This is a genomic window from Alcaligenes pakistanensis, from assembly GCF_014652815.1.
GTDB lineage: Bacteria > Pseudomonadota > Gammaproteobacteria > Burkholderiales > Burkholderiaceae_B > Alcaligenes > Alcaligenes pakistanensis.
The window spans coordinates 424,780-482,132 of the sequence record NZ_BMZN01000001.1 but is presented as its reverse complement, the minus strand read 5'-3'; the positions used below and the strand labels follow the sequence as shown (position 1 = coordinate 482,132).

Sequence of the window (57,353 nt, the reverse complement as noted above, 5' to 3'; positions counted from 1 at the left end):
ATTGTCGGTCTGCTGCTGTCTTCCGTATTCATCGTGCGTGAGCGTGATGCTGCTCTGGTTTTTGCACTGGGTGAGGTGCGTGGCACGATCACCACGCCCGGCTTGTATTTCAAACTGCCTCCGCCGTTTGAAAACGTCGTGTTCTTGGACAAACGTCTGCAGACGATTGAAACCAAGGACCCCGAGCGTATTCAGACTGCTGAAAAGAAAAACTTGCTGATCGACTCCTACGTCAAATGGCGTATTGCTGATCCACGCTTGTTTTACGTGACATTCGGTTCTACAGACCGTGGTGCTGTCGAGCGTTTGCAAGCCCAGATTCGTGACGCCCTGAACGCATCGGTCAACGTGCGTACTGTGAAAGAGGTGGTGTCGACCGAACGTGACGCCATCATGCGCGAAGTGTTAACAGCTGTAGAAGCCCGAGCCCGTCCTTTGGGTGTGGAAGTGATCGATGTGCGTTTGCGTCGTATCGATTTTGCTCCCGAAATTTCGGAATCGGTCTACCGTCGTATGGAAGCCGAGCGTACGCAAGAAGCGAACCGTTTGCGTGCAACCGGTGCTGCTGAAAGCGAGCGCATTCGTGCCGAGGCCGAGCGTCAGCGCGAAGAGTTGCTGGCCGAGGCTTATGCCGAAGCGCAGGCAATTCGTGGTAAGGGCGATGGTGAAGCCGCAGCGATCTACTCCGAAGGCTATGGCAAGAACCCCGAGTTCTACCGTTTCTATCGCAGTCTGGAAGCCTACCGCAGTGCCTTCAGTCAGCAGACCGATACATTGGTCATCAGTCCCGACTCTGATTTCTTCAAGTACTGGGGCAAGCAAGGATCACCAGCAGCACCTGCTGCTAACTGATCAACGCTAGAGAACTTAAGGCCGCAGGTGTTCCACCTGCGGCCTTGATCGTTTATACTAGCGTGTAAGTTACTAACACCACTTCGCACGCGACTTGGGCGGCTTACAAGCCCCAAGTCGCTTTTTGTTTGGCTGGAACTTTCGTTTATAAGTAGTCCGAGGCACGAGTATGTCCAATTGGTTGTTGCCAGAGAGCCTGGCTGATATCTTGCCTGCAGAGGCGCGCCGTATCGAAGAATTGCGCCGCGATTTGCTAGACTTGTATCGTACGTATGGGTTCGAGCTGGTAGCTCCGCCGCTGGTGGAGTATCTGGAATCCCTGCAAGCGGTTTCTGGCACAGATCTGAATCTTCGAACCAGCAAAGTCGTCGATCAAATCTCGGGTCGTACCATGGGTGTACGCGCCGACATGACGCCCCAGGTGGCGCGTATCGATGCTCACTTGTTGAACCGTGAAGGCGTTACTCGACTTTGCTACTGTGGCTCGGTTTTGCATGCCCGTCCGGCCGGATTGTTGTCGGATCGCGAGCTGCTGCAAATCGGTGCGGAAATTTTCGGCCACGCCGGCATTGAGTCCGATCTGGAAGTGGTGCAACTGGCGCTGGAAAGTGTGGGTCGGGCAGGGGTGCATCATCCTCGTCTAGACCTGAATTACCCCGATCTGGGGCGCTTCCTGATCGAGCGCGATCCTGTTTTGAAAACCCGCGTGGCAGAAGTCTGTGAGCTCCTGAACGCCAAAGATGTGTCGGGCTTGCGTGCTTTGGGCCGTGAGTCGGGCTGTCTGCCTGAAACCACTCGTTATCTGCTGGCCTTGACCTCGCTGTATGGTGACGGCAGCGTGTTGGAGCGTGCCCGTAGCGTCTTGCCTGACGAACCCGAGGTTCGTGAAGCCTTGGGCAGTTTGCGCCGCTTTATTGATGCTTTGCCGGGTCATGAGATTACGGTGGACCTGGCCGATATTGGCAGTGGATATGCCTACCATTCGGGCCTGATCTTTTCGGTTTATGCCGAAGGTTGGCACGATGCCCTGGTAAAGGGCGGGCGTTTTGATGGCATTGGGCGCATGTATGGCCGTGCTCGTCCTGCTACTGGCTTCAGCCTGGATTTGCGCAAACTGTCGGCTGGTTTGCCTGCGGCTCAGCCTGCACGTGCGGTGCGCGCCCCTTGGGGGAGTGATGCCGACTTGATAGCAGCAGTAAAACAGTTGCGCCAGAGTGGCGAGATTGTGGTTCAGATACTGCCCGGTCAGGAACTGAACCTGGATGAATTTGTGATCGACCGCGAGCTCGTCTTGCTGGACGGTCAATGGCAACTTAGGGCGCTGTAAGCCAAGCGGCTTGTGGCGTAGGTGATTGTTATCGGTCCGGCACTGTGCCGGCCTCCTTTATTCTGATACTAGACATGAGCAAAAACCTTGTGGTGATTGGCACCCAGTGGGGTGACGAAGGCAAAGGCAAGATCGTCGACTGGCTGGCCGAGTCCGCGCATGGCGTGGTTCGTTTCCAGGGTGGGCATAACGCTGGCCATACATTGTGGATCAATGGCAAGAAGACCATTCTGCGCCTGATTCCATCGGGCATCATGCACGAACACGTTACTTGCTACATCGGCAATGGTGTGGTGCTCTCGCCTGAAGCCCTGCTGACTGAAATCAGCGAACTGGAAGCTGCCGGCCTGAACGTGCGTGCGCGTCTGCAAATCTCGCCGGCTTGTCCGCTGATCCTGCCTTACCACATCGCTGTGGATCAGGCTCGTGAAAAGCGTAAAGGCGATGGCAAGATCGGTACGACTGGCCGCGGTATCGGCCCGGCTTACGAAGACAAAGTGGCACGCCGTGCCCTGCGTGTTCAGGACTTGTACGATCCCGAGATTTTCGACGAAAAACTGCTCGAAGCGCTGGATTACCACAACTTCGTGCTGACCCAGTACCTGGGTGCTGAAGCCGTCTCCGCCGAACAGGTGCGCGATCAGGCCATGCAGCACGCCGAGCAACTGGCTCCTATGGTGGCAGACGTTTCCAATAATCTGTACCAGGCCAAGAAAGCAGGACAGAAACTCTTGTTTGAAGGTGCTCAGGGCGCCTTGCTGGATATTGATCACGGTACTTACCCCTTCGTCACCAGCAGCAATTGCTTGTCCGGTGCGGCCTCCGCAGGCTCGGGTGTCGGTCCCCAAGAGTTGAGCTACGTTCTGGGTATCGCCAAGTCCTACACCACTCGCGTCGGTTCGGGCCCGTTCCCAACTGAACTGCTGGATGATACCGGCATGCGTTTGGCTACTGTGGGTAAAGAGTTTGGTTCGGTAACTGGCCGTCCACGTCGTTGTGGCTGGTTTGATGCCGCTGCCATGAAGCGTTCGGTGATGATCAACGGTATCTCCGGCCTGTGCATTACCAAGCTGGACGTGCTGGACGGTGTTGAACAGATCAAGATCGGTGTGGGTTACCGCTACAAGGGCGAGTTCCTGGACGTCCTTCCTTACGGCGCACACGCTGTTGCTGAAGCCGAGCCGGTTCTGGAAGAAATGCCCGGCTGGACCGAGTCCACTGTTGGCGTGACAGACTACGACAAGCTGCCTATTAATGCGCGTCGTTACCTGGAACGTATTGCTGAACTGTGCGATGTACCGATCGATATGGTCTCTACAGGGCCAGATCGCAACGAAACCATCGTATTGCGCGATCCGTTTACCAAATAAGCGCATTCTCGCGTTATAATGCCTTGCACCGTTGTACGGTGCGTACAGAGCGGCCTGAAGGGCCGCTTTGTCGTTCTGGATGCTGCGCGGCCTACCAGACTCTTGTTTTACCGGTATGAAAGGCGCAGCTATTGCATTTATATCTGGAATACATATGAGTCTGCCCCCAAATAGCGATACTGATGAATGGGTTTCCTGGGAACAATACAATCGTCTGATTGAAACATTGGCCCTGAGCATTCACGAGTCAGGTTGGAAATTCGACAAAATTGTTTGCCTGGCACGAGGCGGCATGAGAGTGGGAGACGTTATTTCGCGTATCTATGATGTTCCCCTGGGCATTTTGGCCACCAGCAGCTATCGAGAAGCCGCCGGTACCGAACAGGGTGATCTGGATATTGCGCAATACATCACCATTACTCGTGGCACCCTGGATGGTAATGTGCTGCTGGTTGATGACATGGTCGATACGGGCAAGACTTTTATGCGTGTGCGCGATCACCTGCGCGCGCAGTTCCCCGCGATCACAGAGCTGAAAACAGCTGTTTTGTGGTGGAAAGGCCACGCACAAGTCGACCCAGACTATTACGTGTCCAAGTTGCCCACAAATCCCTGGATTCATCAGCCTTTTGAGGACTACGATAGCATTCGCCCTCATCAGCTGGATGCCTGGATCCGCAAGGGTACTGGCCAGGCTTGATCGCTGGCTTCAGACACTTGGTGGATAGCCCATTTGCGCCTTGCTTGGTGTATGCCTGCAATCGTGCTACCATAATGGGCTATCTGTTACGCTAACTCTTTATTTACAAAGGTCAGGGATTACATGTCCATTGTTCGCCTGAAAGAAAACGAACCCTTTGAAGTTGCTCTGCGCCGCTTCAAACGCACTATTGAAAAAACTGGTCTGTTGACCGAGCTGCGTTCGCGCGAATTCTACGAAAAGCCAACGGCTGAGCGCAAGCGCAAGCACGCTGCCGCCGTGAAGCGTCACTACAAACGCATCCGCAGCCAGCAACTGCCTCCACGCTTGTATTGATCCCTGAATCTTTTGTTCAGGAACTGCTCGCCCGTGTCGATGTCGTAGATGTCGTCGGGCGGTATGTGCAGTTGCGTAAAGGCGGGGCCAACTTGCTTGGCCTGTGCCCTTTTCACAACGAAAAATCCCCATCGTTTACAGTCAGTCCCACCAAGCAGTTTTATCATTGCTTCGGTTGTGGCGCTCACGGATCGGCTATCTCGTTCCTGATGGAACACACAGGGGCTTCATTCCCTGAGGCGGTGCGCAGCTTGGCTGGCTCCGTCGGGATGACTGTACCCGAAGCAGATCGAACCCCACGCCAACGTGCTGCCGATGCGCGTCGTAAAGACGAACTATCGCGCCAGCATCTCATTCTTGAGACGGCCCAGGGGCATTACCTACGTCAGCTAAAACAGTCCCCCATTGCTATCGACTATTTAAAACGTCGTGGCTTGGACGGGGAGACGGCTGCCCGCTTCGGCTTAGGCTGGACAGGCACGGAGCGACGTGGGCTTTCCGCTGTTTTCCCGCAGTACGAAGACAAGCAACTGGTTGAGTCAGGCTTGGTCATCGAGTCCGAGGATGGTCGTCGCTACGACCGCTTTCGTTCGCGCGTCATGTTTCCGATCCGCAGCAACAAAGGCCACATTATTGGCTTTGGTGGCCGTCTGGTCGAAAAGGGCGAGCCCAAGTACCTGAATTCACCCGAAACGACGCTGTTTTCCAAAGGCCATGAGTTGTATGGCCTGTGGGAAGGACGTCAGGGCATACGCAAAGAAGGCTTTGTCCTGGTTGTCGAAGGTTATATGGACGTGGTGGCTTTGTCGCAACATGGTTTGCACAATGCCGTGGCAACTTTAGGCACCGCGACCACTGAATATCACATTACCAAATTAATGCGCGCCAGCGACCGGCTGGTGTTTTGTTTTGATGGTGACGGGGCAGGGCGCAAGGCCGCGTGGCGTGCGCTCAATACCTGCTTGCCGCTGGTCCGTGATGATGTGTCGATTCGCTTTATGTTTCTGGCGGATAATCACGATCCGGACTCCTTTGTGCGTGAACACGGTGCTGCAGCGTTTCGCGAACAGGCCCAGGAAGCGGCTGCTTTATCGCGCTTTTTCCTGGACGAGCTGGCTGCTCGTCACCGTATGGACGAGGCCGAAGGCCGTGCCGCTTGCGTGCACGAAGCTTTGCCTTTGCTGTTGGAATTGGCCGATAGTACCTTGAAGGTGCAGATTCAGCATGAATTTGCCCGCATGGTGCTGTTGACTCCTGATGAGCTGGCGCAACGTTTGAGCACGGTAGAGCCGGTACGTCGGCCTGCTGTGGAGACGCCGCCGGCCCAAGATGGTTTGGTGGCTAGACCCGCTGTTCCTGTGCAACCAGCGCCGTCCTCGGATGGCATGGAGCCGTTTGAGGATGGCTTTGATGGTTCTTTTGCTGACAGCCTGCCTATGGACGGCTGGCAGGATGAACCGGACTGGCATGCTCAACCCGTGCAGCAGGAACGTCCTGCAGCAGGCCGTGGCAAGGGTAAGAATAATCGTCAGCGGCCCGATCGCGCTGTCCTGGGGGGAAGCCGCGCTGTCACCCCTATGGCCAAGCGATTGCTGCGTTTGTTAATTGGGCATCCCACCCTGGTGGGCGGGCTGGGCGATCAACAACTTGAAATTTTGGCGCAAAGTCCCCACTTACGATTAGTGCAAGAGCTGATTGCCTTAAGCAATATCAGTTCGGCGCGTCACGCAGGCGCTTTATTGGAGGCTGTGGACCCTGAGTCCGACCTGGCCCCCGTATTGGAGTCGCTGGCTACGGAGCTATTGGGCGAAGAAGAATTGCCCGATCCCCAAGGCGAATGGCGCGATGCGCTGCATCGCATTGAACTTAATGCGATCAAGGCAGAGCAGTCGGCTCTGATTGCTACAGGCTTGCAAGAGCCTGAACAGCGTCAGCGTTATCAAGAATTGACACGCCGTATTGCTTTGTTGAATGCTGCTTATACTCGGCAAGTGAAGTAAAATATTGGGTTATGTGTTGTGTTTGTAGCTGGCCAGGGGGTTAAAACTGGTACGCGAGCAAATGCGGCGGGTAGCGGATTGTGAACCACCTTATGCCTTGAGCCCATGAGCCAGGGATGAAATTAACTTAGGGTTCGCTCGCGCAACACGCCCAGGCGCACGCCGGCAGCAAGCACGCTCATCATCAGGCTCTTGCCTGTACGACTCGGTGGCTACATATTTAGTGCCACAGGGGTAAATGGCGTCTATGGAAGAAAATATGACTCAAACGACTGGTAAAACCTCGACGACGGTCTCTCGGTCTGCTAAGAAAACCTTGGCCGCGACAGCAAAATCAGGGGCATCAAGCTCGGTAGAGCTCGATGAACTTCACGAAAGTGGAGAGCCAGGCGCAGCGCCTGCCAAGAAAGCCGCTAAGAAGGCTGCTGCGAAAAAAACGGTAGCCAAAAAAGCGGCTGCCAAGAAAACGGCCGTTAAAGTGGCTACCGGTGGTCGCCGTGGACGTCCTGCAAAAAATGCCAATAACGACGGTATTGACTTTGTCGATGACGACGAAATGGGCGAAGAAGAGGTCATTCCTGATCTCAAGCCAGTGGCCAAGCGTGGTGCCAAGCGTGCCAAAGCCGAAAAAGATGTATTCGGTGTACGTGGTCAGCTGAGCCCTGAAGAACAGGAAGCGCGCCGCAATCGCCTGAAGGCACTGATTAAGCTGGGTAAGGATCGGGGTTACCTGACCTACAGCGAAATCAATGACCATCTGCCTGACGATCTGGTCGATGTCGAAGCCATTGATGGCATTATCGGCACCTTCAGTGACATGGGTATTTCGGTCTACGACCAGGCTCCCGACGCTGATACCTTGCTCATGAGCGATAACGCGCCCATGGCATCCAGCGACGACGATGTCGAGGACGAAGCCGAAGCTGCACTGACCACGGTGGATTCCGACTTTGGTCGCACCACTGATCCCGTGCGTATGTACATGCGCGAAATGGGCTCGGTAGAACTGCTGACCCGCGAAGGCGAAATTGAAATCGCCAAGCGTATCGAAGACGGCTTGAAGCACATGGTGATGGCTATCGCTGCGTGCCCAACCACAGTTAACGAGATCCTGGCCTACGTTCAGCGTGTACGCGAAGGCGTCATGCAGATCGACGAAGTGGTCGATGGTCTGGTTGACGACGATGGTGAAGAATACGCCGGTTCCGGTGTAACGGCTGACGATGAGGACGAAGGTCCCGCCGGTGGCATGAGCAGCAAACAGATTGAATACCTGCGCAACAAATCGCTCAAGAAATTCGACATTATTGGCGAATGGTTTGACAAGATGCGCGTGTCTTTCGAGACGGACGGTTACAAGAGCCAGGGCTATGTGCAGGCGCAAGAAACCATCCTGAACGAATTCATGGGTATTCGCTTCACCGCCAAAATGGTGGAAAAGCTGGCGGACACCATGCGTGAACAGGTCGCTATCGTGCGTCAGCACGAGCGTGAAATCCTGAACATCTGTGTGGACCGTGCTGATATGCCACGTGCGCACTTCATCAAGGCTTTCCCCGGTAACGAAACCAATCTGGAATGGGTGGTTCAGGAAGTTGCAGGCAACCATGCCTACAGCTCCATCCTTGAGCGTCACGTCCCTGCGATTCAGGAAGTTCAGCAAAAACTGATCGACCTGCAAACCAGTGTTGTGCTGCCGTTGAAGGACCTGAAAGAAGTCAACAAACGCATGACCACGGGCGAAGCCAAGGCACGTAAAGCCAAGCGCGAAATGACCGAGGCCAACTTGCGTCTGGTGATCTCTATTGCCAAGAAGTACACCAACCGTGGCTTGCAGTTCCTGGATCTGATTCAGGAAGGCAATATCGGTTTGATGAAGGCAGTGGACAAGTTCGAATACCGTCGCGGCTACAAATTCTCCACGTACGCTACGTGGTGGATTCGTCAGGCCATTACGCGTTCGATTGCTGACCAGGCCCGCACGATTCGTATTCCGGTTCACATGATCGAGACGATCAATAAAATGAACCGTATCAATCGTCAGATCTTGCAGGAAACTGGCGTTGAGCCTGATCCCGCAACGCTGGCCCAGAAGATGGACATGCCTGAGGACAAGGTTCGCAAGATCTTGAAGATCGCCAAAGAGCCTATCTCTATGGAAACGCCTATCGGTGACGATGACGATTCCCATTTGGGCGATTTCATCGAGGACAACAACACTGTTTCGCCTTCGGACTCCGCTTTGCACGGTTCCATGCGCGATGTAGTGAAGGATGTCCTGGATTCCTTGACGCCACGCGAAGCCAAAGTGCTGCGCATGCGTTTCGGTATCGAGATGAGCACCGACCAGACTCTGGAAGAAGTGGGTAAGCAGTTTGACGTAACGCGTGAGCGTATTCGTCAAATAGAGGCCAAGGCTTTGCGCAAGCTGCGTCATCCTAGCCGTGCTGATAAGTTGAAGAGCTTCCTGGAAAGCCAGTAAGTTTTTAGCTAGGCATGATAAAAACCCGGTCTGAAAAGACCGGGTTTTTTTATGTTCTTTGCTTATGTTTTCTTGCTGCCTGGTGGTCTTTTTGAGACCTGTGATCGCAGAGAGCAGGGGGCATGACAGATATTTGTGGATGCTGCTGTATGGCTAATATTGTGGACAAAGGAACACCAAGGATTCACGTTGCCTTAGCAAGGTATCAAGACGGATCGAAATCCAGTTTGAACATACAACCTTTCCCATTTGCCCCGCTTTGTACGCTAAGGCTCCAGCCTTGGGCCAGGGCCAATTGACGCGCTAGAGCCAGGCCTATGCCTCGGTGGCCCTCTTCACGCAAGCCGGCCGCCAGTTGTTTGCCTTGGCTGAAGTGGCGCTCGAAAATCAGAATTTGATCTTGCGCGGCAATGCCTGGGCCGTCGTCTTGTAAGGCAAGTGTTGATGGGCTTATCCAGCTAAGTTGCAGCCTGCACGGCGCAGCGTGGTCGATGGCGTTACGCATTAAGATACGCAACAACATGGATAGGGCATAGGGGTCCAGGGGGTAGCTCAGGGTGTCGGGGAGCAGATTGCTCCAGCGAACCTTGCTGCTATCGGTGTCCAGCAACGCGACGGCTTGCCAGGTTTGTTGGGCCAGTTCCTGGAGCTCGACCTCGCGGACATGGCGTTCTGCGGTATAGGCCAGGCTTTCCGCGGCATCCAGGCTGGCGGTAACGGCATCGGCTTGCACCATCATTCGTTGCAGTCGCTGTTGTTGTGGGCCTTCGGGTAGCTGTAGCAGTAGAAGTTCGCAATCACTGCGTATGCCAGTTAGACCGGTGCGTAGTTCGTGGCCCAGATTGGCGGCGAACTCCCGTTCGTGGGTCAGTAGTTCTTCGACGTGTTCCTGCATACGGTTAAAGGCTCGAATCAGGCGTCCGGCTTCGTCATCCTGATGCTCGGGCAGGCCGGATCGGCCCGGTGCCCAGTTCTCCAGATGGCGGGAGAGGGTCAGCATGGGAGCGACGGCGTGACGGGCAACTCGGCGCCCCAGCAAAAAGACCAGCAAAATTGTGACGGAGCCGATCAGGATCAAAATCAGGCCAAACTCGCGCACTCGATCTTCGTGCGGGGTAGCGCGATACACCAGATACAGCTGGCCTTGCTCCTTGTCCTGGCGCAGCACGTGCCAGGTATCGCCCTCCAGATGAAACTCGAAAATGCCCGGTTCAGGTACCTGGGCAAAGGCGGGCAGCGTATTTAAGGGTTGGCCGGGCAAGAACCAGTAGCTGTCCAGTTCAGCCCCCAGTGCTTCGCTGCGGTCGTAGGCGCTTTCGGGCAGCAGGGTGGGATTACGGGCATAAGACATCAACATGGCATTGACCATGTCGTCCTCCATGCGCGCAAAGGCCACATAGGCCAGCCCACCCATAATGATGACTAACAAGGCGGCAATCAGGGTCAGGGCCCAGGAGACCCGTTGCGTGAGGGTGCTCATGAAGCGGCTGCGGCGTGGGGTTCTTACCATCCTCTAGCTCTCTTTTTGTAAACGCCAACCCATGCCGGGCAAGGTTTCTATAGAGCCTGCGCCTGAATCAGACAGGGCGCGGCGCAGAATATGAATCTGGCTGCGCAAGGCCTCGGGTGACGGTGCGCCTTGGGGCCAGAGGGTTTTTTCCAGTGCGCGGCGGGTCAGGATGGCTTGGGGGTCGCGCAGCAACGCTTCCAGCAGTTGGCGGGCTTTAAAGCTTAAGTGCAGGTCTTGCCCTTCCACGCTGACCATTGCTGTGTCCAGGTTGTATTCCAGGGTGCCCCAATGCAGTGAGCCGTGTTGCACCTGTGGAGGGCCACGCCGCATCAGGGCTCGTAACCGGGCTTCTACTTCAGCCAGTGCAAAAGGTTTGACCAGATAGTCATCCGCCCCCAAGTCGAAAGCGGTGAGCTTGCTTTCCAGTTGGCTGCGCGCGGTCAGCACTAAGGTGGGGATGGGCGTCTGGGATGATTGGCGCAGGGCCTGCAGTACGCCAAAACCATCCAGCCCGGGCAAACCCAGATCCAGTACCAGAGCATCGAAATCGTGCTCTTGCAGTAGCGTCAGTGCGCCGTTGCCATCGTAGGCTGCATCCACGACAAAGCCTTTCAGTTCCAGATAGGTGTACAGATTTTCCGCAATAGTCGTATCGTTTTCAACAATCAGGACACGCATGACAGCTTGTTCCACTTGGTTGGCCAATTCTTGTTCAGCTTACTGCAGGTAGAGCTCATCAGGGTAGGCGCAATAGTACGGGTACCCAGCCATTGATTTGCAGCCACTGCGCCAAGGCAAAAATGGGCCAGATCAGAAAGTAGGGCAAGGCATCGCGCAGGGTTCGGGCCAGTCCCGTCAAGGATATTTGCAGTTCATTGGGGCTATTCCAAAGACTCAGGCGTGGAGCCAGCCGGGGCACCCGCTGACAGTAATCTTGATAGGCCGTGCCAAAGACTTTTTGTAGCAGCACCTGCTCTTCGTCGATTACATTATTGAATACGGCGTAGACAAAGAGGGCCAGTACTAGTCCTAACAGCAGACTGCCGGACAGCGCTCCCATGCCGGTGACGGCGCATAGGGAAAAAACATATAAGGGATTACGGCTGATGGAGTAAGGGCCTTGGCTGATCAGGCTGGAGCCTTTATGTCCCCCCAGATACAGCATGCACCAGCAACGACCCAGTACGGCAATCAGCACCAGCCCCAAACCCGCCATACGGGTGAATTGGAATGTCAGCGAATCCACTGACCAGGTGGAGGCAAAGAAAGGCAAGATGACAGCCAACAGGCCACCAAATATACCTAAGGTACGACGACGCTGTACTTGAATGCGGGCTAAATGCTCCCAGGCTTCTTCAACCGTGGCACGCGCACTGTGGGAAGCTGACCAGCGTTTAGGGTTCACGATCAGGGGGTAAAAAGCCAGACTGCCTAGTAGCCAGACTATCGCTAATGAGGCAAACACCTGCGTCAAATTAATGCGCTCCTGATCTGGCTCCAGCAGACCCAATAAAAAGGCGCAGACCAAACCCGCTAATAGTCCTCCCCAGCGCAGACGCGTCTGGTTCAGCGCCCAGCCTGCAAAGTAGAGATGCAATAAGCCAGCACCCACGGCGACGATCGCGCCCATTTCCAGCAAAGGTTTGAGCTCAGGCATCCAGCGAGAGGCAGTCACCAGCGTAGTGGAGCCAGATGTGCTTTGCAAAAGCAGCATCAGCAAGGGCACGGCAAGGAACAGCCCTGTACCCAGTAGCAGGATGCGTTTACCGGACAATACGTCCTGCCCCCGCAAGCGGCGCAGTTTCCAGGCGGCCAGAAACAAGCCTGCTGCCGCAATCAGGCCTGTCAGCAGACCTTGGGCTTCTTTCATTTCGTGGGCCATATAGTCAGGCTGCTGACTGGCGGCTAATAAGGGATTGAGCGGCGACCAGTCCTGGCTAAGGCTGGCCAGCCAGAGGAACAGGAAAGTCACCCCGACCACCTGGGTTAGCAGGTAGAACAGGGAATTGCGTTGCACCAGTGTGGATGTGCCGGACATAGTGAGATCTCGCCAAGAAGAGAGGGGAACCGGGGCTGGCTCCTTACTGACGGGATCAATGTATCGTTGGCACCGTAAAATCCGCGTTAAATCGCGGGACGGCTGTAGATTTTTTTTTGTGGAGCAAAAAGGCGTCCTGGCGGCTTTGGAATAATTGAAATTGCAGCCAGGGAAGGCCTTCAGGTCGGCTTAGTGATCGCGTTGATGCACACAGCGGCCTGCGCTGTAGCTGGCTTGAATGCAGCGATCATCGCCCAGCAGGGCGAGCATGAATAATTGCTCTTCCAAGGAATTAAGCATGGTGCTGCGGCGTGCCATCAGCGGGGTGGCCTTGGGGTCCATTACGATAAAGTCGGCTTCGGCACCAGGAGCCAGCGTACCGATTTGACCTTGCATGTCCAGGGCGCGGGCGGCGCCTTCGGTGGCCATATAGAACATGGATGCGGCTGTCAGGTGGTAGTTGTTCAGGCGGGCCACTTTGTGTGCTTCGTTCATGGTGCGCAGCATGGAGAAGGACGTGCCGCCGCCCACATCGGTAGCCAGCGTGTGCAGAACCTTGCTGTTGCGGATCGATTGAAAATCGAACAGGCCACTGGCCAGGAACAGGTTGGAGGTAGGACAGTGGGCCGCGATACTGCCGGTGTCGTGCATGCGTGCGCGGTCTTGCTCGTCCAGCCAAATACTGTGGCCGTAAATGGCGCGTGGGCGCAGCAGGCCAAAACTGTCGTATACATCCAGATAACTGCGGTTATTGGGGAACAGCTCGCTAACCCATTTGATCTCGTCCTTGTTTTCCGCCACGTGGGTTTGCAGGAACACGTCGGGGTAGGCACGGGCCAACTCACCGCAGGCGGCCAACTGCTCGGGGGTGGAGGTAGGTGCAAAACGGGGAGTCAGGGCGTAAAGCTGGCGGCCCTTGCCGTGCCAGCGTTTGATCAGGTCTTCCGAGTCGCGTGCGCCGGATTCAGCCGTATCTTGCAGATAGTCCGGGCAGTTGCGGTCCATCATTACCTTGCCGGCAATCATGCGCAGATTGCGTTCGTGGCTTTCTTCAAAAAAAGCATCCACGGATTGGCGGTGCACACTGCCGTAGACCAAGGCCGTGGTGGTGCCGTTGCGCAGCAGCTCGTCCAGAAAGACACCAGCAACCTCACGGGCGTGTTCGCTATCGCCAAAACGACCTTCAGTGGGGAAGGTGTAGGTTTCCAGCCAGGGCAGCAGGCCGCTGGAGGGGGAGGCAATAATGTCGGTTTGCGGAAAGTGCAGATGGGTGTCGATCATGCCGGGCATGATGATTTTGCCGCTCAAGTCGACTTGTTGAGTGTCGGGGGGCAGGCTGCCCGCCAGTTCGGCCCAGTCGCCACAGGCCTGGATCTGGCCTTGTTCGTTAACCAGTAAAAGGCCATCGCTATGGTAGCGCACAGCCTCGGTAGGATCTTCCAGTGTGGCCGGGTCTGCGACAAAGTACAGCAGTTGAGCGCGGTAGGCACAGGCGGAGTGCAAAGGGGTAGTCATAAATGTCCTTGAAGTCGAGGGCGCATCAGCGACTGAGCTGGCCCATTTGATAGGCGTGGGCCAGTAGTTCAGCGGCGACCGCCACGGCAATAATAGAAGGGGCCTTGCCCGTGATGCCGGGTGCGCCAATCGGGCAGACCAGCTCCTGAATACGGGATTCGGGCATACCGCGTTGTTGCAGGCGGCGCTCGAACTGACGGCGTTTGGTCATGGAACCGATCAAACCGACGTAGGCCGTATCGGGGCGGCGCAGAATTTTTTGGCACAGCGCTAAATCCAGGCCGTGATTATGCGTCATCACCAGAAAATAGCTATTGGTAGGGGCCTGTTCAATCAGTGCATCAGGTATATCGGTGATTTCCAGGCTGACGTTACTGGGCACCTGGGCTGGAAACAGCTCGGGCCGTTCGTCTATCCACAGCACCCGGCACGGTAGGGTACCCAGGATCTGAACCAGCGCCTCGCCCACGTGACCGGCACCAAACAGCAGGATGGTCAGGGGAGGGGGCGGCAGGTCTTCCATCCAGATACCTTGAGAGCCGTCGTAGTCCAAGCGCGATTCGTCCACGATGGAGGGGCTTTGAATATCCACTTGTTTGCTGCCGTCAGACAGCAATTGCGAACGGCGGCTGGTCGCCTGACCGGCGCGCACGGCGCTGTCCAACTCTTCCAACCAGCCCAGATCGTCGGGGCCTAAGGCCTCGTATAGCAGGGTGACTACCCCGCCGCAGCATTGGCCCAAGCTGGGGCCTAGCGGCAGGCGGCTCAGGCTCCAATCGGGCCCGCAGGACTGGCTGAGCATCACACGCGCTTGTTCAGCGGCCACCCATTCCAGATGGCCGCCACCAATGGTCAGCCACTGCTCGGTCTGGCTGAACAACATGGCCGTACCCGCAGCGCGTGGAGTAGAGCCCTTGGCCAACGCCACCGAGCACAGAACCAAACGCTCGCCCGCTTTCAGACGGGCGAGGGCAAGAGAGGGCCAGCTACTCATTTCGCTTGACGAATAGCCGCGATAGCCCGCATTACGGCTTCGGCGGTGGCTGGGGCGTTTAGCTCGGGCTCGATCTGGTAATTGCCCACGCTGGCGACGGCATCGCGAATCGCGTTGAACACGCAAAAGGGCAACAACAAAGGAGGCTCACCCACCGCTTTGGAGCGGTGAATCGAATCCATAGCGTTGCGGCCATCGAACAGGTTCACGCGGAAATCCACCGGGCAGTCGCTGATGGCAGGAATTTTGTAGGTCGAGGGCGCATGGGTGGTGAGCTTGCCCTGGGCATTCCAAACCAGTTCTTCGGTGGTCAACCAGCCCATGCCTTGAATGAAGGCCCCTTCAACCTGACCAATATCCAGAGCCGGGTTGATGGATCTGCCTACATCGTGCAGAACGTCCGCCCGCATCAGGCGCGATTCGCCTGTCAGCGTGTCGATCAGCACTTCTGCTACGGCAGCGCCGTAGGAGAAATAGTAGAAGGGGTTGCCCTTCATGATCTTGGAGTCCCAGTGCAGGCCGGGTGTGGCGTAGAAACCATCGGACCACAGCTGAACACGGGCTTGGTAGGCATGTTCAACCAACTGGAAGAAAGGCATGATCTGATCACCGATCTCGACCTGACCACGCTCAAACTTCACACTGGATTCCTCAACCGAGAACAGTTGAGCCGCTACCGTTGTTAAGCGTTGGCGAATCTGATGGGCGGCGTCTTGTGCGGCTTTACCATTCAGGTCGGTCCCGGTGGAGGCTGCTGTGGCCGAAGTATTGGCCACTTTGGTGGTATCGGTAGCCGTGACGCGTATATGTTCCAGGTTCAGACCGAGCTCATGAGCCACGACCTGAGCAACCTTGGTGTTCAGGCCCTGGCCCATTTCCGTACCACCGTGGTTCACCAGTACAGTGCCGTCACGATATACGTGGACCAGGGCACCAGCCTGGTTGAAGGCGGGCACGTTAAAGGAAATACCGAACTTCACCGGGGTTAGCGCCAGACCTTTTTTCAGAATCGGGCTGCTGGCATTGAATTCGCGGATGTGTTCACGACGCTGACGATACTCGCTGGTGGTTTCCAGCTCTGTCACCAATTCGTTGATGACGTTATCCACCACGGTCTGGTTATACGGGGTGATGTTCCGGTCTTCCTTGCCGTAGAAGTTCAGGTGGCGCACATCCAGGGGATCTTTGCCCAAACGACGGGCAATCGTATCCAGGGCCACCTCCATTACCAAAGCGCCTTGCGGGCCACCAAAACCGCGGAAAGCGGTATTTGACTGGGTGTTGGTGCGGCCGCACAGAGCGCTCATTTCCACATCAGACAAGTAATAGGCGTTGTCAAAGTGGCAGATGGCACGGGTAGCAACGGGGCCGGACAAGTCAGCTGAAAAACCGGAGTTAGCTGTCATATCCAGACGCGCACCCAGGATACGGCCTTCGTCGTCGTAGCCAATATCGTATTCGTAGTAAAAGCCGTGACGTTTGCCGGTGATCATGAAGTCATCGTCACGATCCAGACGCAGCTTGATCGGGCGTTGCAGCTTGACGGCGGCCACACTGGCCACGCAGGCGTACAGCGCAGATTGGGATTCTTTGCCTCCAAAACCGCCACCCATGCGACGACATTCCACATGCACTTTATGGGCACCTACGCCCAGGCAGTGTGCCACCAGCTGCTGCATCTCCGAGGGGTGCTGGGTAGAACACCAGATATGCACAGCGCCATATTCTTTGGGCACGGCGTAGGAAATCTGGCCTTCCAGGTAGAACTGTTCCTGACCATTGCACTGGAACGTGCTTTTCAGACGATGCGGGGCGGCATCCAGCGCCGTTTGAGCATCCCCTTGGGTCAGGTGCATAGGGGGCAAGACACCTGCTTGGGCTGCCTTGGCCTCTTGCGGGGTCAGAATGGCAGGGAGTTCTTCGTACGTGATCTTGCCCAGACGGGCGGCGCGGCGCGCCTGGTCGTGAGACTTGGCAATCACCGCAAAGATGGGCTGACCAAAATAATGCACAATGCCATCGGCCAAGATGGGGTCATCATGCAGAATCGGGCCGCAGTTATTGGCAGCCGGAATATCTGTAACGGTCAACACCGTAATGACGCCCGGTGCCTGGCGTACGGCCTCCAGATCCACACTCAACAGGCGGGCATGGGCTTTTTCTGACATACCCAGAGCGATATGGGCTGTGCCCTGTAATTCGGGCAGATCGTCCGTGTAGGTGGCGGTGCCGCTAACGTGCAGGTCTGCCGATTCGTGCAGGAAGGAGACGCCAACCCGCTTGGCCGTGGCGGTGTTCAGGTGGTCGATATTGTCGATTTTCATCACAAGGTCTCCAGGCTGGCTTGAGCTCGGTGAAAAACATTCAACTGGGCGGGACTCAACGCGTGTTCAGGGTGGGTTTCCAGGAAGAAGCGATACAGCAGATTAGCCGCACTTTGATTGCGGTATTCGCTGCTGGCACGCATATCGCTCAGGGCTTGATAGTCCTGTTGCAGCGCTTGCATGGCCGCCTGGACGTTTTCCTCGTTCCATTCCTGGCCTTGCAGCACGTGCTCGGCGTGGCTGGCCCGTTTAGGCGTGGCTGCCATGCCACCAAAAGCGATGCGAGCCTGCTTGACGATCTTGCCATCCAACTCGACGGCAAAGGCGGCGCAGACGGCAGAAATATCCTGGTCGAAACGCTTGGATAGCTTGTAAGTACGGAATTGCCACTGGCCTTTATCACGCGGGATGAACAGGCCCTGCACGAACTCACCCGGCTCCATGGCAGTTTTCTGGTAGGCCAGATACAGGTCTTCCAGAGGCATGACGCGCTCTACGGTCCCTTTACGCAGGACCACGCGGGTGCGCATGGCAATCAGGGCGGGCATGGAGTCGCCAATGGGCGAGCCGTTGGCTACGTTGCCCCCTAATGTACCGGCGTTGCGGATAGGGAAAGAGGCAAAGCGCTGACGCAGTTCTGCTAATTCAGGGTGGTCCTTGATCAGGGCATCAAAGGCGTCATTCAGCAGCACGCCTGCGCCTATATACAGATCGTCCTCTGTGCTCTTCAGTTCGCGCAGCTCTGCGACCTGACCGATATAAATCAGATGTGGCAGCTCACGGAATTGCTTGGTTACCCATAAACCAATATCGGTGCTGCCAGCCAGAATGCGGGTTTGCGGATATTGTTCGCGCAATTGGGCTAATTGTTTCAGCGTGCGTGGGGCGTGGAAAGTCTGGCCCTGATACTCGTAGGCCAGCATGCCGTCCTGACGAATGGCGCGCAGCTTATCTTCAATTGTTTGGCGATCCATGCCCACAGCCGGGTAACTGTGCATGGCTTTGGCGGCATCAATAATGGGGCGGTAGCCCGTGCAACGGCACAGATTGCCCGAGAGCACATCGTCGATCTGTTCTCGCGAAACGGGGCCGTTCTCGGGCGCATGCTTCATGTACAGGCCCCACAGGGACATGATGAAGCCGGGCGTGCAAAAGCCGCATTGAGCACCGTGCCAGTCCACCATGGCTTGTTGCACAGGGTGCAAGGTGCCATCGTCCTGACGCAGGTCTTCAATGGTGTAGAGCACCTTGCCATCGAGCGTAGGCAGCAGCTGGATACAGGCGTTCACGGCCCGCAATTGCAATTGATTGTTCTGGTCCAGTTCGCCAATCATGACGGTGCAGGCGCCGCAGTCACCCTCAGCGCAGCCTTCTTTGGTGCCGGTGCAGTGCAAATCCTCACGTATATACTGTAGAACGGTTCGCGTGGTCGGGGCCTGAGCCACTTCCTGTACCTGGCCGCGAAAAATAAAACGAATTGGTCTTGTCTCCATGATCTCACTCGACTGTTTTTTTACGGATTGAAGATAGCATTTGCTTAGGACGCGAACATTTGCTTGGAATGATGTTCACTATATAAGCGTATGAGTGTCTACACGGATCAACGGCAGGGGCCAGCGCTTGTATTATTTAGACCATGCCAAAATTACGAGAACAACTAGACCTACATTTGCTGCGGGTTTTGCAGTCGCTGCTCAAAGAGCATAGCGTCTCGCGAACGGCCATCCGTCTGGGTATGTCCCAGCCAGCCGTCAGCAATGCCTTGCGGCGCTTGCGTGAAATCACGGGCGATCCGATTTTGTTGCGTGGCAAAAAGGGAATGGTGCCTACCGAGCGCGGCCCCTTTTTGCTGGCACATGCTACGGAAGCCCTGCAAGCAATCGAGCGAATTTCTGCTACAGCAGAGCCGGTGGATCCTAGCCAGTCTACCCGGGTTTTCAATCTGGGCGCACCGGACTATCTGGATGGGGCTTTCATCCCGGATATTGCCGAGCGGGTACGCCGTCAGGCGCCGCAGGCCCGGTTGGTGGTCCATACCATCAACCCGGACCTGGACTACGTGCAAGCCTTGGAGGAGGGCGAGCTGGACGTGGTGATCGGCAACTGGCTGGAACCCCCGGAGAAGCTGCATCTGGCGCGTCTGTTTGATGATGATGTGGTCTGTATGCTGGGCCGTCATCATCCGCTGGCGCAACGTGGCCTGTCTTTGCAGCATTATCTGGAGATGCCGCATCTGGCACCGTCGGCTCATGTCACGGACAAACGCGGCTTTATTGATGGCTGCCTGGCCGAGCAGGGCATCAGCCGTCAAGTGCAGATGGTGGTGCCGTATTTCGGCCTGGTGCCGGGTATTTTGAGCCGCACGGATATGGTGTTCACCACCAACCGTCAGTTTGCCGAGTACTATGCCCGCATTCTGCCCATTACGGTGTTGCCTTGCCCGGTTCATTTTCCGCTGATGCGTTTCTACCAGCTCTGGCATCCCCGCACGCATAATGCGGCAGAGTTGTTGTGGTTCCGGCGCTGTATTGCTCAGGCCGCAGGTCGTTTGGATGGATTATCAGGGGGAACTCCATGAGTTTAACTATTGATTTGAACTGCGATATGGGCGAGAGCTTTGGCCCATGGGTCATGGGCCATGACGAGCAGGTGATTCCCTGGGTGACATCCGTGAATATCGCCTGTTGCTTTCATGCCGGTGATCCAGGCACCATGCGTCAAACTGTTGCCCTGGCACTGAAACATGGTGTGAAGCTAGGGGCGCACCCTGGTCTGCCTGATCTGGCCGGTTTTGGCCGTCGTGTCATGGCGGTGACACCTGAGCAGGTATATGACATGGTGGTGGTACAGGTGGGGGCGCTGGCCGCGGTTGCACGCACTCAAGGGGCAGCCTTGCATCACGTTAAGGCACATGGCGCTCTCTACAATATGGCCGCGCGTGATGTTGGGCTGGCTACGGCCATCGCCCAAGCAGTAGCGGACATTGATCGCAGTCTGATTCTGTATGCGCTGGCAGGCAGTATTCAGGTTCAAGCTGGGCGGGATGCGGGCCTGACGGTTGCCCAAGAAGTGTTTGCTGACCGCAGCTACCAGGATGATGGCAGTCTGACGCCGCGTCAGCAGGCCGGTGCCATGATTACTGATGCCGGGCAGTCCGTGCAGCAAGTGATGCAGATGATAGAACAAGGCACCGTCACCAGCTTGTCCGGTAAAACGGTGCCTTTGTCCGCGGATACCTTATGTCTACATGGCGATCAGGCCGGAGCGGCCGAGTTCGCGCAGCGTTTGCATCAAGCGTTTGAGCAGAGCGGCGTCCGCGTTCAAGCCGTCTAACTAGGTTTTGTGCTCGGGCAAATTACGACGTGCTGTATCTGTGCTGGCCAATTCTTCCAGCTCTTTTTCCGTCATGACCTTGTACATTTCAAGCGAGGCCCCTTTTAGGCTGGACGTGGGCGCTTCGCCCCGTTTGGCGGCTAAGGCCGCACCTGCGGCTTTTTGCTGGGCTTGCGATAAAGCAGGCATGAATCACCTCCAATAAAAAAGTACTCAAGCCTTTAGTGTGCACATGAAAAAAAGACGGCAAAGCAAGCAAATGTGAGGCTTGTTTGCCGTCTTGAACAGACGCGAGGGCGATAGCCCGATCAGGATACTTTTCGTTTCTGAATCAGATACATAGCCATACCGAAAACCAGCCCCCAGAAAGCGCTGCCGATATTGAGCAGGCTCATGCCCGAGGCCGTGGTCAAAAAGGTTACCAGAGCCGCATCACGAGTGTCGGGGGCTTCCAGCGCCATGTGAATGCTATTGCCTATGGTGCCTAGCAACGCCAGGCCTGCAATGGCGGCAATCAATTCGGTGGGGAAGGCGGCAAACAGGCTGACTACGGTTGCGCCAAAAATCCCGGCAGCAAAATAGAAAATCCCGGCCCAGACACTGGCTCGGTAGCGTTGACGCGGGTCAGCATCCACTTCAGGGGTCATGCACAGGGCTGCGCTGATCGCGGCCAGATTGTAGGCATAGCCGCCAAAGGGGCCAAAAATCAGGCCAACAATGCCCGTCCAGCTAATGACGGTGGAGTTGGGGGCGTCGTAATTATGGGCCTTTAAGACCGCCACGCCCGGAATGTTTTGCGAGCTCATGGTGACGATGAAGAAGGGAATCCCCACACCGACCAGAGCAGTCCAGGAGAATTCGGGCCAGACCAGTACCGGTGTAGCCGGTGTCCAGCTGAGAATTTCCATTTTCAGCAGACCTTGCATGGCGGCAATCGTGACGCCTGCCACCAGAGCCAGGGGTACGGCGTATCGGGGCGACCACTGACGCACTAGCAAGAACACAATAAACATACTCAGGCACAGCAGCCATTGGGTCTGCATGGCGCCAAACAAGTCCAGGCCAAAGCGCAGCAAAATCCCGCCCAGCATGGCACCGGCAATGCTGCGTGGCATGTACTTCATCAGCTTTTGAAAACTGCCGCTTAGACCACAAATTGTGGTCAGCAGAGAGGAAAACAGGAAAATCCCCACGGCCTGTGACATGGGCAGGCCGGCCAGGCCGGTTGCCAGCAAGGCCGCGCCGGGTGTGGACCAGGCTGTCAGAATCGGAATTTTGTAGCGTAGCGACAGGCCGGCGGACAACAGTCCCAGACCAATACCCAAAGACCACATCCAGGAACCCAGCTCGGCGGTGTTGGCACCTGCCGCTTGAGCCGCTTGAAAAACAATGGCAGCTGAACTGGTATAGCCCACCAGCACAGCAATAAGCCCGGCCGACATGTGAGAGATCTGGAACCAACTGAGTAAGCGATGCAGATATCCGGTGCGGGATAAAGGTGTGGAGGACATGGATGCGTGTGGTGAGGGAGTTAAGACTTAAGAAGATTGGGTTTGGCTTAAGTAACGGCTGGGGGTGTCGCCCAAAATAGATTTGAAAACGGTAATAAAGGCACTGATAGAGGTGTAACCCAATTCCCTGGCTGTGCTCTTTACGGACATTCCCGAACCTAGTTTTTGGAGGGCCAGCATCATCATGAATTGTTGACGCCAGCGCCCGAAACTCATCCCTGTGTGTTTTAGCATATGTCGGGCCAGGGTGCGCTCGCTCATCGCCAGTTCTTTTGCCCAGTCAGCCATAGTGGGGCGTGAGTCGGGCTGCTTGAGCATGGACTGAGCAAGGGTTTGCAAAACCTTGTCTTCCGGTACGGGAACGTGCAATTGCCGCGTAGGCATCTGATTCAAGGTTTCTAGCAACACCAGGGCGAGGCGATGGGTTTGGCTACCCAGTTCGTAGTCGGCTTTCAGATCGCTTAAGTGAATAATCATTTCTCGCACCATGGGGCTGATGTCCAGGGTGCAGCAATGGTCGGGCAATTGATCCAGGCCGGGCTGTATGTACAGAAAATGGATTAAGGCCTTGTTGGCTGCACGGGCGCGATGGCGTATGCCTACCGGCACCCAGACCGCACAAAGTGGCGGCACCATCCAATAGCCTTGATCCGTTTGCAAAGTGACAGGGCCATATTGCGTCATGATCAGCTGCCCATTGGGATGGGTGTGCAAAGGGTTCTCAGTGGCACTGCCCATGGCCATTTTGATGCTGAAAATGGGGCCGCCCTGCGGATTAGCGCTAAAACTCATGATTTGTCTGGTTTGAGGTATAAGTTGTCATAATATCCTGTTTGCGTCGGGTCGGAAACAGGATAGAGTAGGGTTTTTACCTACTGGCCCGTTTCCATGCCCCACTCTCGCTTTTCATGGTTCTTTCACCCCCTGACTGTTTTGGTGGGTGTTCTATTGATCGCGGGTAATTTGCGCGCGCCGATCACGGGCATTGCTCCCTTACTGGAGCTGATCCAGGCCGATTTGTCTTTGTCCTCGACTCAGGCCGGTTTATTGACGGCCATGCCCTTGTTTATCTTCGCCGTCATCTCTTTGCTGGCGGCTTCGATGGCACGGGTGGTGGGGCTATCTCGTTCCTTGTTTATTGCCTCCGTACTGATTGCTGTCGGTGTGGTGGTTCGTGTGATGGGCGGGACGACGGCGCTGTTCTCCGGTATCGGTTTGCTGGCCATCGGTATTGCCTTGGCTAATGTGCTTTTGCCGTCTCTGGTGAAACGACACTTCCCAATGCGCATCGGCTTTGTGACTTCCCTGTATGTGTTGTTCATGGGGCTGGTGGCAGCATTTAACTCTGCTTTGGCCGTGCCTATGGCGCAATGGGCCGGGCAAAGCTGGCGTTGGTCGTCCGTGATTGTGGTGGGCTTCATGGCGCTGGTCTGCGTTTTGGTGTGGGCGACCCAACTTGGGGCAGATCGCCATGCCGCGCAGAACGCTCCTGCTGTGGCCACAGCCAGCGCACCTGTCTGGCGTCTGCCTTTGGCCTGGTATATCACCCTGTATATGGGCTTGAACTCGGTGGCGTATTACATGGTCGCCAGCTGGTTGCCCGTCATGTTGGTCAACTATGGTTTCGAGGCCGAACAAGCTGGTCAGATTCACGGTCTAATGCAGCTGGCTACCGCTATTCCTGCCTTGTTGCTGATGCCTGTGCTGAGCCGCTTGAAGGACCAACGTATTGTGGCTTTGACAGGGGCCTTACTGCAGACCCTGACGTTTATTGGTTTCCTGGTCTTGCCGTCCTGGTCCTTGCTGTGGTCTGTGCTGTTTGGAGTGGGTAGCGGCAGCGTGTTCCTAATTGCCCTGTCCTTGATCGGAGTGCGTTCCACGTCCACGTCGCAAGCGGCGTCTTTATCGGGTATGGCTCAATGTATGGGCTACTTGCTGGCCGCTTTAGGCCCACCCGCCATGGGCGGACTGCATGACCTTTTTGGTGGCTGGGGTTGGGCCCTGGGTCTATGTATGGTGGTGACTGTAGGGATGGCTTATGCCGGCTGGCTGGCGGCACGTCCCGCAGTAACGGCTACACCTTAGGTAAATGGTTCAGTTAGGAGCTGGCCGGCTTGCCGGCTGAGGGAAGACTAAGTCTCTTGCAGGATCCGCCTGCTTTTAGTCTTTGATTCGTAGCGAAATGGTATGCAGGGCTAAGCCACCCAGGGCCAGCAGGGCACCCACCCAGGCGGTGGATGTCCAGCCCCAACCGGCGGCAATTGTCAGACCACCCAGCCAGGCTCCCAGCGCATTGGCCATATTGAAAGCCGAATGGTTCAGGGCAGCGGCCAGGGTTTGGGCATCGCCAGCGACATCCATCAAACGAATTTGCAAAGCTGGACCCAAGGCAACCAGCGTGCCGATCAGCATGATGTTCAAGGGGCCTAGAATAGGATGATGCGCGGTCACCATGAACAGCAGAAGCACCGCCGTTGCCCAGATCAGTACCAGCCGGATGCTGCGATCCAGATAGCGATCGGCATAGCGTGCTCCCAGTAGATTACCCAGCACCATACCCACCCCGAACAAGGCCAGCACAACAGGAATGGTGCTGGCGGACAGGCCCGCCAGTTCCATCAAGGTCGATTTGACGTAGCTAAAGACGGAGAACATGCCGCCAAAACCAATGGCGCCTATGCCCAGCGTCAGCCAAACCTGTTTGCGTTTCAATGCACCCAATTCACGTAAAGGGCTGGCCAGGGTATTGGCCGGCAGAAAAGGTACAAAGCGAAGCACCAGGCCCATGGTGAGCAAAGCAATAATGCTGACAAAGGTAAAGGCAGCTTGCCAGTTCAGCCACTGACCCAGCGTGGTGGCGATAGGAACCCCCAGCAAGGTTGCAACCGTCAGCCCCAGCATGACGTAGGCCACTGCCTGCGCACGGCGATGGGGCGGCACCAGGCGCGCTGCGACTAGGGCAGCTACGCCAAAGTAGGTTCCGTGGGGAAAACCCGCCAGAAAGCGGGTAATTAAAACAGTTTCGTAGGTAGGGGCAAGAACGGTCAGGAAATTACCCACGGCATATGCACCCATCAAGGCGATCAATAGGCGCCGCCAGGGCCAGCGAGCGCCTAATACCGCCAAGACTGGCGCACCGATCACGACCCCCAGGGCGTAGGCGCTGATCAAATGGCCCGCTGTGGGAATATCGATGCCCAGGTCCTGAGCCACATCAGGCAGCAGCCCCATGATGACAAATTCACCAGTACCGATGGAAAAGCCGCCCACCGCCAGCGCCAGAATGGCCAGTAACACCTGGCGGGGGGATAAAGAAGTGTGTGAGGAAGACAAGATGACAGCCTGAGAAACAAGAAGAGGTGGAGTGTCCAGCCCGTGGGAGACGCTATTGTCGCGCAGTCAGGGGGCAGGACTCAAGATTTGACGAGTGATTGCTAAGGTCATGTAACAGTAGGGAATTGATAATCTTTTTCAGTTTTTTAATTATTATTACGTCCTAGCACAAATTAATTTATTCAGCTATAGCGTCTGTCCTAAACAACGTATGCAGATTTTTTTATTTATTTTATATAGAATCACGGTATTGGGTGTTTTGTATCCAATCATTTTCCTGTGGTAGCTTTCCCCTGATTTTGCAAGAAATCGGGGGTTTTTTTTATTCTCGATGTTTTGGGTTTCAAGGATTTTTGTATTGGTGGTCTATGCTGATCTAGCTTGTTGTTTGCTTATAAAGCCTTGATAGATAAGTAATTAAATAAGAAGAAGATAGGTGGATGGGCCTGTGCTTTTTGCATCAGGCCCATTGTTTTTTTGATTCATCTAAAGCGGCTTATATTCTTCTTAGATTTAATCTTCAGTTCATACTATCTATTATGTCCGGTCATATTAGAGACAGCTTTTATGTTCTTAGTTGGCAGAATGTAAAGCTTGTTTTGCTTTTGCTTGAAAAAACAAAGATAACCTAAATCGTATTTTGTCCGGTTTAAACGGATATGTTAAAAAACTTGTTGCATGTCTGATATGGCATTGAAGTCATAATCATTTTTTATATCTCATTATCATATGTTTTTTAAATACACTAAAACCGATTGGCGGATTTTCTCGTTCCGTTTCTGCGTGCCATAAAAAGAATTGAATCGGAAGACAGACAAATTTAAGTGGGTTTGATCGCCTTGTCGTTGATCGCGGCACTCTGTGGATATGACTTTGGATTCAGAAAATCATGGAGTCATGAGCGATTCATTACTTCGGTATTACCTTTGATGACACTCGGGTGTTTAGTGTGGTTAAACATATCTGACTATTGATGAACATTAATCTCAATGTTTGATTTCTGAATCCCTCAGAGTTTTTACGTTCTGAGAAGTGAGGAATAGATAGACTTATTCACGAGTAAAGCGAGCGTCCTGTTTTTTACATTTGGCCGCTAGATGAACAGTTCTTGCAGGGGCTTCCTGCTGGCCAAGCCGGGTGGCTGCGTTAGAATCACTTAGGCAGCACACCAGAGGAGCACATCATGAAAGTTGCATTGGGCCAGATGGCCGTGTCCAAAGATTCGCAGGAAAACCTGAATGCCTGTGTGGGCTTGATTGATCAGGCAATTCGCTCTGGCGCGCAGTTGCTGGTGCTGCCTGAGGGCGTGCTGTCCCGCAACGTGGCAGACCCGGAGGTGGTGCTGAAGTCCGCGCAATCCCTGGATGGGGAATTTGTCAGCCGCTTAAGCGCGGCCACCCGCGATACGGACTTGACCGTGGTGTTCTGCATCCATACCCCCGCCGGCGAAGGCAAGGTCTGGAATACCTTGGTGGTGCTGCGAGACGGCCAAGTGCTGGCGCATTACAACAAGCTGCATTTGTACGATGCCTTTTCAGTTCAGGAGTCGCGCTATGTACAACCCGGTACTGAAATTCCGGCCTTGATTGAGGTGGCCGGTTTCAAAGTCGGACTGATGACTTGCTACGATCTGCGTTTCCCCGAGCTGGCACGACGCTTGTGTGTTGATGGAGCCCAAGTCTTGCTGGCCCCCTCGGCTTGGTTGAAAGGGCCCTTGAAAGAACATCACTGGCGCGTACTGACAACTGCTCGCGCCTTGGAAAACACCGCCTATATGGTGGCGGTCGGTGAATGTGGCGAACGTAATATCGGCCAAAGTCTGGTCGTTGATCCTTTGGGTGTGATCGTCGCGCAGGCTGCCGAGACTCCGACACTGCTCTTGGTGGATCTGGACCGTGAACGGCTGGCGTATGCGCGTCGTATCCTGCCTGTGCTGGAAAACCGCCGCTTCGCTCCACCCGAACTGGGCTAATCAAGCCCGCGTTCAGCCCGCCCGTCTGAAGGTTAGATTGACCCGGCCAGAGCCCCAGAGGGGATGGGCCGGGCCTTCCAGTCTGCGTATCCCATGAAAATTCATTCGGGATGGCCCCCACCAGACCAGCACATCGCCATCGCGCAAGCGCAGGGTGCGTACTGAGTCCTTGCGTGTTGCACCCCCCCATAAAAACAGCGCTTCACGTCCCAAAGACACCGACACAATAGGGTGCTGCAAGTCACGTTCGTTTCTGTCCTGGTGCAGCGACATATGCGCCTGCTCGTCGTAGTAATTGATCAGGCAGGTATCGGGCAGGAAGGGACCTTGGCCTGATTCTTCGGCAATCTGTGCCAGCAAGTCGATGAATACGAGGGGAAGGGCTGGCCAGGCGGAGCCGCTTTGCGGATCAATGGGGCTGTAGCGATAGCCCTGCTCATCCGATATCCAGCCTAATTGCCCACAACTGCTTTGCGCGGCTGACATACGGTGGCCGGATGGAACCTGCATATGGCGCCAGGGGGCCTCTTGCACAATGTCTTGGACCGCCTGCGCCAAAGCGGATGCATACGGCAGGGCCAGGCCTGGCAAAGCGATCAAGCCTTCATCCAGAGTCAGGGCATTGCCGGGGGCGGGGGCGAATAGGGAGAGCGTAGACATGCCAGTTGAAGTAAAGCGATCAGGGACCAGAGTATAGTAATCGGGATTGTATTTTTGCGACTTCCCAGTAGAGGTGTCTATGGTCGAGCTGCTTATTCCACAACGTCAACACAGCATTGGTGCGTTCGAGGTTGGGCGCGTTTTACCCTTTCGTCAACGGCGCATGGTGGGGCCTTTTATCTTCTTTGACCGCATGGGGCCGCAAGAGCTACAGGCACCTGTAGGGTCGGAACACGATGTACTGCCGCACCCACATATCGGATTGTCTACTGTCACGTATTTGTTTGAAGGTGCGATGACGCATCGTGACAGTCTGGGTGTAGAGCAAGAGATTACCCCTGGCGCGCTGAATTGGATGACAGCCGGCTCAGGCATCAGCCATTCCGAGCGTTTCGAACCCATGCGTACCCACGGTGGTCGCATGGATGGTATTCAGGCCTGGGTAGCCTTGCCTGAGCATAAGGAGGAGCAAGCGCCGGAATTTGTGCATTACGAAGCCGAGCAGTTGCCGCAGATTCGAGACACAGGAGTAGAAGGGCGCTTGATTGCCGGTTCAGCCTTGGGTCTGTGTAGTCCCGTCAGTGTGGACTCGCCCTTGTTCTATATGGAATTGCGAGTACAGGCGGGCCATTCCGTGCCTTTGCCGACCGGCCATGACGAGCGTGCCATTTATGTCTGTGCGGGCGGCTTGGAAGTGGGCGGTCAACGCTACCCGGCCGGCCAGATGCTGGTGTTCGCTAAAGGTGACAGCCCGCGTATTGTCGCCGAGCACAATAGCCACTTGATGCTGTTGGGCGGCGAGCCTTTGGGCCCGCGCCATATCTGGTGGAACTTCGTGTCCTCGCGCAAGGATCGCATCGAGCAGGCCAAGGATGATTGGCTCAATGGCCGCATCAGTCTGCCAACGCTGGACGATGAACAGTTTATTCCTTTGCCCGCCGTGTAGTTTTGTCGCTGCCTGCCTCTGACAGCCGTCCTCTCAGGCAAAAAAAAGCCCTGGAAAGAATCCAGGGCTTTGAAAGGCTTGCACATCAGGCTGGTGGATTTGCCTGTATCTGCTGCAAGAGCAGACTGGTTTTTTGATTGATGGCAAGCCGTGCAAACGCAATAGTAGCGTTTACGCAGAATGTTTAGGGGACCAATTGTACGGATACGCGACTAGCGAGGCAGACAAGACCAGTTTGATAGCAGGGCTATTGCTGATCCGTGTGTAGCGCCGCTTATCGATATCGATTGGCTCCGCTTATTCATTAATCGCGAACCGGAATTTTCAGGCCGCGCTGCACAGCGGGACGGGCCTGAAATTGTTCCAGAACACGGGCTATATTCTTGAACTGCGCGTACTCCACCAGCTCGCCTGCACCGTAAAAACCGATCAGGTTGGCAATCCAGGGGAACAGGGCAATATCGGCAATGGAATAGCGATTGCCTACCATCCAGTCCTTGCCGTCCAGATGCTTGTCGATCACACCCAGCAAACGCTTAGATTCGTTGACATAGCGGTCACGAGGCCGCTTGTCTTCAAAGTCTTTACCGGCAAATTTATGGAAGAAACCCAGCTGACCAAACATGGGGCCGACGCCACCCATCTGGAACATGAGCCATTGTAAGGTCTCGTAGCGTTGAGCCGGGTCGCTGGAGAGCAGTTGGCCGGATTTTTCAGCCAGATAGATCAGGATGGCACCGGATTCGAACAAGGCCAGCGGTTGATTGCCTGGGCCATTGGGGTCCAGAATTGCCGGGATCTTGTTATTACTGCTCAGGGAAATGAATTCAGGGCTGAGCTGGTCATTGGTGTCAAAGCTGACCAGATGCGGCTCGTAAGGCAGGCCAATTTCCTCCAGCATGATGGAAACCTTGACGCCGTTTGGGGTCGGCAAGGAATACAGCTGCAGATGTTCAGGATGCTGGGCAGGCCATTTACGGGTGATAGGGAAAGCGGAGAGATCGATTGTCATGACGTCCTTCACAATGGGGTGTAGAGGAAGCTTTGATAGTAGCAAGCGATACGGCGACATACGGTCGCAGCCCGCTCCCTAGTAAGGTATTTGTGGTGTGTCGGGCCCGCTCTTAAGGGCGGTGCGGGCGCAAGGGGTCGAGCAAGGACTTCAGGCCGTTGTGATCCAGCTCGTGAGCCAGGGCCAGCAATTGGCCCAGCCGCCCGGAAGGAAAACCTTCGCGGGCAAACCAGTTCAGATAATGCCCCGGCAGGTCGGCCAGCAGCCGCCCTTTGTATTTGCCATAGGGCATGGGGGTGTTCAACAGGGCAAGAAGGTCGTCGCTGGATTCAAGCATGGGTGGTCGGGTTCAACGCAGGTGTTCAGCAAAGAATGCGAGTGTACGCTCCTGAGCCAATTTGTAGGACGCTTCATGGAAGTCGGGGCGGTGATCGCAACCAAAACCATGCCCGGCAGGTTCGTACACATAGATGGCCACTTCTTTCTGGGCCTCCTCGATGGTCTGAATGGCGCTGTCTGGGATAGAGTGATCCTGCGCGCCGAAGTGCATTTGTACCGGAATCTTGGGTTGCTCTCGGGCGTTCTGGGCAATTTGTGAACCATACCAGCAACTGGCAGCACGTAAACCCTGCAAACGGCACGCGGCCAGCCAGCTTAATGATCCACCCCAGCAGTACCCCACAATGCCGATCTTGCGTGAGCCCAGGGCGTCAATGCAGGCCTGGATATCCAGCAAGGTTTTATCCAGGGCAATACCATTACGTAAGGCCAAGCCGGCTTGCACATCCTCGGCGGTGTAGCCTAGCTGAATGTTTTTTTCCTGGCGATCGAACAGAGCAGGAGAGAGTACTCGGTAGCCTTGCTCGGCAAAGCGATCGCAGGTGTTGCGTATATGTTGATTCACGCCAAAAATTTCCTGCAGTACGATCAAGCCCTGTTCGGCCTGCTCGTCGCCTACGGCATAGGCCTCGAAATGGTGCTGGTCTGCGCTGGTCAAAGTAAGCGTGCTCATAGAGGGTCCTTTAGCCATAAAACAATAATTCTCTCTTATAACAGTCGCCAAGGCTGGGAGGCCAGCCTCAGGGCGTTTACAATCCACCCAGAATGGCGGGATTGCCTAGCGCCCGCCTAGCCCCTTCTACTTCAATGGAATGATGATGCGTGACGTGCTAATGGACAGTCTGTTCTGGACGATTGTGATGCCCTGGTTTTTGTTTCTGGGGCTATTTCTTGTTCCCAAGCAACCCTCCTGGTTGCGCAGCTTTGCCTTTCCAGGCGTGTTTATTGCAATCGGTTTGGGCTTGATTGCAGCGGTGGCGATTGGGGTGGGGGTGTTCAGTATCGTTCTGGGCCTGATCGCGTTTGCTGTGTGCTACGAGCGCCCTAAAGTCAGCGCGTAAATCAGAGTAAAACGTGTCTGAAAAAAACCATCGCCGCCTCAAAGCCCGCGATGGTTTTTTCTATTGACTGCTCGTACTTGCCGACTGGCGCTCTTAACCGTCTACGGGGGCATCCGGGGTATCCAGCGTCAATAAGTAAAAAGCGGCATCCAGCCAGCGGCCAAATTTGAAGCCTACTTCCTTGAAGGTGCCGCCATGGGTAAAGCCCAGGCTCTGGTGCAAGTGGATACTGCCCTGATTACTGGCATCGACACACCCCACTAGCACATGGACCTGAGCTTGGCGGGCGCGAGTGATCAATTCCGACATCAAAATTTTGCCCAGTCCTTTTCCGCGGTGTGCATGGTGTACGTACACACTGTGTTCTACCGTGTATTTATAGGCAGGAAAGGCCCGGAAGGTGCCCCAGCTGGCGAAACCCATCAAGGTCCCAGACGCATCCACCACGCCTACAACGGGAAAGCCATTGCTGCGCTTGGACGCAAACCAGCTCGCCATGGCCTCGGGGGGGCGCGGCACATAGTCGTAGAGCGCAGTGGAGTTCACGATGGCCTCGTTCAGGATCTCCAAAATGGCGACTGCATGCCGTTCTTCAGTACAGTCTATAAAACGGAGTGCGCTGTCACTGTCTTTCATTGATCCCGTCCTGTCGTGGGGTAAGCCAAAGAGTCATCAACAATGGCGACAAGGTATTTGGCGGTTTGGGAGTGTGGATTACTGAATGTCAGGGGCAGGTACACGCGCACGGCCAGGCAGTCGCCACTTTTCAGTGAGTAAAGCTGCGAGCCGTGGGCTACATCAATCTGCCCCTGCAAGACCCATATTTGTTGTTCCAACGGATTCCTCCGGCCGCTGGCCTCGTAGCTCAGCCTGACTCCGGCCGGAAACTGAATCTCCGCCAGATGGAGGCTGCTGGGCCAATTGGGAGGGGACAGGGTACGCCGTATATAACCGGACTCTGGATCTGTCCATAGACTTTGCTCTGCATGGCGAGCCAGTGGGTTCTGCTTTTGCGCGGTTTCTTCGGACTCAAACAGGGCTGCCATGGACACGTCCAGGCCGGCTGCCAGCTTTTCCAGCACGATGGCCGTGGGGTTGGCTTGGGCGCGTTCAATCAAGGAAATCATGGAACGGCTGACTCCACTCTTGCTGGCTAGAGAATCAATCGTTTCCGAGCGTAGCTGGCGTAGTTCACGCAGGCGCTTGGCAATGCGAGTCGTAATGTCGTCCGTGCTCATGGTGCACTAGGTGTAGTCTGGGGTGGCGACTATTCTATTCCACTATATTGGATTTTTTGATGAGAATTTCCACTATAAGGTTTGGTCTCTATGCGTGTTGATCAGCGTTTTTCGGCTTGATTCGGATGAGCAGCCGAAAAAAACGCGTAGCCTAGGCCACGCGTTTTTTAATAGCTACCTAGTCAGAAGGTCGCTCGACTACTGAAGTAGTCCCGTCCAATCAGTCGTAGCGAGCGGCAATATTGCGCTCGCCAATCGCCAAACCGGTTGTCATACCCAGACCGGTATGCATCACCGTCACGTGTGTGCTGCCATCAGCCTGCAACACGGAGAACGGTGCTGGACCCTTGGCGCCGTAGACTCCTTGCCAGCGTTGCAGTACCTGCACGGGGCAACCCAGCACGGTTTGTGCCAGATCCAGCAGGTATTGGTCCGTATCTTCCTGGTTGAAGGGGCTGGCTTGCTGCCCGTAGTCGTGCGAGTCCCCAATGATCAAATCCCCTTGTGGGGTAGGGCTGATCAGCAAATGAATGCCTTGGTCCAGCAAGACGCCGTGGCGTTGCTGCACGTGCTCGCGTAGCGTGTCAGCCAGAGGCAGATCGCTGAATGCGCCATAGTGCAGGCAGGACAGACCCGTCAGCAAAGGACGATCCAAGGCCCAGCCACCATCCTGGGCGCGTACTTTCAGCATTTGCAAACGCGTGACCGATGGTTTGACGGTATCCAGCAGTTCTCTATGCAGGCTGCTGTAATCGTGGCCGGGACAAACAAAAATGCTGTTGGCCGTGAAGTTGCCCACGCTGCTCTGTACCTGGCCTTCCTGCGCATAATGAACATGCGCCTGGGTGTACACATCCACACCCATGGCTTGCAGGCTGCTGGTAATGGCGGGCAGGGCGTCACGCGAGTAAATTTGCAGATCATCCAGACCTTGCAGTGCACCATGATGGTGTCCCAGGCGGCCGTCAAATAAACCGGCCAGCTCCTTGCCGCTCAACATCTGGCAGGCCACGCCTTCATCCTGGGCACGACCCTGGGCGAAATCTTCCAGCAGTTCCAGTTCCAGGTGATTACGGGCCAGCACCAGTGAGCCATTGCTACGCACATGAAAACCGGCTTGCGCCGCCAGATCCAGCCACAAAGAACGGCTTTGGCGGGCCAGGTCCATCATGATGCCTGGTGCCTGACCGGTCACCAGTACCTGGCCGAAATTACGTATGGTGGCGCCTTGGGCCTGGTGGCTGCGCTCCAGCACGGCCACGCTCAGCTTGCGGCGGGCAGCCGCCCAGGCATGTGCCATGCCCAGGATGCCGCCCCCCACCACGATGACATCGTAGTGTTGTGTGCTCATTACTTCTTGGCTTCCGATTTACCGTCGTAACGTTTGGTCCACTCTTCGATGATGCGCTCGCGGTTTTCAGCGGCCCAGACAAAGTTATTGTCGATCAGGCGCTGGTTCAGGTCCGTAGGCAGGTGAGGATTGGCCGTGGCGATGGAAGGAATGGCCAAGACCGCAAAGTTGGTCTTGTACAGGTGGTTAGCTGCTTCGCTGGCCGAGAAGTCAGCCAGTTTTTGTGCCGCTTCCAGGTTCTTGGTGCCTTTCATGATGCCAGTGGCTTCAATTTCCCAACCTAGACCTTCTTTGGGGAACACCAGTTCGAGCGGAGCACCGTCTTCTTTCAGGCGGGCACCGCGGTAGTCGAAGGATACGCCAATGGCGTATTCGCCAGCGGCGGCCATATTGCAAGGCTTGGAGCCGGAGTGGGTGTAGGCACCAATATTCTTGTGCAGTCCGTCCATGAAGGCCCAGCCTTTGTCTTCACCGAACAGTTGTAGCCAGGCGCTGACATCCAGAAAACCGGTACCCGAGGAGGCCGGGTTAGGCATAACGATCTTGCCAGCATACTCAGGCTTGGTCAGATCTTCCCAGGATGTAGGCATGGGAAGTTTGTTCTTTTCCAACTCTACCGTGTTCACGCACAGGGCAGCGGCGTAACCGTTCATGCCGACCCAGCTAGGCGGGTTGGTTTGATCGCGCATCTTGGCGTCAATTTTTTCCAGGCCTTTGGGGGCATAGGCCTGCAGCATGTTCTGGCTGGCCATCAAACCCAGCGAGGAGCCGGCCAGACCCCAGATAGCGTCGGCTTTCGGGTTGTTCTTTTCAGCCAGTAGTTTGGCAGTGATGATGCCGGTGGAGTCACGTACCCACTGGATCTTGATATCGGGATTTTCTTTTTCAAACGCGGCCTGGTAGGCCTTGAGCTGATCGGCTTCCAGTGCGGTGTACACGGTCAGGGTAGTGGCGGCTTGTGCCAGGGAAGCGGCGCCCATCAAAGCGGCAGCCAAGGAGCTCAGAACAATGGTTTTCATGGAAGAAGTGTCCTTGTGTCAGCAAAAGGGGGGTGGGGGTTAGAGAGAGTCGCTGGGGCATTCGCCCTGGGCCATCCGCTCGGTGATTTGTTCAATCACAGCCGGCAGTTGGGCAACGGTGTCAATTAGGTAGTGGGGTTGGGCATGGTCAAAGCTGCCTGCCGCGCGATCACGCAGGGTTTGACGGTTTTCCTCGTCCAGAGCCAGAAACTCCAGTTCAGTCAGACCGGCCGCATTGCCCGAGAGCAGCAAACCGACGGTCCACATTCCGGCATTGCGGCCTTCTTCGATACCGACTGGGGTGTCATCGATCTTGACGCAGGCGCCGACATTCTTGATTTCCAGACGAATGACGTTTTCTAGTGCCATGGCAGGCCAGGGGCGGGCTTGGGGGACTTCGTCAAACGCGACGTGGTAGTCCACAAATACCTGCTGGCGGTGGGCGTGTTGCAAGAGATTGTCCAGAACCAGACGGGGGTAGCCGGAGCAGGAACCAATTTTCAGGCCTTGGCGACGTGCCCAGGACAAGGTCTCACGAGCACCGGGAATGGCGGCAGAAAATTCGCCGACACGCTCGTTCTGCATGGGCAGGAAAGTGTTGTAGATACGGTCTACATCGCTGTCATCGGGTTCGCGCTTATGCTGGGCCATAAACTGGGCATGCACTTCGGGCAATGCCAGCATGGCCTTGATGTGGTCCCATTTACCGATACCCATGGCGCTACGGGCCTGCTCCAGGTTCAGGTTCAGATCAAAGCATTTGAAGGCTTCAACCAGAATTTGGGTGGGAGCAAAAGATCCAAAGTCCACCAGTGTGCCGGCCCAATCAAAAATCAGGGCTTCAAGGCGAGGGGCCTGGGAGGATGACGTATCAAGCGGCGTATTCGCGCAAGTTGGGGATGGCATTGCGGTCCTATCGGGTTGGAGAAAGGGAAGAAGGGGAGCGCCAGGCCTGGCTGCGACGCAGGGCAGCTCGGCTCAAAACATGAACCAGCAAGCAGACAGAGCCGGAGCTCAGCATGATGACCGTGCACATGGCGGCCGCCGGGCCAATAAAGCCGGCGTCATCCATGTTCATGACGGCCACTGAAGCCAGAACGGTTTGCGGGCTGTATAGAAATACGACGGCAGACACGGTGGTCATGGCCGAGACAAACAGGTAACGCGAGACCGACAGCAGGGCGGGCAGGCACAGCGGCACGGTCACGCCCATCAAGGTGGACAGACGGGGAGCTTTCAAGGAGGCCGCGGCCGCTTCCAGCTCGGCCGGGATCGCTTTCAGGGCGGTCACAAAGTTCAGGTGGGCGCTGGTGTACAGGTGAATGACGGTACACAGCACCAACAAGCTCATGGAGCCGTACAGACCGGACAAGGGATTGCTGGGGTGATTGAAAAAGAAGATGTAGCCCAGGCCCAGAACTAGCCCAGGAATCGCCATGGGAGCCAACGCCAGCATTTGCAGTAAACCGTACAAGCCTTTTTCGGCTTGACCACGGGCCGGCAGTTTTTCCAGCACCCAGGCACCCAGAAAGATCAGGGCCGAACCCAGCAGAGCGGTAAACAAAGCCAGGGTCAAACTATTACGCCAGGCCAGCCACCCACCGCCGTCCATATTGTTGAAGTCGTAGGACTTCAGGGACAGGCTCAGGTTATAGGGCCAGAACTTGATCAGCGAGGCCCAGACGGCCATGCCCACAATAGTCAGAATTGCCAGGGATACCAGAATCAGCACCACGGTGAAGTACCGGTCGCGATGACGGTGTGGCAGAGGCGAGTAGGCGCTGAGTGAACCTTGGGCCTGACCGCTGGCACGGGCACGCAGGTGACGATCCAGAAAGAAGGTCAGCACAGCGGGGACCAGCAGCAGGACACCAATGGCCGCGCCTTTGGAAAACTGCAACTGGCCCACTACCGCTTTATAGGCTTCCATGGCCAGCACGTTGTAGGAGCCGCCCACCACTTTAGGAACACCAAAGTCGGTGACCGTCAGCGTAAAGACCAGGCAGGCGGCTGAAAACACGGCATAACGACTGGCGGGCAGGGTCACGGTCAGGAAACGGCGCCAGGAATTGGCACCCATGGCGCGGGCAGCGTCATAAAGACGGGCATCGGCCAGAGCCAGACCTGTGCTCAGAATCATTAGGGCGTGGGGAAAGGTGTAGAAAGCCTCGCCCAGCACAATGCCCCAGAAACCATAAATGGTCTCGCCACCCAGCCAACTGCGCAGCACACCCTGATTCCCAAACAGATAGATCAGAGACAGGCCGGGCATCAGGGACGGTGCCAGCAAAGGCAGCAATCCCAAGGCCCGGAACATGCCGGCGCCACGTACGCAGCAGCGTTGCAGGGCAAAGGCAAAAGCATAGGCGGTGGGGATGACGATAATCAGGGTGCTGACACCGACCAGCACGCTGCGGCCCACCATGGACATAAAGCCGGGGGCGCTGATAATGGACCAGAACTGGCCCAGCCCCACTAATTGGCCGTCGCTGTTCTGAATGGCGCGCAGCAAAATAAATAGCATGGGCAGCGCTAAAAACAGGATCAGCAGCGCGAACAGGGCAATCAATAAAGCACGCCGTGCCGTCGAGCCCAGCCAGACTGGCGAGACGGGGCGGATCAGGGGGTGGTTCACGCTGGAGCCATGAGGAGGCAAACCGGCCAGACTGGCGGCTGCCAGGGGGGCCGCGCCAGGCAGCGGTGTGGCATCAATGGTGGGCATGCAGCGCCTCGCTGGGAAGCTGGATGCGGCAGCGACGCGCGGCCAAAGGATCAAGCAAACGGTCGCCTTGTTCGGGGTTGACGATGGCCTGTACGGTTAAGCCATCCATACCCTCAGGGCGCAGAGTCAATTTATAGTGACGACCCAAAAAAACACCATCGACAATGTCGGCCAAAAAGGTGTTGGTGTTGTTGGCCGGGTTATTGGTATCCAGAACCCGGATGTTCTCGGGGCGAATAAAGAGACGTCCGGCGCTATTGGGAGCTTCGTGGCCCAAATCCAAGCGCACGCGTTCGACCAGCACAGAACAGTCGTGCAGCGGGGTAAAAGGCAACCAGTTGGCCTCGCCAATAAAACCCGCAACGAATGGATCCGCAGGCGCACGGTACAAAGCCTGGGGGCGATCAAACTGCACCAGACGACCTTTATCCATCACCGCGATACGATCCGCCATGACCATGGCTTCTTCCTGATCATGGGTCACCATCAGGGTCGTGATGGACAATTGCTTTTGCAGCGCACGCAGCTCAATACGCAGGCGTTCGCGCACCTGTGCATCCAGAGCCGACATGGGCTCGTCCAGCAAAAGCAGGGATGGCGAGGGGGCCAGCGCACGGGCCAGGGCCACGCGTTGTTGCTGACCACCCGAGAGTTGGGCGGGGTATTTGTTCTCCGAACCAGACAGACCCACTAGATCCAGCATTTCCGATACGCGCTGACGTACTTGGGAGGCCAGGTTCTTGCGCGGTGACAGACCGTAGCCAATGTTCTGGGCGACGGTCAGATTAGGAAACAGGGCGTAGGACTGAAACAAAATGCCGTAGTCGCGCTGTTGAGGGGGCAGGTGCGTAATGTCCCGGCCCGCCATCACAATCACGCCTTGATCGGCTTGTTGCAGCCCGGCAATGCAACGCAGCAGAGTTGTTTTGCCGCAGCCCGAGGGGCCCAGCAAACACACCAGTTCACCGGCCTGGATATCCAGGCTGACTTGGTCCAGGGCGGTAAAGGAACCGAACTGCTTGTGCAGTCCTTGTATGGTTAAAAATGCAGGCTTGGAGCTCATCCCGGGGTTCCGACTTGTCATGAATGTCATGAACGTCAGTATGGGAGTCGGATATGGCTGCACTGTGACAGGACAACTAATTTCTGTAATACGAGTATTGGATAATTTGGTCTTTGAGTTTTCCCAAGGAGAGCGGCAGCATGCTGGCTCTGGAACTAAAGTCCTTTCACGCCACGGCTCATTGTGGCTCCATTACCAAGGCGGCCCAGCAATTGGGAATCAGTCAGCCTACCGTGACCTCGCATCTTCGACAGCTGGAAACCCGCTATGGGGTGGAGCTGTTTTATCGACAAGGCAAGGGCGTCTATCTTAGTCAGCAAGGGGAGCGCCTTTTGCCACAGGTCGAGCAGTTGATGCAGCAGGCGGCCCAGATTGATTTCAGTCTGCGTGATCTGCGCGATCTGAAAAGTGGTTTGCTGCGCGTGGGGGCGACCGGGCCGTATTACATCATGGCGGTATTACGAAATTTTCATCAGGCTTACCCCGGCGTGAAGATGCGTTTGAGCATTGATAATTCACAACGGGTACTGAGTGCCTTGCATGACTATCAGCTGGATGTGATTGCCTCTTCAGCCTTGGTGGATGATCCGCGTCTGGTACGTTTGCTGTTGGCCTCCGATCCCTTGGTGGCGGTGCTGCATGCCGATCATCCTTTGGCCAGTCGCCAGCGCGTGCGTATTGTGGATTTATGCCGCTATCCCATCCTGATGCGTGAGTCCGGTTCCATGACCCGGGAACTGTGCCATCAAGTGTTTCGCCAAGCCGGGCAGGAGCCTGCCCATGTTTTGGAAATAGGGAGCCGGGAGGCGATCGCTTGGGGGGTGGCCTGTGGTATGGGGGCCAGCTTGCTGCCCTTGCGCGAGGTGCCAGCGCACCCGAGTATTGTCAGCCTGCCATTAAGCGATGTGTCGGCGCATTTAAGCGAATTCGTTTATTGCTTGAAAGAACGCGCGCAAGGCCATGCCATACGCGCGTTCCTGGAGCAGGTGCAGGCTGAGTTGCCTGCACCGGCTTAGTGGGGTTTAGCTCAGTTCTGACAAGGCCTTTTCAAAAGCCTGGCGGGCTTTCAGTACACCGTCACGTTGCTCTTGAACGGTTTTGCGTTGGCTGGCGATCTGGTCTTCCTGCTGTGCAAGTTGTTCGCTAAAGCGTTGGCCTAAGGTGCTTTGGGCACTGACGGCGGCCAGGTTGGCGCGGATGCGTTCTTGCTCGGCCACCGTGTCATTCAGGTTTTCCTGGGCCTGGTGCTGCGCTTGCTGGGCTTGGCTCAGTTGGCGACGCAGATCAATCAGCTTGTCCATCTTGGTTTTCTGCGCAGTATCCTCGCCGTTGCCACGCCATTGCAGCAGCATGTTTTCGTCGATGTCTTCCAGTCGCAATTCGACCTGATCTTGCAGGCTCAACTGGGCGGTCACGCTGACTGTTTTACCTTTGGCCACCTTCACCTTCAGGCGGTGTTCCTGGGCCGTATCGCTATCGTGTGCGTCGGATTTTAAGGTCCAGCCGTCTTGACGAGGCAACTGAATCAGCACCGTACGGTCTTCATCGTTAGGTGCCTTGATCTCATAGCGGTAGTTCTGGATACGTGTCCATTCCGAGCGGGCGAGTCCATCTGTCACGCGCGTTTTGCTCAGGCGATATTCCTCGTTCTGCTCTTCGCGAATCTGTACTTTGCTGTCCTGGGCGAAGTAAATTAGGCGTTGTTCACCTGCAGGCAAACCGGCCAGTTCCGCATCGCCTACATGGCCGTCCTCTTGATTGAAAACGGTGATGATGCCGGGCGGCAAGCTATTGGCCTGCTCATTGTTAACCCAGATGGCGGCGGTCGGATGGTCGCCCGCTTGGCCGCTGCGATAGACAGACAAGGATTCGGCCTGCAGGGAGGTGTCGATAAAGGGAACCGAGACCGTCTGGCCAGTGGGCACGCTTAAGGTCTGGGGCAAATTAAAGCGTACCTGGGTCAGACCTTCCTGCGCCTGGGTGCTGGCTCCGGCCCCGCCGGAGGCCCATTGTTTGGACATGACGCTATCTGCCATGTAGGCGGCGCTTTCTACCATAGGAGCTGGGGCGGCCGGGGCCATGCGGGCACGCATGGCTTCACCAGCGGCTCGACGGGCCTGACCGGCACTTAATGTGGCCTGGGTATCAGCTTGAGGCGCGATGGAGCTGCCAACGGCCACGGGCAGCTCAGGACGCTCGTTCCAGTAACGCTCCAACAGACGCTGACGCAGCATGACTGGCGAGCCGGAGCTAAGCGTGACCTTCACGTCTTTCCAGTCTTCGCCGCTGGTGTTTTCAAAAATGGCCCAAGCCTGCAGGCGGGCTTTGCCGTCCTGCATCATCAAACGGTAAGAGCTTTTCCAGACCGGTGCAGGGATCAGATAAGACAGCCGCGCTGTCTTGGCATCAGTCTTGTTCAGGACCAGCTGAATATCACGGGATTGCTGATTGCTTTGACCTGCCAACACTTCCGTCGCCTGTTGCAATTGCTGCTGCAGGGTCTTGTCCAGCACGTCCAGGCTGGTATCGGGGCCCAGCTCCAGGGTTTGAATCTGACCTTGTTCAGTCAACACGCTCAAGATGGCTTGGGCGGGGCGCTCGTTAGTAGCGGCTGTGGCCTGTACACCCAACACCGCACCGCGTATCAGGCGACCTTGTGAGCTGGCGCTGACCTGTTGACCGCGCAGAGCCTGAGCCAAGGTAGCGGGCGAGCGCAAATCTTTGGCCGAAAAGGGCAGGCTGTCGAAACTCTCTTTCAGTGGCGCCAGACCTGATAGCGTCAGCGAATCGATGCGGTTTTTGCCATCGACGGCCATCAGTGTTTTAAGAATGTCATCCACCTGATTTAAGGGCACACGCAGTTGAGCGGTACCCGATTCACTGACGGGGATTTGCCGTTCGATCTCGGCCATACCGGCACTGGACAAGGTAATGGATTCGATCTGCTGGGCCCAGGCTGTACCGGCCGCCGTCCCCATCCAGACCAGCATCAAAGCGCCCGTCAAATGGCGTAAGCGGGGAGTATGCGCAGCGCGTGGCACAAAATGGTTCATAAAGCTTCCTTATTCATCCGTGAGCGAAACAAAGGTGTGAAGCGAATTATGCCTAGCCTTGTGTGGCTCTGTCTGTCATTCGCGTAACAAAAAAATGCCACTGCCCGATTCTTGTCCAGCTGGAGTAAAAAATGCTTACGTCATCAAAACGGTGCACAGCTCTGCTAGGATTTGGGCAGCGTTCTGCTTGACTGAATCGGGGGCGCTTTAACTAACCCAGTGAAGGATCAATATGATGTGGACGTCGTGGGGCAATGCCTGGGCAGGAATGGGGCTTGCTCTGGTATTGGCCGTCTGTTTTTTCTGGCCTGCCCGGTACCTGTCCTGGAATTTACCCATTGAATTGGCGCCCGAGCTGGAGGCGCGCTCGCGCCGCGTCCACCGTCAATGGGGCTGGGTGTGCCAGGGTCTGGCTCTGGTTTTGATGCTGTGGGCCGCTTGGCGCTGGCACTTGACCCCGGCAGCGGCGGTGGCCTGCGTGTTTATTGCTGGCACGGCTTTATTGGCCTGGATCGATGCAGAAACAGGCTATTTGCCTGATCGCCTGACTTTGCCCTTGCTGTGGCTGGGCTTGCTGGTCAACCTGGATCATGGCTTTACCAGCTTGCCTTTGGCCGTGCTGGGTGCCGCAATCGGTTACGGCGCCCTGTGGTTATTGAATCATGTGTTTTTATTGCTCACTGGACGGGCAGGGATGGGCTATGGCGACTTTAAATTGCTGGCTGCCTTGGGAGCTTGGCTGGGCGCGACGGCCTTACCAGGGATGATTTTGTCTGCGTCGGTGCTGGGCCTGTTGGCTGCCTTGATCCTGCGTTTAAGCGGGCGTTTGCAAGCCGGGCAAGCCATTCATTTTGGGCCTTATCTGGTTCTGGGTGCGTGGATCATGCTATTTACCTTGCCGGGTATTTTGTAAATAATTGTCTCGAATTTTCAACAATTATTAAAAAAAATGACTGTGATTTTTCCTCTGCTGTCATAGTGGCGAGAAGCAGAAAAGCCGGTTCAGGAGCCGTCTGTTCAGTCTCCACCAGTGCTTATTGATGCTGTTTATAGCCACTATTCACACGCACCGACACGCCGACCTCAGAGCGGCACTTGAAGGGGACTATCATGAAACGTCGCGACTTTTTGTTCAGCGCCGCTGCGGCCAGCCTGAGCTCACCCATTTGGTTTAAATCAGCCATCTCGCCTTTACAGGCTCAGGAACTGGCACCCAAGGGAGCCAAAATTCACACGGTGGCTATTTTTCCGGCGATTGGTTTTTCGCGGGTGGGCAATTCAAATGAATGGTTTCACGCCCCTGAAATCCCTGGGCTGATGGACGAACCCAAAGGCGGATTTAAAGATGCGGGCGGTCGCATCAAAAAGCAGGTGCAGCGGTTTCGCTTGTACGGTTACGACGATCAAGGCCGGGTGGTGCGCGAGCTGGATGCCTCCTTTAAGCCGCAATGGACAGTACACGTCGCCAATACCAAAGCGGCCTGGTACGGTTTTGTGAATGCCATGGACCGGGGTGAGACGGCACCGGGCGTTCCAGGGTCACATCGCAATCCCTTTATCACGGGCGATGACCGGCTCAATATGTTGGTGATCGATCCTGGTCCGGTCCAGATCAGTGGAGCCTTGGCTAATACGGACGGGGATGAAGACAAGTACAGCATGCAAGGCCAGTTCTGGCAAAGCATGGAGGTGCCCTTAGGGCATTTGCGCACGGACGAGCAGGGGCGCTTGCTGGTGTTCCCGGCTGATGGTGTATCGCGCACGGCCATTCCCCAAAACCCGGTACGGGACTTCACTAATAATGACGGTTGGCACGACGATTGGTGCGATGGCTGGGTAAAAGCGACCGTACAGATCGACGGCGCAACCGTGGAGTGCGAACCTGCCTGGGTCGTATCTTGCGGTCCTAAGTTTGCGCCGCAGATGGAGCCTATCGTCACGCTGTACGATGCTGCGCGTGAGGCCATGATTACCTTGGGTCAATTGCCTAAGCCTGACGATAAAGTCTCTTTCCGACGTGATGTGCTGCCTATCTTGCGCCGTAGTGGGCAGATGCAATGGGTGGCCAGCGCGGCATTCCTGGGCGCGGCTTGGCAAAATGTTGGGGATTTGTCTGACCCGGCCACCTTAGCTGCTTTGGCTGAACCGGGACCAGCAGCCCTGGCCCAACGGCAGCGTGTGTTCGAGGCCTTCCGGCGTCCTGGCGGTACAGACGTACGCGCAGATGCTTTACCGTTGATGCTGGGCGATGGCGTCAATTATCCAGACAGCGCGCATTCTTGGCTGACACTCACTCAGACGCAACATCAGATTTTAAGTTTGTGGGCAGAAGGCCAGTTCGTGAACGATTTCCACGATGCGACGGTGGATACGTATACGGCGTTGGAGAAAATCCCGCTGGCCTTGCAACCCGAGGCCCTGACGCGAGCGTCTTTGGATGCCTGCTCCGGTGGGGCTTTCCACCCCGGTGTGGAAATTACCTGGCCCATTCGTCACCCCGAGCTCTTCCAGGGCAAGGATAAAACCCGTTTTCCTTTCCGCGTGGCTTTGTCAACGCGCAAGAGTCTGGTTCAAGACATGGGCTATCAGCTCAATCCGATCAATGTGTTTACAGGCAATCTTCATATGGCCGATGAAAGTGAGCGGCTCGCTCCGATCGGGCCGCAAGCACCGGGTGATCTGACTCGGTGGATGGGCGTGCCTTGGCAAGGTGATGCCTTCAGTTGCCAGGCTGTCCAAACGGCGGATGGTTTTCCGACGCCAATCTGGTGGCCAGTGCTTCTACCGGTCGATGTTCTACCCGAGGCTTTTTATACACAATTGATGAGTGAAAAACTGAGTATCGAAGAGCGCCTGCGCTTCTATCACAGCCGTGTACCCTGGGCGCGGGGAGCATCAGGCGTAGGCTTGCATGTGGAGGCTGGCTACACCGATGGTCTGCGTCGCATGATCGAGCTTTGGACTCGGATGGGAGTCGTGGTAAAACGTCCGGGGCCAGTCGGGTTGGCGGGAGTTCCGTCCGAGCTGTATGTAGAAGTACAACGCGGTCCCATGGACATTGCCCAGCCGGCTAAACAGACGAAAACCTGAGGATGAAGGCATGATTATTGTTGTGGGCGCCGGTGTGGCGGGTTTAGCGGCGGCGCGTCGCCTGGGTATGCAAGGGCAAGAAGTAAGCTTGGTAGCTCCGCAGGAGATTCAGCCCTCTTTTGGTGAGACCTTGTCCGAGCGTGGGGCGCAGGTCTTGACCAGCCTGGGCTGGGCCAGCTGTCTGGATGAGACGGTAGCCTTGCGCTCGCAGGGACGTTTTTCCGTATGGGGTGGCGCAGGCTTGCGCACCGTACAGGACGAGGATGGGCAAGGCTATTTATTAGACAAGGCGCGCTTGGAGCAAGCCTTGCTTGAACGCGTTCAAAAAGAAAAGACAGTCACTATTCGCCAGACACGCGTGTTGAGCCTGGAGCATCAGCCGGAAGGTGTGGTTGCGCAGCTGGCGGATGGCAGCCGCTTGGAAAGCAGTGCGTTGATTGACTGTACCGGCCGTGCCGCCTTGTCAGCCGGCGCTGCTGCCGAACGCCGTCGTGTAGACAGGCTAGTAGCTGCTTGGCAGGTGTTTGATTTGCCAGAAGAGGCCGAGCCCTTGGCGGCATCCTTAGTTGAGGCCGTGGAATTGGGGTGGTGGTATTTGTCACCGATGCCGGGTCACCGTTTGATGGTGGCCTTGTTCTCGGATTCGGATCTTTTGCCCGATGGCTTGAGTCGTGATGGTGCTGTGTGGGCTGGTTTACTAGCTTGTGCTGATGCGGCGCGGGTGCGCATGGAAAGCCTGGGTCTGGATAGCAAAATGGCGGCTAACACCCCCAAAGTGAGCGCAGCGGCGAGCTGCATCGTGTCTTATTTTGTGGAAGGTCGTATTTTGCGTGCGGGTGACGCCGGTGCGGCTATGGATCCATTGGCGGCAAATGGTGTGGCAACAGCCTTGTGGAGCGGGTCACAAGCGGCCCAGGCGGCGCTGGCCTTGATTCAAGGTAATCCGGAGCCAGCTCGTAGTTATGAAAAAGACTATCTGCTGGGTCTGGTACGCCACTTGAATTCGCAGCATGCCTTGTATGGTATGGAGCAACGCTATCAGGCTCAGCCTTTCTGGCAGCGACGTCACCGTGCGCTGGATTGAGGGTGGCAAGGGCAGGGTAGTACTGAAGGCGCTTGTTATAGGTTTTTCTAGCCAGCGCAAAGGTCAGTTTTGAAGAAGCCTGAACAGCGTTAACGCTGTTCAGGCTTTTCTATCTTGCTTTTAAGGCGCAAAACAAAAAACCGACCATCTTGCGATGATCGGTTTTCTGAGGAATTTTGGTGCCCAGAAGAGGACTCGAACCTCCACACCCGAAGGCACATGGACCTGAACCATGCGCGTCTACCAATTCCGCCACCTGGGCTTTTTGAGGATCAGGTTGCTACCCGTCTCAAGCATTCAATTATAGAGTGAAATTTCCCCGTAACGCAAGAATTATCCACCATTCCATTTAATTTTAATTTCTAGTTGATTGGCGTTCTCATTATCATTAGAATGTATCGTGTGATATAGCATAAGAGTATGAACATGAAATTCAACACAATGGATGTCGAGCGTATGTTGCTGGATATGGGCCAGGGTCGGAAGTACTCCGCCCGAGCCATGCAGCTCATGCTGATGGTTCTGCTCCAAGAGGGCAGTACTCACGGTTACCACCTGATCCGCCGTTTTGCGCAGATCAGCCAGAACAGTTATGTGCCCAGTGCGGGCGCGGTCTATCCGGCCTTGGCGTATTGCGCAACGCAAGGTTGGGTGCTGATCGAAGAAGAAGGCCGTCGCAAGATGTACAGCCTGACGGACGAAGGTCGCAAATATCTGGAAAGCCAGCAAGAAAAATGCGATTACCTCTTGCAGTCCCTGACTTACCGTGGGCGCAAGCTGGTGTGGATACGGCAGATGCTGGCCGAACATAATAGCGACGAAGATTTGAAAGCGGCGCAAGAACAAACCGGTTGGTTGCCGGAGTTTGTCCAGATACGTCATAGCCTGAAGCAGGCCATGTTTGAACAATCAACAGCCAGCCTGGAACGTCAGGCTGAGGTGGTGGCGATCTTGCAAAATGCCATCGACCAGATACGAAATTTGCCCAAGGAGTCTTAAGAATGCAGTCTGAACAATTAACGCAGAAAGTTGCTCATACCCTGAAATTGCGTTTGCTGACCGTCACGAAGCGGCGTCAATTGGGCCCTGATATGGTACGCATCACTCTGGCAGGCTCAGATCTGGACGGGTTTTACACGCCCGGTTTTGATGACCACGTCAAATTGATCTTCCCCGATCCGGCCACTAAAGAATTGCGTCTGCCCCAAATGGGCGAGCGTGGCATGGTCTTTGCCGCCGGCCAGGAAAAGCCCCCCATTCGTGATTACACCCCACGCGAGTTCCGAGAGCAGGAACAAGAAATGGATATTGATTTCGTGGTCCACGGTGAGGGTCCTGCATGTCAATGGGCCCTGCACGCCAAAGAAGGCGACAAGCTGGGCGTAGCCGGTCCGCGCGGTTCTTTCTTGGTCAGCAAAGATCTAGACTGGCAAATCCTGATTGGCGATGAAACCGCCGTCCCCGCCATGGCACGACGCGTACATGAACTGCCCGCCACCGTTAAGGTGCAGGTGTATGTCCTGGCGCGCAGTCTATTAACAGTCGGCACGATGGAAACGCCGGATCATGTGACCGTGAACTGGATTCCTTCCTTGGCCGGTGTGGATGGCGTACTCGATGCGCTGCGTGCGGCGCCGGAATTGACCGGTACCGGTTACGTGTGGGTCGCGGCTGAATACGCTATTGCCCAAAGCCTGCGTGAATACTGGACACAGGAACGAGGCTTGGATAAAGGATCTATCCGGGCCAGCAGCTACTGGCGTCAGGGCGATCAGGGCGAAGAAGCGCCGCGCCTGGACTAAGCAGCTTGTTGCTGAGGGTAGGGCTGGGCGCGCAGACGTCCACCTACTTTCAGGACGGGCTGCAAGTCCGTATCCAGGGTCGAGTTTGGATGAGCCAGGCGATGCTGGTCAATCAGGCGCGCAATGGCGTCCATATTCAGCAGCAAGGTGCTGTCTATATCGTGTTGGAACCGGGTCCAGTAACCACCCCGGCAACTGGAACCTAACCAGCGCGGTTCGTAATCACCGACCGTATCGGCATGCAGCTCACACACCACAACCAGCCGAGAGCAACCGGGTCGCAGAACAATGCGGTAGCTATGTTGTTCCAGCGTCAGGTGGTAGTAAAACGGCGCAGACATAAAACACTCCTGTTTAGCTCTTGGAAGCAATTCCGGGTGAGCAAGTTGGATTAAAAGACCCTTTGGATACCCACTGGGGCAGCCATAAAAAAACCCGCTGGCAGCGGGTGAGTAATAACAATCCCGTTGAGTTGCCAGATGGCCATATCTTGAATCCACCTTGTGCGGGTACACAGGTTGGCATGGGTTTCCCCAACTCTTGATATAGCAATAAGCATAAAAGCGATTCCTCTGAAGTGCAAGGGGCCTCCTTATTTCTGGCAGGCATAATGCAGATCAAAAATAGTTTGTGCTTTTAGGGAATCGTGCTATAGTTATCTTCTGTCTTGCACAGGCATGTTTTTTAAATAAGCCAAGCATTCAGAGCCCAGGTGGCGGAATTGGTAGACGCGCATGGTTCAGGTCCATGTGCCTTCGGGTGTGGAGGTTCGAGTCCTCTTCTGGGCACCAAAATTCCTCAGAAAACCGATCATCGTAAGATGGTCGGTTTTTTGCTTTATGCACCCAGAAAGTCAGGTGCTTGAGCACCTGGCGTGGGGACGAGAAAGGTCGGGCATGCAAGCCCGACCGGGGTCGCGTTGATGTGACCGAGTCCTCTTCTGGGCACCAAAGTTCCGAAAGGCCGATCATTGAAAAATGATCGGCCTTTTTTGTTTTCTGCTCTCAGAAAAAAGCCCGGTTTTTCTGGCTGAGCCATGCTCTAGCAAGCGTCTGCCCGCCTGTGTCAGGCAGTTCAATGCTAGGCTACAAGCTATTAAACCTGCTTAAGGTCCTGAATCAAAGCCTCTAAAAAATGGCTCACACTCATTGATAAGACGCGTTTGGCCATAATCAAAACCTGCATATCCCTATCCAGTCGTGGATCAAGTGCAGGTATGGTTTTCAGGCCATTGTCTCGACTGCTTCGGTGGCTGATTGAAGCCCCCAAGGCGCGGGCCCCATTCTGCTTGCCTATCGTCATGAGTCGGACGATGTGCCTACCGTCCTGACCTATGGGCATGGTGATGTCCTGGCTGGGCACGATCATCAATGGCGGGATGACTTGTCGCCCTGGTCCTTAACCGTAGAGGGCGAGGGCTGGTATGGGCGTGGAGCGGTGGATAACAAAGGCCAGCACAGCATTAATCTGGCTGCCTTGGAGCATGTCATTCAGGCACGGCAAGGCCGTTTGGGTTTCAAGCTGACAACGATTCTTGAGACTGGAGAGGAGCGCGGTTCAGTCGGCGTACGTGCCGTTATTGCCGACCTGGGCATTGGTCAGTACATCTTGGGCCAAGCCTTGAGCGAGCATGGGAGTGAGTCGGGTCTGAGTTATGGCGAACGTTTGTTTGGCTGGAATACCTTGGAAATCTTGGCACTGGGCGCGGGTAATCCGCAAAAACCAGTGAATGCAGTGCCGCCTCGTGCCAAAGCCTTTTGTGATTTGCGCATTGTTATGGACTGCATTACTCCTGCCACCAGGCTGGACTTGAGTAGTCCCTGGGTCGGGGTCGTCAAAGACGCTATTCGCAAAGTGACGCCGCAGAAAATCGCACTGATTCCCAACCTGGCGGGGACCGTGCCTAACGATATTTTTGCCGACATGCCGGGATTGCCCACCATTGGGGTGCCGCACTCCCCTAAAAACATCCGGACCTTTGTGGCCACCCCGGTGGTCGGATATATGGCTGGTCAGTGTAGCCGGATCAAGATCATGCTGTTTGCCGCTACGGTGTATGCCATTGTGATTTTTCCCTTCTTTATGTGGTTGAACGCAGTGGCGACACAGACGGCCCTGATTGTGGTGGTGGCCTTGATGGCGCTGCTTAAGTCTGGGCCTGACACGGTTTCTCAAGACTCAGGCTTTTTCTATGGTGACGTCCTATCGCTTGCCGTATCAATAAGATCTATTTAATATATATCTTTATGGGCGGTGGCTATTTCATCAACTGCCTCACCTCATGTCAAAGGGACGAAAAATGCAAGTTGGAATGCTGAAACTGGCGGGTCTGCAACATCCTGAGTGTGCCGATAAAGTGGCCATCGCCTTGGCGGCGTTGGAGGGCGTGCAAGCAGCCGATGCTTCGTTTGAAAATGCGAAGGCTTCGGTGCGTTTTGATGAAACTCAGGTGTCACTGGAAGATCTGCATGCGGCGGTTGAGCGGGCAGGCTATCAAATTGCCAAACCTGCACACGGCGAGGATGGCGCATGTTGCGGAGGCTGCGGCGGTTAAGCCCAGCAAACTCTTAAACCTGAAACCGATTGTGTGGATACAGTCGGTTTTTTTTATGGCTGCATCTTTTAAAAAGGCAGTGATATCAAGGTCTATTTTTATAGTCACACTGCTTAGGTGCTTTTATCCCCGCGTCACTTTTTTATTTCAGTTTTTTTTCACAGGCTTGTAAAGAAAGCAGCCGATCATTCCGTGGTAATCCTTTGCATGGAATAGGACTGTGTGCACAAAAGAGTGGGGTCGTATGAGCTTGTATCATCTGCACCGGGCAGGGCGACTCGCTGTTAACGTAGGGTATGCACACTGTGCTGGGCAGCAAAACAAAAAAGGCCGACCATCTTGCGATGATCGACCTTTCGGAATTTTTGGTGCCCAGAAGAGGACTCGAACCTCCACACCCGAAGGCACATGGACCTGAACCATGCGCGTCTACCAATTCCGCCACCTGGGCAATCGTTGTATGCTTATGGTTGTGCCAAAAGCCTGCAACGTCTTTACTGCGCGAGCAGCAAAGAAAAAGGATTATAGGCATACTTTATTAATAATGGAAGTGTCCTTTTGAATAAAAAACATCAAGACAGAACTGAGGACCGTATTCAATCAACGGGCCGTTATGAATTGCCGCCTGACTTCGACCCGGAAACCCCAACGCGGGAAGTGATCCTGGCGGGGCTGAGCGATGATGCAGACGGCCTGACCTTACAGGCTCTGGCGGATAGTCTGGGTCTGGGTGAAGAAATTACGGTGGGTTTTGAGCGGCGTGTGCGCGCGATGGAGCGTGATGGTCAGCTGCTGATTTCCCCCGAAGGCAAGATCCGGAAAAATAAGCAAACTGGTTTTATCGCGGGCAAAGTGTTGGGCCATCGCGACGGTTTCGGCTTCTTGCAGCGTGATGATGGGCAGCCTGATCTGTTCTTGTCGCCACGAGAGATGGCCAAAGTGTTGCACGGCGACCACGTTATGGTGCGTATCGTCGGCGAGTACCGCGGCAAGCCCGATGCCTCAATTGTGGAAGTTACTGCGCGCCATACCAGCAAGTTGGTAGGCCGCTTCTTGCGCGAGCGTGGCACCTTTATCGTGGTGCCTGAAGATCAGCGCATCAAGCACGACATCCTGATTCCTAGTGGGGAGCAGGGCGAGGCCGAGCCAGGCCAAGTTGTCACGGTAGAGATTACTCAGCAACCCGAGCGTCACCGCCAGCCTTTGGGCCGCGTGGTGGAAGTGCTGGGCGAGATTGATGATCCCGGAATGGAAATCGAGATTGCCGTGCGCAAGTTTGAAGTGCCGGTCGATTTCTCCGAAAAAGCCCTTAAACAGGCTGCCCGCATTCCCGCCAAGGTAAAACCCACTGAATACAAAGGCCGTGTCGATTTGCGCGATGTGCCGTTCATCACCATTGACGGTGAAGACGCACGCGACTTTGATGATGCGGTTTATTGTGAGCGCGTAGATATCGGTGCAGGTAAACGTCCTCGCTGGGCCTGGCGCCTGCTGGTTGCGATTGCCGACGTCAGCCATTACGTACGTTCCGGCGATGCGCTGGACGAAGACGCCCTGGAGCGTGGTACCAGCGTGTATTTCCCACGCCGCGTGATTCCCATGCTGCCCGAAAGCCTGTCCAACGGGATCTGCTCCTTGAACCCGTCGGTCGACCGTCTGGTTATGGTGTGCGATATGGTCGTGCTAGCCGATGGTGCCAAGTCCGGTACCGTGTCGGCGTATCAGTTCTACGAAGCGGTTATCCACTCCCACGCGCGCACCACGTATTCCGATATCTGGAGCGCTTTGCAGCAGCCTAATGGCCCCGCCGCCACGCAGATTCAGCATGTTCTGGAACCAGTGCAGAACCTGTATTCCTTGTATCGCTTACTGGCAGAACGCCGTACCGCTCGTGGTGCAATTGATTTCGATACGGTCGAAACCAAGATCGTCTGCAATCCCTTGGGTCGTATCGAGCGCATCGAACCTTTGATTCGCAACGATGCGCACAAGCTGATTGAAGAATGTATGTTGGCCGCCAACACATGCGCCGCAGACTTTATTGCACGCAGCCGTCGCAATGGTTTGTACCGCGTGCATGAAGGCCCAACCCCACCCAAACTGGAAGCCTTACGCGAGTACTTGCGCGGTCTGGGCTTGACGCTGGAAGGGGGCGAAGAGCCTACGTCGGCCGACTACGCCAAAGTGGTGGCTGCCGCGCGTGGCCGCTCTGACTTTGCCGTGATTCAGACTATGTGTCTGCGCTCCATGCAGCAGGCCATTTACAGTCCGGAAAAAACGGGTCACTTTGGTTTGGCTTATTCGCAGTACGCCCATTTCACCTCACCAATTCGCCGTTACCCAGATTTGCTGGTCCACCGCGTCATCAAAGGTATTTTGAAGGGCCAGCGCTACATTCCTGCGATTGATGAAGATCCGGGTGATGCCGCCTTGCCAGCGAGCAAACGCGATTTTGCGCGTTGGGAAAAATTGGGTGCCTTGCTCTCGTCACGCGAGCGCCGTGCAGACGAAGCCTCCAAAGATGTGGAAGCCTGGCTCAAGTGCTGGTTCGTCAAAGAGCATGTGGGCGAGGAATACTCCGGCAAGGTGAGCGGCGTCACCAGCTTTGGCCTGTTCGTGACTCTGGATACCTTGTATGTAGAAGGTCTGGTTCATGTCTCCGAGCTGGGTGCGGATTATTTCCAGTACAACGAAACCACGAACGAACTGCGTGGCGAACGTACCGGTCTGCGTTATCGCTTGACCGATGCGGTCCAGGTTCAGGTGGCACGCGTTGATCTGGAAGCGCGTCGTATCGAGTTTCGCTTGGTTAAGGGTGTCGGCTACAAAGCGGTGAAGGCGGCGGCTGAAGCCTCTGAACCCTCTGAGCGTCCTATTAAAAAAGCGGCTTCGACCAAACCGTTGGCTTTGAAAGGAACGACAGCGTCCCAACGACGTGCTTCTCAAAAGCAGGCCGAGCGGGACGAGAAACGCAGCGCGGAAAAGGCGGCCAAGCCTGCCAAGTCCACACGCAGCCCTCGAGGGCGACGCCGATAGGCGTACAATGCCAAGCCGGGCTTTTTGCCCGGCTTTCTTTATTTGCTCTTATTTCCCCCAAGGATTGTTATGCCTCAGCAGGTTTTGGCTGGTTTTCATGCCGTTATTGCCCGAGTTCGTTACAGCGCTGCTTCGGTGCGCGAAGTTTATGTGGATCAGACCCGGCGCGACAAACGGATGCTGGCCTTTATCGAACAGGTAGAGCAGGCCGGTTTGAAAGTCATGGCCGTTCCAGTCGAGCGTCTGGAAGGCTTGGCCAAGGGTACCCGTCATCAAGGGGTCGTGGCACTGGCGCTGGAGCAAGAGCTGGCGGTGGATGTAAATGAATTGCTGGATGATCTGGAAGAGGCCGGTCAGGTTCCTTTCCTGCTGATTCTGGACGGTGTAACGGACCCGCATAATCTGGGCGCTTGTTTGCGTAGTGCTAATGCGGCCGGAGCACACGCCGTGATTGCGCCACGCGATCGCGCTGTGGGTTTGAATGCCACGGTCTCCCGTGTCGCCAGTGGTGGTGCTGAATCCACGCCTTATATTACGGTGACCAATCTGGCCCGTACCATGCGCCTGCTGCGCGAGCGCGATGTCTGGCTGGTGGGTACCAGTGATCAGGCTACGCACACCTTCCATCAGGTGGATGCACGCCGTCCCATGGCCTGGGTGATGGGTGCCGAGGGCGAGGGCATGCGCCGCTTGACCCGCGAGACCTGCGATGAGCTGGTATCCATTCCTATGATGGGTGCCGTAGAAAGCCTGAACGTCAGTGTTGCCAGCGCTGTTTGTCTGTACGAAACCCTGCGTCAGCGTAGCCAGCCTTAATTCCCTTTAAGTCTTGTTACTTACTTAATTACTTATTTGTATAAAAAACGGCGGATTTCAACCGCCGCTTCACCAGATAATAGTTAATTGGCCGTCGGCCGGGCAAAACCCGATCAGCGCTGACGGTGTAGACACGCAACATGGGCTTTGAAACGATCATGGACGAAAACGGCTTTATTACCTCTACCTTGCACTCTGACCGTCGCTTGGGCACGCAGCATGGCGCTATTCATCAGCCTCTGCACCCATCGACCGAGTTTGGTTTCCAGGATGCGCGTGAGCTGGCTGCGGTCTTTCAAGGCAAGGCCGGCTTTACCTATTCCCGACAGGGCACGCCCACCACGGCGGCGCTGGAGGCCAAGATCACGCGTATGGAAAAAGGTGTAGGCAGTGTCAGTTTCGCGACCGGAATGGCGGCACTGACGGCAACCTTGTTTACCTTGCTGCGCCAGGGCGATCACCTGATTGCCAGTAAGTATTTGTTTGGCAATACTAATAGCCTGCTGGGTACCTTGCGCGATCTGGGTGTTCAGACCACGCTGGTCGATGCGACGGATCTGGCCGATGTGCAGGCGGCACGCCAGCCCAATACCCGCATGGTTTTTGTTGAAACCATTGCTAATCCAGGTACCCAAGTGGCCGACCTGAACGGGGTGGGGCAGTGGTGTCAGGACGTGGGTTTGCTGTATGTGGTTGATGCCACCTTGTCTTCGCCTTACTTGTCCCCTGGTCGTGAATTCAAAGCCTCTCTGGTGGTGAACTCCCTGTCCAAACATATTGGCGGTCACGGCAATGCTCTGGGCGGCATGGTCACTGATACCGGTCTGTTTGACTGGAGTACCTACCCCAATATTGCCGAGGTCTACCGCAACGGTAATACGCAAAATTGGGGGCTGGTGCAGATCCGTAAAAAGGGCCTGCGAGATATGGGCGGTACCTTGTCTTCTGACGTGGCTCACCGTCTGGCCGTGGGTTCGGAAACCTTGCCTTTGCGCATGGAGCGTATCTGTTCCAATGCCTTGGCGTTGGCGCGTCATCTGCAAGCCCATCCCAAGGTAAAACGGGTGCAGTACCCCGGTCTGGAAGATCACCCTCAACACGAACGAACAGCTCAGTTGTTTGGCCAGCGTTTTGGTGGCCTGATGAGCGTCGTCCTGGAAGAGGGTATTGAGATCTTTGATTTTCTTAATCGCCTGAAGGTCTTTATATTGGCCACGCACCTAGGTGATAACCGCAGCCTGGTATTGCCCGTTGCTCATACCATCTACCACGAGATGGGGGCCCAGCAGCGCGCCCTGATGGGTATTTCCGATAATCAGCTGCGTATCTCCGTGGGGATCGAAGAGATTAGCGATCTGACCACTGACTTTGATCAGGCGCTGGCCCAGTCCTAAGCGGGGCACCCATCTAGTCATGGTTCGGCTGTATCAGGGCTAGATGCTGCATGGCTTGTTGTAGCTCCCGGGATTCCAGATTGGCATAGCCAAAAAGTAGATAGCGCACATCCGTGCTATCTGCTTCTTGGCTGGCAGCTTGCGCCAGGGGGTAGAGTCGTATGCCACATTGCAGCGCACGTGCTGCAACGCGGTTCGCGTCCGGACTGTGTTGAGGTAGGCGAAAAGCCAGATGCATACCGGCATTCTGGCCGCTGATCGTACCCGTGTTTCCCCATACTTTCTTTAAACCCTGCAGTAGCGTATTGCGCTGCTCCAGATAGCGACGGCGCAAGTATTGCAGATGCCGAGAATAGTCGTATTCATCAAAAAAACGGGCTAGCACCGCTTGAGTCAACCAAGGTGAGCCATTGTTGAGCAGCGCTTTGCGGGCAATAAAATCCTGGCTAAGTTTGGGTGGACAGACCATATAGCCCAGTCGTAAACCGGGGCCCAAGGTCTTGGAAAAAGAGCCCAGATAAATCACCTGCCCGGGACTCATTGCCTTCAGTGGTGCGGGTAGGGCCGGGCCATAGCAGAAGTCCCCGTCATAGTCGTCTTCGATAATCAATGCACCGCTGGAACTTGCCCAGGCCAGTAGCTCCTGCCTGCGCGCGACTGACAGGGTGTACCCCAAGGGGTACTGATGGGAGGGCGTCACAAAGGCTAACTGCACCGCTTGATCAGGCAATTGATCACTGCACAAACCGTGCTGGTCCACGGGCACCGGAATACCTTGGGCACGATGACGCGCCAGCAAATATCGAAAGCCGTTATAGCCGGGAGACTCATACACCGCACAGCTGTTCTCATCCAGAAAGTGGGCGGCAATCAGGCTCAGGGACTCCTGCGTGCCCGCAGTGATAATGATATGGTCCGGGTCGGCCAATATGCCCTTGCTGGCAGCCAGATAGTCGGCAATTTGCAGACGCAAACCCCATAGACCTTCAGGTGGCGGGTAGTCCGCCATGGCGGAGCCCGCATAGCGCAACAGTTGATTGGACAGATAAATAAACTGGCGTAGTGGAAACGCATGAGCCGAGGGCCGACCAATCTTGAAATCAAAGCGAATGGGCACACTGGCGGCAGGAATGTGTACGCCACTGGCCTGGGCTGTGCTGGTGCGCAGGCTACGCGTGCAATGGGCGGCATCCAGGACAAAATCCGGCGCCAGACGGCTACGCCCGTTGCGGGTGGGCTTGGCGACAAAAAAGCCACGGTTAGGTTCGCTATGAATCAGGTTGGAATCAATTAATAAATCATAGGCACCCATGATCGTGTTTTTGGAGACTTGCAATAGGCAAGCCATGCGATTGATGGAGGGTAGACGGTTGCCTTCTTGCAAACGTCCCGAACAGATCAGGGTTTCAATTTGACGCGCAATTTGTCGTTTGTACGGTGGGCTATGGGTATGTGAAAGCGTAATCGGTAAAGAGAACATGGCGGGACCGGAAAAATAATCAAAACCATCAAGGGC

The 57,353-nt window shown here is 55.7% G+C and carries 48 protein-coding genes, 3 tRNA genes, 1 pseudogene and 1 riboswitch (1 of these 53 running past the window's edge); of the genes and pseudogenes, 25 read left to right on the top strand and 27 right to left on the bottom strand.

The window, feature by feature from the left end; translation table 11 throughout:
* The 7 genes from hflC to rpoD form a co-directional block, all read left to right on the top strand.
* Positions 1–852: the 3' portion of a protease modulator HflC gene (hflC, locus tag IE156_RS02215; RefSeq protein ID WP_189390845.1), read on the top strand. The gene continues 39 nt to the left of window position 1, outside the view; 852 of the gene's 891 nt are visible here — the last part of the coding sequence; the start codon falls outside the window, past its left edge; the stop codon is at positions 850–852.
* 169 nt (positions 853–1,021) lie between these two features.
* A complete protein-coding gene (locus tag IE156_RS02210) occupies positions 1,022–2,179 on the top strand; it encodes an ATP phosphoribosyltransferase regulatory subunit (RefSeq protein ID WP_189390844.1) in 1,158 nt (385 codons plus the stop codon).
* Positions 2,180–2,253: 74 nt separating this feature from the next.
* The gene (locus IE156_RS02205) at positions 2,254–3,549 is read left to right on the top strand and encodes an adenylosuccinate synthase (RefSeq protein WP_189390843.1); all 1,296 of its coding nucleotides are present in this window, start codon (positions 2,254–2,256) and stop codon (positions 3,547–3,549) included.
* A 154-nt stretch (positions 3,550–3,703) separates the two neighbouring features.
* Positions 3,704–4,249: a phosphoribosyltransferase gene (locus tag IE156_RS02200; protein WP_189390842.1), complete on the top strand. Its 546-nt coding sequence runs from the start codon at positions 3,704–3,706 to the stop codon at positions 4,247–4,249.
* A gap of 123 nt (positions 4,250–4,372) precedes the next feature.
* Positions 4,373–4,585, top strand: a complete 213-nt coding sequence (gene rpsU / locus IE156_RS02195; protein WP_003799344.1) for a 30S ribosomal protein S21 — start codon at positions 4,373–4,375, stop codon at positions 4,583–4,585.
* Positions 4,582–6,585, top strand: a complete 2,004-nt coding sequence (gene dnaG / locus IE156_RS02190; protein WP_189390841.1) for a DNA primase — start codon at positions 4,582–4,584, stop codon at positions 6,583–6,585. Before rpsU ends, dnaG begins: the two co-directional genes overlap by 4 nt.
* 259 nt (positions 6,586–6,844) lie before the next feature.
* Entirely contained in the window at positions 6,845–9,067 is a 2,223-nt protein-coding gene (rpoD, locus tag IE156_RS02185; RefSeq protein WP_189390840.1) for an RNA polymerase sigma factor RpoD, read from the top strand.
* Positions 9,068–9,272: 205 nt separating this feature from the next.
* Here the strand turns inward: rpoD and IE156_RS02180 are convergent, their stop codons facing one another.
* From IE156_RS02180 to xdhA, 7 genes are all read right to left on the bottom strand, one after another.
* Positions 9,273–10,547, bottom strand: a complete 1,275-nt coding sequence (locus tag IE156_RS02180; RefSeq protein WP_189390839.1) for a sensor histidine kinase — start codon at positions 10,545–10,547, stop codon at positions 9,273–9,275.
* Between the two features lie 33 nt (positions 10,548–10,580).
* Entirely contained in the window at positions 10,581–11,255 is a 675-nt protein-coding gene (locus tag IE156_RS02175; RefSeq protein WP_189390838.1) for a response regulator transcription factor, read from the bottom strand.
* A 58-nt stretch (positions 11,256–11,313) separates the two neighbouring features.
* Positions 11,314–12,615: a methyltransferase family protein gene (locus tag IE156_RS02170; protein WP_189390837.1), complete on the bottom strand. Its 1,302-nt coding sequence runs from the start codon at positions 12,613–12,615 to the stop codon at positions 11,314–11,316.
* Positions 12,616–12,804: 189 nt separating this feature from the next.
* The gene (gene guaD / locus IE156_RS02165) at positions 12,805–14,130 is read right to left on the bottom strand and encodes a guanine deaminase (protein ID WP_189390836.1); all 1,326 of its coding nucleotides are present in this window, start codon (positions 14,128–14,130) and stop codon (positions 12,805–12,807) included.
* 25 nt (positions 14,131–14,155) lie between these two features.
* A complete protein-coding gene (gene xdhC / locus IE156_RS02160; protein ID WP_189390835.1) occupies positions 14,156–15,124 on the bottom strand; it encodes a xanthine dehydrogenase accessory protein XdhC in 969 nt (322 codons plus the stop codon).
* A complete protein-coding gene (xdhB, locus tag IE156_RS02155) occupies positions 15,121–17,448 on the bottom strand; it encodes a xanthine dehydrogenase molybdopterin binding subunit (protein ID WP_189390834.1) in 2,328 nt (775 codons plus the stop codon). The genes xdhC and xdhB overlap by 4 nt, the downstream gene beginning before the upstream one ends.
* Positions 17,448–18,941 (bottom strand): xanthine dehydrogenase small subunit, encoded by a 1,494-nt coding sequence (gene xdhA / locus IE156_RS02150; RefSeq protein ID WP_189390833.1) that lies wholly within the window; start codon positions 18,939–18,941, stop codon positions 17,448–17,450. The genes xdhB and xdhA overlap by 1 nt, the downstream gene beginning before the upstream one ends.
* Before the next feature lie 143 nt (positions 18,942–19,084).
* Here xdhA and IE156_RS02145 point away from each other — a divergent pair, with 143 nt between their 5' ends.
* Entirely contained in the window at positions 19,085–20,026 is a 942-nt protein-coding gene (locus IE156_RS02145) for a LysR family transcriptional regulator (protein ID WP_189390832.1), read from the top strand.
* Positions 20,023–20,781 (top strand): LamB/YcsF family protein, encoded by a 759-nt coding sequence (locus IE156_RS02140; protein WP_189390831.1) that lies wholly within the window; start codon positions 20,023–20,025, stop codon positions 20,779–20,781. The genes IE156_RS02145 and IE156_RS02140 overlap by 4 nt, the downstream gene beginning before the upstream one ends.
* On the opposite strand, the gene IE156_RS02135 is transcribed toward IE156_RS02140, so the two are convergent.
* The 3 genes from IE156_RS02135 to IE156_RS02125 form a co-directional block, all read right to left on the bottom strand.
* Complete coding sequence (locus tag IE156_RS02135; protein ID WP_189390830.1) at positions 20,782–20,970, bottom strand: DUF3008 family protein; 189 nt, start codon at positions 20,968–20,970, stop codon at positions 20,782–20,784.
* A 119-nt stretch (positions 20,971–21,089) separates the two neighbouring features.
* A complete protein-coding gene (locus IE156_RS02130) occupies positions 21,090–22,292 on the bottom strand; it encodes a benzoate/H(+) symporter BenE family transporter (protein WP_189390829.1) in 1,203 nt (400 codons plus the stop codon).
* 27 nt (positions 22,293–22,319) lie between these two features.
* Positions 22,320–23,084, bottom strand: coding sequence for an AraC family transcriptional regulator (locus IE156_RS02125; protein WP_189390828.1), 765 nt, complete (start codon positions 23,082–23,084; stop codon positions 22,320–22,322).
* A gap of 96 nt (positions 23,085–23,180) precedes the next feature.
* Here IE156_RS02125 and IE156_RS02120 point away from each other — a divergent pair, with 96 nt between their 5' ends.
* Positions 23,181–24,377 (top strand): MFS transporter, encoded by a 1,197-nt coding sequence (locus IE156_RS02120; protein WP_189390827.1) that lies wholly within the window; start codon positions 23,181–23,183, stop codon positions 24,375–24,377.
* Positions 24,378–24,452: 75 nt separating this feature from the next.
* Here the strand turns inward: IE156_RS02120 and IE156_RS02115 are convergent, their stop codons facing one another.
* Positions 24,453–25,625, bottom strand: coding sequence for an MFS transporter (locus IE156_RS02115; RefSeq protein WP_189390826.1), 1,173 nt, complete (start codon positions 25,623–25,625; stop codon positions 24,453–24,455).
* Between the two features lie 1,183 nt (positions 25,626–26,808).
* Between IE156_RS02115 and IE156_RS02110 the strand changes: the two genes are divergently transcribed.
* Positions 26,809–27,597 carry a deaminated glutathione amidase gene (locus IE156_RS02110; RefSeq protein WP_189390825.1) on the top strand — a complete coding sequence of 263 codons (789 nt, stop codon included), beginning with the start codon at positions 26,809–26,811 and terminating at the stop codon, positions 27,595–27,597.
* Between the two features lie 12 nt (positions 27,598–27,609).
* Here the strand turns inward: IE156_RS02110 and IE156_RS02105 are convergent, their stop codons facing one another.
* Positions 27,610–28,257 (bottom strand): alpha-ketoglutarate-dependent dioxygenase AlkB, encoded by a 648-nt coding sequence (locus IE156_RS02105; RefSeq protein WP_189390824.1) that lies wholly within the window; start codon positions 28,255–28,257, stop codon positions 27,610–27,612.
* Positions 28,258–28,336: 79 nt separating this feature from the next.
* Between IE156_RS02105 and IE156_RS02100 the strand changes: the two genes are divergently transcribed.
* Positions 28,337–29,203, top strand: a complete 867-nt coding sequence (locus IE156_RS02100; protein WP_189390823.1) for a pirin family protein — start codon at positions 28,337–28,339, stop codon at positions 29,201–29,203.
* A gap of 304 nt (positions 29,204–29,507) precedes the next feature.
* On the opposite strand, the gene IE156_RS02095 is transcribed toward IE156_RS02100, so the two are convergent.
* The 3 genes from IE156_RS02095 to IE156_RS02085 all read right to left on the bottom strand — a co-directional run bounded on the left by IE156_RS02095 (position 29,508) and on the right by IE156_RS02085 (position 31,227).
* Positions 29,508–30,215 (bottom strand): glutathione binding-like protein, encoded by a 708-nt coding sequence (locus IE156_RS02095; protein ID WP_189390822.1) that lies wholly within the window; start codon positions 30,213–30,215, stop codon positions 29,508–29,510.
* Positions 30,216–30,327: 112 nt separating this feature from the next.
* Complete coding sequence (locus tag IE156_RS02090) at positions 30,328–30,552, bottom strand: DUF3820 family protein (protein WP_189390821.1); 225 nt, start codon at positions 30,550–30,552, stop codon at positions 30,328–30,330.
* 12 nt (positions 30,553–30,564) lie between these two features.
* The gene (locus IE156_RS02085; protein WP_189390820.1) at positions 30,565–31,227 is read right to left on the bottom strand and encodes a dienelactone hydrolase family protein; all 663 of its coding nucleotides are present in this window, start codon (positions 31,225–31,227) and stop codon (positions 30,565–30,567) included.
* Between the two features lie 145 nt (positions 31,228–31,372).
* Here IE156_RS02085 and IE156_RS02080 point away from each other — a divergent pair, with 145 nt between their 5' ends.
* Entirely contained in the window at positions 31,373–31,615 is a 243-nt protein-coding gene (locus IE156_RS02080; protein WP_229840901.1) for a hypothetical protein, read from the top strand.
* A gap of 93 nt (positions 31,616–31,708) precedes the next feature.
* Here the strand turns inward: IE156_RS02080 and IE156_RS02075 are convergent, their stop codons facing one another.
* From IE156_RS02075 to IE156_RS02045, 7 genes are all read right to left on the bottom strand, one after another.
* Positions 31,709–32,251: a GNAT family N-acetyltransferase gene (locus IE156_RS02075; RefSeq protein WP_189390818.1), complete on the bottom strand. Its 543-nt coding sequence runs from the start codon at positions 32,249–32,251 to the stop codon at positions 31,709–31,711.
* Positions 32,248–32,853 carry a helix-turn-helix domain-containing protein gene (locus IE156_RS02070; RefSeq protein ID WP_189390817.1) on the bottom strand — a complete coding sequence of 202 codons (606 nt, stop codon included), beginning with the start codon at positions 32,851–32,853 and terminating at the stop codon, positions 32,248–32,250. Before IE156_RS02070 ends, IE156_RS02075 begins: the two co-directional genes overlap by 4 nt.
* A 220-nt stretch (positions 32,854–33,073) precedes the next feature.
* The gene (locus IE156_RS02065) at positions 33,074–34,204 is read right to left on the bottom strand and encodes a TIGR03364 family FAD-dependent oxidoreductase (protein WP_189390816.1); all 1,131 of its coding nucleotides are present in this window, start codon (positions 34,202–34,204) and stop codon (positions 33,074–33,076) included.
* Entirely contained in the window at positions 34,204–35,223 is a 1,020-nt protein-coding gene (locus IE156_RS02060) for a putative 2-aminoethylphosphonate ABC transporter substrate-binding protein (RefSeq protein ID WP_189390815.1), read from the bottom strand. Before IE156_RS02060 ends, IE156_RS02065 begins: the two co-directional genes overlap by 1 nt.
* A 39-nt stretch (positions 35,224–35,262) precedes the next feature.
* Positions 35,263–36,129 carry a phosphonoacetaldehyde hydrolase gene (gene phnX, locus IE156_RS02055; protein ID WP_189390814.1) on the bottom strand — a complete coding sequence of 289 codons (867 nt, stop codon included), beginning with the start codon at positions 36,127–36,129 and terminating at the stop codon, positions 35,263–35,265.
* 7 nt (positions 36,130–36,136) lie between these two features.
* Positions 36,137–37,945 carry a putative 2-aminoethylphosphonate ABC transporter permease subunit gene (locus IE156_RS02050; RefSeq protein WP_189390813.1) on the bottom strand — a complete coding sequence of 603 codons (1,809 nt, stop codon included), beginning with the start codon at positions 37,943–37,945 and terminating at the stop codon, positions 36,137–36,139.
* Positions 37,932–39,008, bottom strand: a complete 1,077-nt coding sequence (locus IE156_RS02045) for a putative 2-aminoethylphosphonate ABC transporter ATP-binding protein (protein WP_189390812.1) — start codon at positions 39,006–39,008, stop codon at positions 37,932–37,934. Before IE156_RS02045 ends, IE156_RS02050 begins: the two co-directional genes overlap by 14 nt.
* Positions 39,009–39,148: 140 nt before the next feature.
* Here IE156_RS02045 and IE156_RS02040 point away from each other — a divergent pair, with 140 nt between their 5' ends.
* Positions 39,149–40,024: a LysR substrate-binding domain-containing protein gene (locus IE156_RS02040; protein WP_189391383.1), complete on the top strand. Its 876-nt coding sequence runs from the start codon at positions 39,149–39,151 to the stop codon at positions 40,022–40,024.
* A 6-nt stretch (positions 40,025–40,030) separates the two neighbouring features.
* On the opposite strand, the gene IE156_RS02035 is transcribed toward IE156_RS02040, so the two are convergent.
* On the bottom strand, positions 40,031–42,061 hold the full coding sequence (locus tag IE156_RS02035; protein ID WP_189390811.1) for a DUF4139 domain-containing protein: 2,031 nt from the start codon (positions 42,059–42,061) through the stop codon (positions 40,031–40,033).
* 232 nt (positions 42,062–42,293) lie between these two features.
* On the opposite strand from IE156_RS02035, the gene IE156_RS02030 reads away from it, so the two are divergent.
* From IE156_RS02030 to IE156_RS02020, 3 genes are all read left to right on the top strand, one after another.
* Positions 42,294–42,974 (top strand): prepilin peptidase, encoded by a 681-nt coding sequence (locus IE156_RS02030; RefSeq protein WP_373296475.1) that lies wholly within the window; start codon positions 42,294–42,296, stop codon positions 42,972–42,974.
* Positions 42,975–43,171: 197 nt separating this feature from the next.
* On the top strand, positions 43,172–45,151 hold the full coding sequence (goxA, locus tag IE156_RS02025; protein WP_189390810.1) for a CTQ-dependent glycine oxidase GoxA: 1,980 nt from the start codon (positions 43,172–43,174) through the stop codon (positions 45,149–45,151).
* A 10-nt stretch (positions 45,152–45,161) separates the two neighbouring features.
* Positions 45,162–46,235, top strand: coding sequence for an NAD(P)/FAD-dependent oxidoreductase (locus tag IE156_RS02020; RefSeq protein ID WP_189390809.1), 1,074 nt, complete (start codon positions 45,162–45,164; stop codon positions 46,233–46,235).
* A 177-nt stretch (positions 46,236–46,412) separates the two neighbouring features.
* On the opposite strand, the gene IE156_RS02015 is transcribed toward IE156_RS02020, so the two are convergent.
* Positions 46,413–46,497 (bottom strand) — tRNA-Leu (locus IE156_RS02015).
* 164 nt (positions 46,498–46,661) lie between these two features.
* Here IE156_RS02015 and IE156_RS02010 point away from each other — a divergent pair.
* Positions 46,662–47,234 carry a PadR family transcriptional regulator gene (locus tag IE156_RS02010; protein WP_229840898.1) on the top strand — a complete coding sequence of 191 codons (573 nt, stop codon included), beginning with the start codon at positions 46,662–46,664 and terminating at the stop codon, positions 47,232–47,234.
* 2 nt (positions 47,235–47,236) lie between these two features.
* Entirely contained in the window at positions 47,237–48,037 is an 801-nt protein-coding gene (locus IE156_RS02005) for a siderophore-interacting protein (protein WP_189390807.1), read from the top strand.
* Here the strand turns inward: IE156_RS02005 and IE156_RS02000 are convergent.
* Positions 48,034–48,378 carry a hypothetical protein gene (locus IE156_RS02000; protein WP_189390806.1) on the bottom strand — a complete coding sequence of 115 codons (345 nt, stop codon included), beginning with the start codon at positions 48,376–48,378 and terminating at the stop codon, positions 48,034–48,036. The genes IE156_RS02005 and IE156_RS02000 overlap by 4 nt on opposite strands.
* A 117-nt stretch (positions 48,379–48,495) precedes the next feature.
* Positions 48,496–48,589, bottom strand: a riboswitch (SAM-I-IV-variant riboswitch).
* A 154-nt stretch (positions 48,590–48,743) separates the two neighbouring features.
* On the opposite strand from IE156_RS02000, the gene IE156_RS01995 reads away from it, so the two are divergent.
* The 3 genes and pseudogenes from IE156_RS01995 to IE156_RS01985 all read left to right on the top strand — a co-directional run bounded on the left by IE156_RS01995 (position 48,744) and on the right by IE156_RS01985 (position 50,591).
* Positions 48,744–48,828: transfer RNA gene (locus IE156_RS01995), tRNA-Leu, on the top strand.
* Positions 48,829–49,306: 478 nt separating this feature from the next.
* Positions 49,307–50,272 (top strand): annotated as a pseudogene (locus IE156_RS01990) (M20/M25/M40 family metallo-hydrolase); the annotation flags it as partial.
* A gap of 64 nt (positions 50,273–50,336) precedes the next feature.
* Positions 50,337–50,591 carry a heavy-metal-associated domain-containing protein gene (locus tag IE156_RS01985; RefSeq protein ID WP_189390805.1) on the top strand — a complete coding sequence of 85 codons (255 nt, stop codon included), beginning with the start codon at positions 50,337–50,339 and terminating at the stop codon, positions 50,589–50,591.
* A 366-nt stretch (positions 50,592–50,957) separates the two neighbouring features.
* Here the strand turns inward: IE156_RS01985 and IE156_RS01980 are convergent.
* A tRNA-Leu gene (locus tag IE156_RS01980) sits at positions 50,958–51,042 on the bottom strand.
* Positions 51,043–51,149: 107 nt separating this feature from the next.
* On the opposite strand from IE156_RS01980, the gene rnr reads away from it, so the two are divergent.
* The 3 genes from rnr to IE156_RS01965 all read left to right on the top strand — a co-directional run bounded on the left by rnr (position 51,150) and on the right by IE156_RS01965 (position 55,837).
* Positions 51,150–53,627, top strand: coding sequence for a ribonuclease R (gene rnr, locus IE156_RS01975; RefSeq protein WP_189390804.1), 2,478 nt, complete (start codon positions 51,150–51,152; stop codon positions 53,625–53,627).
* Between the two features lie 69 nt (positions 53,628–53,696).
* The gene (rlmB, locus tag IE156_RS01970) at positions 53,697–54,443 is read left to right on the top strand and encodes a 23S rRNA (guanosine(2251)-2'-O)-methyltransferase RlmB (protein ID WP_189390803.1); all 747 of its coding nucleotides are present in this window, start codon (positions 53,697–53,699) and stop codon (positions 54,441–54,443) included.
* Between the two features lie 158 nt (positions 54,444–54,601).
* Positions 54,602–55,837, top strand: a complete 1,236-nt coding sequence (locus IE156_RS01965) for a cystathionine gamma-synthase family protein (protein ID WP_189391377.1) — start codon at positions 54,602–54,604, stop codon at positions 55,835–55,837.
* 13 nt (positions 55,838–55,850) lie between these two features.
* Here the strand turns inward: IE156_RS01965 and pdxR are convergent, their stop codons facing one another.
* The gene (gene pdxR, locus IE156_RS01960; protein ID WP_189390802.1) at positions 55,851–57,317 is read right to left on the bottom strand and encodes a MocR-like pyridoxine biosynthesis transcription factor PdxR; all 1,467 of its coding nucleotides are present in this window, start codon (positions 57,315–57,317) and stop codon (positions 55,851–55,853) included.
* Positions 57,318–57,353 lie beyond the last annotated feature (36 nt).

Coding starts and splice junctions, on each gene's coding strand:
- IE156_RS02140 (WP_189390831.1), top strand. CDS start 20,023: ATGAGTTTAACTATTGATTTGAACTGCGATATGGGCGAGAGCTTTGGC.
- IE156_RS02010 (WP_229840898.1), top strand. CDS start 46,662: ATGAAATTCAACACAATGGATGTCGAGCGTATGTTGCTGGATATGGGC.
- IE156_RS02050 (WP_189390813.1), bottom strand. CDS start 37,945: ATGCCCACCATTGATGCCACACCGCTGCCTGGCGCGGCCCCCCTGGCA.
- IE156_RS02145 (WP_189390832.1), top strand. CDS start 19,085: ATGCCAAAATTACGAGAACAACTAGACCTACATTTGCTGCGGGTTTTG.
- rpoD (WP_189390840.1), top strand. CDS start 6,845: ATGACTCAAACGACTGGTAAAACCTCGACGACGGTCTCTCGGTCTGCT.
- IE156_RS02065 (WP_189390816.1), bottom strand. CDS start 34,204: ATGAGCACACAACACTACGATGTCATCGTGGTGGGGGGCGGCATCCTG.
- IE156_RS02135 (WP_189390830.1), bottom strand. CDS start 20,970: ATGCCTGCTTTATCGCAAGCCCAGCAAAAAGCCGCAGGTGCGGCCTTA.
- IE156_RS02125 (WP_189390828.1), bottom strand. CDS start 23,084: ATGAGTTTTAGCGCTAATCCGCAGGGCGGCCCCATTTTCAGCATCAAA.
- IE156_RS02080 (WP_229840901.1), top strand. CDS start 31,373: ATGCGTGACGTGCTAATGGACAGTCTGTTCTGGACGATTGTGATGCCC.
- guaD (WP_189390836.1), bottom strand. CDS start 14,130: ATGACTACCCCTTTGCACTCCGCCTGTGCCTACCGCGCTCAACTGCTG.
- IE156_RS02110 (WP_189390825.1), top strand. CDS start 26,809: ATGAAAGTTGCATTGGGCCAGATGGCCGTGTCCAAAGATTCGCAGGAA.
- rlmB (WP_189390803.1), top strand. CDS start 53,697: ATGCCTCAGCAGGTTTTGGCTGGTTTTCATGCCGTTATTGCCCGAGTT.
- IE156_RS02020 (WP_189390809.1), top strand. CDS start 45,162: ATGATTATTGTTGTGGGCGCCGGTGTGGCGGGTTTAGCGGCGGCGCGT.
- IE156_RS02045 (WP_189390812.1), bottom strand. CDS start 39,008: ATGAGCTCCAAGCCTGCATTTTTAACCATACAAGGACTGCACAAGCAG.
- phnX (WP_189390814.1), bottom strand. CDS start 36,129: ATGCCATCCCCAACTTGCGCGAATACGCCGCTTGATACGTCATCCTCC.
- IE156_RS02130 (WP_189390829.1), bottom strand. CDS start 22,292: ATGTCCTCCACACCTTTATCCCGCACCGGATATCTGCATCGCTTACTC.
- IE156_RS02040 (WP_189391383.1), top strand. CDS start 39,149: ATGCTGGCTCTGGAACTAAAGTCCTTTCACGCCACGGCTCATTGTGGC.
- IE156_RS02175 (WP_189390838.1), bottom strand. CDS start 11,255: ATGCGTGTCCTGATTGTTGAAAACGATACGACTATTGCGGAAAATCTG.
- IE156_RS02210 (WP_189390844.1), top strand. CDS start 1,022: ATGTCCAATTGGTTGTTGCCAGAGAGCCTGGCTGATATCTTGCCTGCA.
- xdhB (WP_189390834.1), bottom strand. CDS start 17,448: ATGAAAATCGACAATATCGACCACCTGAACACCGCCACGGCCAAGCGG.
- IE156_RS02060 (WP_189390815.1), bottom strand. CDS start 35,223: ATGAAAACCATTGTTCTGAGCTCCTTGGCTGCCGCTTTGATGGGCGCC.
- IE156_RS02070 (WP_189390817.1), bottom strand. CDS start 32,853: ATGAGCACGGACGACATTACGACTCGCATTGCCAAGCGCCTGCGTGAA.
- IE156_RS02075 (WP_189390818.1), bottom strand. CDS start 32,251: ATGAAAGACAGTGACAGCGCACTCCGTTTTATAGACTGTACTGAAGAA.
- IE156_RS02090 (WP_189390821.1), bottom strand. CDS start 30,552: ATGCTTGAATCCAGCGACGACCTTCTTGCCCTGTTGAACACCCCCATG.
- IE156_RS01965 (WP_189391377.1), top strand. CDS start 54,602: ATGGACGAAAACGGCTTTATTACCTCTACCTTGCACTCTGACCGTCGC.
- IE156_RS02180 (WP_189390839.1), bottom strand. CDS start 10,547: ATGAGCACCCTCACGCAACGGGTCTCCTGGGCCCTGACCCTGATTGCC.
- IE156_RS02100 (WP_189390823.1), top strand. CDS start 28,337: ATGGTCGAGCTGCTTATTCCACAACGTCAACACAGCATTGGTGCGTTC.
- IE156_RS01985 (WP_189390805.1), top strand. CDS start 50,337: ATGCAAGTTGGAATGCTGAAACTGGCGGGTCTGCAACATCCTGAGTGT.
- IE156_RS02085 (WP_189390820.1), bottom strand. CDS start 31,227: ATGAGCACGCTTACTTTGACCAGCGCAGACCAGCACCATTTCGAGGCC.
- rpsU (WP_003799344.1), top strand. CDS start 4,373: ATGTCCATTGTTCGCCTGAAAGAAAACGAACCCTTTGAAGTTGCTCTG.
- IE156_RS02095 (WP_189390822.1), bottom strand. CDS start 30,215: ATGACAATCGATCTCTCCGCTTTCCCTATCACCCGTAAATGGCCTGCC.
- IE156_RS02000 (WP_189390806.1), bottom strand. CDS start 48,378: ATGTCTGCGCCGTTTTACTACCACCTGACGCTGGAACAACATAGCTAC.
- xdhC (WP_189390835.1), bottom strand. CDS start 15,124: ATGAGTAGCTGGCCCTCTCTTGCCCTCGCCCGTCTGAAAGCGGGCGAG.
- IE156_RS02200 (WP_189390842.1), top strand. CDS start 3,704: ATGAGTCTGCCCCCAAATAGCGATACTGATGAATGGGTTTCCTGGGAA.
- goxA (WP_189390810.1), top strand. CDS start 43,172: ATGAAACGTCGCGACTTTTTGTTCAGCGCCGCTGCGGCCAGCCTGAGC.
- IE156_RS02205 (WP_189390843.1), top strand. CDS start 2,254: ATGAGCAAAAACCTTGTGGTGATTGGCACCCAGTGGGGTGACGAAGGC.
- IE156_RS02120 (WP_189390827.1), top strand. CDS start 23,181: ATGCCCCACTCTCGCTTTTCATGGTTCTTTCACCCCCTGACTGTTTTG.
- IE156_RS02005 (WP_189390807.1), top strand. CDS start 47,237: ATGCAGTCTGAACAATTAACGCAGAAAGTTGCTCATACCCTGAAATTG.
- pdxR (WP_189390802.1), bottom strand. CDS start 57,317: ATGTTCTCTTTACCGATTACGCTTTCACATACCCATAGCCCACCGTAC.
- xdhA (WP_189390833.1), bottom strand. CDS start 18,941: ATGGAGACAAGACCAATTCGTTTTATTTTTCGCGGCCAGGTACAGGAA.
- IE156_RS02105 (WP_189390824.1), bottom strand. CDS start 28,257: ATGTCTACGCTCTCCCTATTCGCCCCCGCCCCCGGCAATGCCCTGACT.
- IE156_RS02030 (WP_373296475.1), top strand. CDS start 42,294: ATGATGTGGACGTCGTGGGGCAATGCCTGGGCAGGAATGGGGCTTGCT.
- IE156_RS02035 (WP_189390811.1), bottom strand. CDS start 42,061: ATGAACCATTTTGTGCCACGCGCTGCGCATACTCCCCGCTTACGCCAT.
- IE156_RS02170 (WP_189390837.1), bottom strand. CDS start 12,615: ATGTCCGGCACATCCACACTGGTGCAACGCAATTCCCTGTTCTACCTG.